Consider the following 57,216-nt stretch of genomic DNA (forward strand, 5'->3'; position numbering starts at 1 on the left):
CTGGTTGCGATGGAGACCTTGAACGATATCGGTGCCGTCGAATTCCTCGGCGTGCAGACGCTGACCTTCTCGATCTTCGATACCTGGCTGAACCGCGGCAGTCTTGCGGGCGCCGCGCAGATCGCCTGCATCATGCTGGTCTTCGTCATCGGCCTGATGATGATCGAACGGGCCGCACGCCGTCGCCAGCGTTTTTCCAGCCAGAAGACGACCTCAGCCGTCCACGACGCCGTCCGGCTGTCGCTGACCGGCTGGAAGAAATGGGCGGCAATGTTCGCCTGCCTGCTGCCCGTCCTCTCCGGTTTCGCCGTGCCGTTCTTCATCCTCGGCAATTTTGCCCTGAAGCGGATCGACCAGTTCGTGGAGCCTCGCCTTCTGAACGCGCTCTTCCACAGCATCCTGGTTTCGGGCGCGACGGCGATGGCCACGGTATTGCTCGGCTTCGTGCTGGCCTATGCGGCGCGCACCGGGCACTCCCGCGTCTCCGACACGGCCGGGCGGCTCGCCTCCTTCGGCTACGGTGTGCCCGGCACGGTGCTGGCGATCGGCGTGCTCTTTCCGCTCGCTGCTCTCGACAATGCGATCGACGCCGGCATGCGGGAAACCTTCGGCATCTCCACCGGCCTGATGATGACCGGCACCGGCTTTGCCATCATTTATGCCTGCAGCGTGCGCTTTCTGACAATGGCGGAAGGCACGCTCGAAGCCGGCTTCCAGAAGCTCTCTCCGCATCTCGACATGGCCGCGCGCGCGCTCGGGCGCACGGGCGGACAGACCCTGCGCACCGTGTTGCTGCCGATGATGCGCCCAGCCGTTCTGACTGCAGCCCTGCTCGTCTTCATCGAAACGATGAAAGAGCTTTCCGCCACGATCATGCTGAGACCCTTCAACTTCAACACGCTCGCGACCCTCGTCTACGAGGACGCATCGCGGGCGAAGGTGGAGGATGCTTCGGTCGCCGCCATGATCATCGTCATCGCCGGCATGATCCCGGTCATTGCCGTGTCGCGGTCTCTCGAAGGCCGATCCTGATAGGTATCGGGAAGCCCGCCTGCGCGTTTCTGACGGCAGCAACGGCATAAAAAAAAGGTGGCTGGGAGGCCACCTCGATAATCGAATGCTAAACCAACAAGTGCTCGAGAAGGGATGACATCATGTCTGCGGCGGCATCGCTGCCGAGCGCCGACTTACATCGACCGGCCTCAAGTTGACATGACCATGCGCCCCCAATTGTTAACAAGACCTTACCAGGCGGCTCCGTAATTTTAGTGATTTTTCAGCAAGTCTGAAGGCTTGGTTAATTCGGGGAGCGCCAACAAGTTAACGCGCCCTCAATTTTTAAGGGCCTCGAGCCCGGCAAAAAGGTCGAGCGCCTCGGGGTTAGCGAGCGCCTCCTTGTTCTTCACCGGACGGCCGTGCACGACGTCACGAACGGCAAGCTCGACGATCTTGCCCGACTTGGTGCGGGGGATGTCGGCGACCGCGATCACCTTCGCCGGCACGTGGCGCGGCGACGCGCCGATGCGGATGCGGTTCTTGATCGCCTTGGTCAGATCGTCGGTGAGCGCGATACCAGATGCGAGGCGAACGAAGAGAACGACGCGCACGTCGTCTTCCCAATCCTGCCCGATGCAGAGCGCCTCGACGACCTCCTCCATCTGCTCGACCTGATTGTAGATCTCCGCGGTGCCGATGCGCACGCCGCCGGGGTTCAACGTCGCGTCGGAGCGGCCGTGAATGATGATGCCGCCATGTTCGGTCCATTCGGCAAAGTCGCCATGGCACCAGATATTGTCGAAGCGCTCGAAATAGGCGGCGCGATACTTGGCACCCTCCGGGTCGTTCCAGAACATCACCGGCATCGACGGGAACGCCTTGGTGCAGACGAGTTCGCCCTTTTCACCGCGCACGGATTGCCCCTCGTCGTTCCAAACGTCGACGGCCAATCCGAGGCCCGGCCCCTGGATCTCGCCGCGCCAGACCGGCTTCAAGGGATTGCCGAGCACGAAGCAGGAGACGATATCGGTGCCGCCAGAGATCGAAGCGAGCTGGACGTCCGACTTGATGCCTTCGTAGACAAAGGAGAAGCCTTCCGGCGACAAGGGCGAACCGGTGGAGGTGAGCAGCCTCAAGGTGGAGAGATCATGGGTCTTGGCCGGCACGAAGCCGCCCTTGCGGACCGCATCGATGTACTTGGCCGAGGTGCCGAACACGGCGAACTTCTCGGCGGCGGCATAGTCGAAGAGCACGTTGCCGTCGGGATAGAAGGGCGAGCCGTCGAAGAGGCAAAGCGTGGCGCCGACCGCCAGGCCCGAGACCAGCCAGTTCCACATCATCCAGCCGCAGGTGGTGAAGTAGAAGAGGTTTTCGCCGCGGCGCAGGCCGCAATGGAATCGGTGCTCCTTCAGGTGCTGCAGCAAGGTGCCGCCGGCCGAATGAACGATGCACTTCGGAACACCCGTTGTGCCCGACGAAAACAGCACATAGAGCGGATGGCTGAACGGAAGCCGTTCGAACGTCAGCGTCTTCGCCTCGAACGGCGCGGTGAAATCTCCGAGAGTCTTGCCGCCCGCGATCGAGGCCGCAAGCGCTGCGCTGTCGCCGGCATAGGGTATGATCAGCGCCGGCACTGCAAGGCTCGCGGAGACCGCGCGCACCTTCGCGTCGACGTCCTGGCGCTTGCCGTTATACCAGTAGCCGTCGCAGGCGATGAACAGCTTCGGCGCGATCTGGCCGAACCGATCGAGAACGCCCTGCTCGCCGAAATCGGGAGAGCAGGACGACCAGATCGCCCCGATCGAGGCGGTCGCCAGCATCAGCGCGATGGTTTCCGGCATGTTCGGCATCATCGCCGCGACGCGATCGCCTGGGCCAATACCCTGCGCTTTCAGCGCCTGCTGCAGTCGCGACACCAAAGCACGCAGATCATTCCACGACAGGCGGTAGTCGACCTTGTCCTCACCGCGGAAGACAAGCGCATCGCCATCGCCGGTTTCGCGAAGCAGGTTCTCCGCGAAGTTCAGTTTCGCTTCGGGGAAGAAACGGGCATCGAGCATCCGGTCGCCATTGACGAGGGCAGTCGCGCCACGCTCCCCGACGACGTTGCAATGCTCCCAGACTGCGGTCCAGAAGTCACCACGCTCGGCCACCGACCATGCATGGAACGCGTCATAATCCGCAAAGGTTCTGCCGAAGCGTTCGCTGCACCAGGCGATGAATTCAGCCATTGGGCTATGCGCACGGATCTCTGGACTCGGAACCCACAACGGCTGCTCTGCTTGCATGCTTTCCTCCACTCCTACTCCATGCTCTCTATACCATGCTGCATCGCAAAATAAACAGTACCTGCAGTCGTCTCGGCATCGCGCCGGCGACATTTACCTGTCTGTTTCCTGTCCGTCGCATTTGATTTCTGAAGACCGAAGGCCTATCCAACATGCGAGATCCAAGCGATGGCGACCGGGCAGACATGACACGGAATTTCCTGCATAAGATGCGCGACGCACGCCTGCGGTCGCGGCTCAGCCGTCGCCACTTCCTGTGGGCCGCAGCGATCGGAGTGGGGCTTGCTGTCGCCTACAATGCCGCACTGCCTCTGCTGATTTCGACCGCCGACGTGCGCCCGACGGTGGAGCACATGCTCGACGCCTGGTCAGGTGGGAAAAGCCGGATAACAGGCAATCCCGAGATCCGCTTCTGGCCGGAACCGACCCTCACGCTGCGCTCCGCGACGATCGAGACGGCAGATGGCACATCGCGCAAGCTCGTGCATATCGGCAGCATAACCGCGTCCTTCAGCCTGCTTTCAGCCATCGATGGCGACCCGGACCTCGAGGACATCCGCTTGATCGAGCCGGTCGTCACGCTGGAAAGGCGGACGGATGGCACGCTCAACTGGCAACGTCCACACTGGTTGACTGTGCCGGAGCGATCGACCTCCGGCGACGATACGCCCTTCGGTGACGTCACGGTCGAAAACGGACGCCTGCAGGTCATCGATCTCATTACCAATCAGACCCGTGAATTTTCCGGCATCTCCGGAACGGTCAAGTGGCCGTCCTTCTCCGAGCCTCTGGGCGCCCAGTTCTCGGGCAGCATTGGTGGACAGCTGGTAACCTGGACGCTCGACTGCAACGAACCGCTGGCGCTTCTTGCCGGCCGCGATACGACGCTCAGGACATCGCTGACCTCAACGCCATTGAACCTCTCTTTCGAAGGCGTCGGCAGTCTCTCACAAACACCGATCAGTTCGGGCCGGCTCCAGCTTTCGACCGCATCCCTGCAAACGCTGGCGGCCTGGTTCGAGGGCAAAGCCGAGCGTGCCCTGCCCGACAGCAGTTTCAACCTCAGCGCCAATGTCACGACAGGTGATAGCTCCCTGAAGCTCGACGATCTGCAGCTTGCTCTGGGCGGCGCCAACGCGACCGGTGTTCTCGACGTCTCCACGCCAGCCAACGATACGCCCCGTATTGAGGGCACGCTCGCCTTCGACCGCATCGGCCTCAACGGTTTGCAACCCCTCATCGATCAATTGCCGGTGGAGCCTGACGACATCGCCAAGCAGCTCGGTGACGCTTTCGCGCGGACCTGGCGTGCCGATGTCCGCCTGTCGGCGCAGGAGGCATTGGTCGGCCCGCTGCGGCTCGTGGATGTGGCGGCCGGCATCATCATCGACCATGGGCGCGCTTCCATCGACATCGCCGACAGCACCTATGCCAATGGCCGGCTCAGTGGCCGGATCGCCGTCTCGGAAGCGGGGTTGGCAAAGGGCGGCAAACTCGAACTTGTCCTGAAAAATGCCGACCTCGCCGCAGCGCTCGCGGACTTCGGGTTTACCGGCCCGATCCCGTCCGGCCGCGGCAACGTCAACTTCGACCTGGTGACCGAGCATCCGTTCTGGACTGAGCAGGCGGCCGAGGCTTCGGGCCGCATCAGGCTCTCGCTCGCCAACGGCACCCTCTCCAGTTTCGACGCAAACGCCTTCGCGGACCTGGTCAGGGCGGGAGAGTTCTTCTCGCTGGCTCAGGCGAGCGATGGCAGCTTCGCTTTCCAGACGGCCGACATCGAAGCCAGTTTCGGCCAGGGGTCGGCGCGGCTGAACCAGGCGCTTTTCACCGGCAAAACCGGCAGCCTCTCGGTCAATGGCGTCATTCCCTATCGCACCGGCAGCCTGGCACTCGCCGGCACGTTCATCGACACACTCAATGCCGGACAAAGGCTGCGCTTCTTCGTCGGCGGGTCCTGGCCGAATGCGGTGATCTCGCCCCTGTCGGTCCTCGGCGAACCCAACTGAAAACGGCCGGCGTCGAGACGCCGGCCGCCGGTTGCCGTTCACAAAGGACAAAGCCGGTTCACGCCCAAGCGCGGAGCAGCTCCCGCTCAGGATTGCGCAAAGGCGGCCCGCTCGTCGCGCTCGCGCTGTGCCTCACGCTGCTTGGTGACGATGGAGGCAACGACGACCCCGATTGCGACAATGCCGATGAGAATGGTGCAGATCGCATTGATTTCCGGCGTCACCCCGAGCCGCACCTGGCTGTAGATCTTCATCGGCAGCGTCGTGGCGCCCGGTCCCGTCGTGAAGCTCGAAATCACCAGATCATCCAGCGACAGCGTGAAGGCCAGCACCCAGCCGGAAAACACTGCCGGCGCAATAACCGGCAGCGTGATCGCAAAGAAGGTGCGGACCGGCGTGGCGCCGAGATCGAGCGCTGCCTCTTCGATCGACTGGTCGAAGCTTAAGAGCCGCGACTGCACGACCACGGCGACGAAGCACATGGTGAAGGTGATATGCGCCAGCGTGATCGTCCAGAAGCCGCGGTCAAGGCCGATGGCGACGAAGAGCAGCAGGAGCGACAGACCGGTGATCACCTCGGGCATGACGAGCGGCGCATAGACCATGCCGGAAAACAGCATGCGGCCGCGAAAACGCGTGTAGCGAACGAGCGCCAGCGCCGCCAGCGTCCCGAGCACCGTTGCACAGGTCGCCGAGATCAGCGCGACGCGGATCGTCACCCAGGCGGCATCGAGCAGCGCCTGATTGTGCCAGAGCTGCGTGTACCATTTGGTCGAAAAGCCCGCCCAGACCGTGACGAGCTTCGACTCGTTGAACGAGAAGATCACCAGAAGCACGATCGGCAGGTAGAGGAAGCCGAAGCCGAGCACGATCGAGGCGATGTTGAAGCGAGACCAGGTGCCCATCTCCTACTTCCCCTCGCTGTCGGCTTTGGCCTGCGCGTTCTGGAAATAGACGATCGGCAGCACCAGGATCAGAAGCAGAATCGTCGCCACTGCCGAGGATACCGGCCAGTCGCGGTTGGCGTTGAACTCGTTCCAGAGGGTCTTGCCGATCATCAGCGTTTCCGAGCCGCCGAGCAGGTCGGGGATAACGAATTCGCCGACGGCCGGGATGAAGACGAGCAGGCAGCCGGCGACGACGCCCGCGAGCGAGAGCGGGAAGGTCACGCGCCAGAAGGCCGTAAACGGCGTGCAGCCGAGGTCGAGTGCCGCTTCGGTCAGCGTGTGGTCCATCTTCTCGAGCGACGAATAGATCGGCAGCACCATGAAGGGCAGATAGGAATAGACGATGCCGATATAGATCGCCCAGTTGGTGTTGAGGATGATCAACGGCTGGTCGATGACGTTGATGCTCATCAGGAACTGATTGAGGAGACCCTCGGGCTTCAGGATCGCGATCCAGGCGTAGACGCGGATCAGGAAGCTCGTCCAGAACGGCAGGATCACCAGCATCAAGAGCGTCGGCCGAATGGTCTTCGGTGCCTTCGCCATGCCGTAGGCGACCGGATAGGCGATTAGCAGCGTCAGGACAGTCGAAACCGCCGCGATGATGACGCTCGATACATAGGCGTTGAAGTAGAGGACGTCTTCCGTCAGCCAGACATAGTTGTCGAACGAGAACTCCCGCGCCTTTTCAAGGATTCCGGACAGGCCGCCAAAGAGATCGAAGACCGGCGTATAGGGCGGCATCGCCACTGCCGTCTGCGACAGCGAGATGCGGAAGACGATGAAGAAGGGGATGAGGAAGAAAAACAGCAGCCAGGCATAGGGGATGATGATGACGAGGCGGCTGAAGAGAGCGGATGCGACGCGTGTCATGGTCTCAATCCTTCAGAACGACGCCGGCGTCTTCGCCGAAGGAAATCCAGACCTCCTGGTCGTAGCCGAGCGGATCCTCAACCGCGCGCACCGCATTCAGCGACGACGCCTTGATCACGCGTCCGTCCTTCAGGCGCACGTGGAAGACGGTCATGTCGCCGAGATAACCGATATCCCAGATCTCCCCCTGGACGGCGTTGACGGGCGCGTGTGCCGGCGGCTGGCGGCTGACACGAATCTTTTCCGGGCGGACGGCGACGGCGGACTTGCCGCCTGTAGCCGGTCTTTCGGGCGACGCCATGCGGATCGGGAAGCCGTTGGTGCCTTCAAGGCGCACGTAGCCGCCGTCAGCCCCGCCGACCGCTCCTTCGAAAATGTTGACGTCGCCGATGAAGTCCGCGACGAAACGGGAATTCGGCGCCTCATAGATCTCGGCCGGGGTCGCGACCTGGATGACCTTGCCGTGGCTCATCACCGCAATGCGGTCGGCCATGGTCATCGCCTCCTCCTGGTCGTGCGTCACGACGACGAAGGTGAGGCCGAGTTCCTGCTGCAGGTCCATCAGTTCGAACTGGGTTTCCTCGCGCAGCTTCTTGTCGAGCGCGCCGAGCGGCTCGTCGAGGAGCAGCACCTTCGGCCGCTTGGCAAGCGAGCGGGCGAGCGCGACGCGCTGACGCTGGCCGCCGGAAAGCTGGTGCGGCTTGCGCTGGGAAAACTTTTCGAGCTTCACCAGCTTCAGCATCTGCGCGACGCGCGCAGCGATATCCGCTTTCGGCATGCCGTCCTGCTTGAGGCCGAAGGCGATGTTGTTCTCGACCGTCATGTGCGGAAAGAGCGCGTAGGACTGGAACATCATGTTGACCGGCCGCCGGTAGGGCGGGATGCCGGCGAGGCTCTGCCCGTCGAGAATGATCTCACCCGACGTCGGCTGCTCGAAGCCGGCAAGCATGCGCAGGAGCGTCGACTTCCCGCAGCCCGACGCGCCGAGGAGCGCAAAGAACTCGCGTGTGTAGATATCAAGCGAAAGGTCGTCGACGGCGGTGAAATCGCCGAACCGCTTTGTCACGTTCTTGACGGAAATGAATGGCTTGGAAGCGGGATCCGCCCAGGGGGCAAAGGACCGCCGAATACTGCCGAGAGACTTCATCATCTATCCCCGAATGATACAGCCGATTGGGCGCTCTTGTTTTCCCCGGCGCCCATTAAGAAAATTGCCCGGATTTTGAGGTCCGGGCAATTCGTTTTCCGCTCTTACTGGCCGGTTACGACCTTTGTCCAGAGTCGGGTCAATACCCTCTGTTCCTTCGCCTCGAAGGGCGTCACCGTGAACAGTTTCTGCATCACCTCTTCCGACGGATAGATGGCGGTATCTTCCAGAACGGCCTTGTCGAGGAACTGCTGCGAGGCCTTGTTGCCGTTGGCGTAGAAGACGTAGTTCGATGCCTTGGCGACGACTTCCGGCTTCATCATGTAGTTGAGGAAGGCATGGGCTTCCTCGACGTGCTGCGCATCGGCAGGGATCGCGAACATGTCGAACCACATCTGCGCACCCTGCGACGGGATCGCATAGTCGACGGTCACGCCGGCCTTCGCTTCGGCCGCGCGGTCACGGGCCTGGAAGACGTCGCCGGAGAAACCGACCGCAAGGCAGATGTCGCCGTTGGCGAGCGCGTTGATGTATTCCGAGGAATGGAACTTGCGCACGTTGGGACGGATGCTTGCCAGGAGTTCGGCCGCCTTTTCCAGATCGGCAGCATCGTGGCTATCCGGATTGAGGCCGAGATAGGCAAGCGCCGACGGCATGACGTCGGTCGGGGAATCGAGGATGTGGATGCCGCAATCCTTGAACTTCGCCGCCAGTTCCGGCTTGAAGATCACGTCCCAGTTGGGCTTCTCGTCCGTGCCCAGGATCGCCTTCATCTTGTCGACATTGTAGCCGATGCCGGTGGTGCCCCACATGTAGTCGACGGCGTATTCGTTGCCCGGATCGTACTTCGCCGTACGCTCCATGATCACGTCCCACATATTGGAAAGGTTCGGCAGCTTCGACTTGTCGAGCTTCTGGAACACGCCGGCGGCGATCTGCCGCTGCAGGAAGGTTGCCGTCGGCACGACCACGTCGTAACCCGAACCGCCCGCGAGCAGCTTCGTCTCCAGGATCTCGTTGGAATCGAAGACGTCATAGACGACCTTGATACCGGTCTCCTTGGTGAAGTCTTCCAGAATGCTGCTGTCGATGTAATCCGACCAGTTGTAGACGTTGACCACGCGCTCCTGCGCCGAGGCCAGCATGGTCGAACCGGCCAGTACGGCTGCCGCCAGGGTTGTGACGATGAGCTTGGACATACAACTCCCCTTTTGATTTTTCGTATCGGGCCCGGCATGCCGGGACACCGTCCAATCCGCTTCGCTCAGGCCGGAGGTTAGGCATGTTTCTCGATAACCTCAAGCGCTTTCGTGCCAACAAAAAGGCGCCGCCGTATCGGTCGGTGTTTTTCACAAGCCAAGGAAAAACGGGCACTTATGGCAAGCCGCCGGGCGGCTGCTTAAACCGGGCGTCACCGCTCGCCGCAGTTAACCATGTCGATGCTCGACATGTACGGACCGACGTTTACAATTGATTAACCATGATCACCGTGCGATTTTCTCGCCGGTTGTGTATCAAGGCTTGGGTATTGCGATGGGCGAGAAGATCGTTGGCGAGAAGGCCACAGGCGGGCGGAACCGCAGGATCGACCCCAAGGAATTGAAACGCCTTTCGGTGCTCGAGCCGCACAAGGCGCTGGGCGCAATCGCTTTCGATTGGGCGATGATCGCAGCGGCGATCGCCGTCAGCGAATATGCCGGCAGTCCGCTGGTCTATCTGCTCGCCGTTGTGCTGATCGCCGGACGCATGCATGCGCTCGGCTGCATGATCCACGAGGCGGCGCATTACCGCATCATCCGCAACAGAAAACTCAGCGACTGGATGAGCGATCTCGTGCTCGCCTGGCCGGTGCTTGCCACCGTCGACGGCTATCGCCAGAACCATCTCGCGCACCACCAGCATGCCAATACCGACGAGGATCCGGACTGGACGGCGAAGCTCGGCATGCCGCAATTCACCTTCCCGCAGAAGCTTGCTCGCGGCATAACACAGGTGCTTGGCTACCTCGTTGCGGTCAATTCGCTGCGCGACATGCTGCACATGGCCAAACGCATGGGAAACAACGACCGCTCGACGCTTCAATACAAGCTGCTGCGCATCGGCTTCTATGTGGCCGCCGCGGCGATCTTCACGCTGCTCGGCATCTGGCGGGAAGTGGCGCTCTACTGGGTGGTGCCGTTCCTCACTTTCTTCTGCCTGTTCCTTTATATACGCAGCGTCGCCGAGCACTTTGGCAGCATGGACTATAGCGACGAACTCACGAGTTCACGCACGGTCTATCCGCATGCCTGGGAGAAGCTGTTCTTCGCCCCCCACAACATCAACTATCACCTCGAGCACCACCTCTATCCGGGCGTGCCGTTCTACAACCTGCCGGAGTTGCACGCGATCCTGATGCGCAACAAGGCCTATGCGGACAAGGCGCATATCACCCGCGGCTATACGACGGGCCTTCCGGCGGAATGCTTCGCGCCGGATGCACCGCTGCTGCCGAACCAGCATCCCGTCAGCTATTGAAAATCGAAAACGCTGAGCCCGGTCGCCATCTCATCGAGCCCCAGCGGCCGCGTGACCGGCGGCTCGGCGCGTGCCAGACAGCCCTGCCGTTCACAGAGCCGGCAGGCGGCACCAATCGCGACCGCCGGCGGCATCCCCGCACCGTAGACCACCTCATCAGCGAAGGACGCTTCGCAACCGAGGAGTAAGGCCGTGCGCCGAACCCGCTCCTGAAACGCCGCCTGCGGGCCATCCAGCGTGCGCGCCACTGTCAGAAATGCAGCGCCATCGGGCATTTCGACACGATCGACCAGAACCTGGCCCGGCACCGAGAAGGCGGCGTGGATATTGAGCTTCGGACAGCCGCCGCCGAATTTCGCCTGCGGGAAGCCTGAAGCGCCGGCCCGCCGCAAGCGGTGGCCGGCATTGTCGATCTCCATCAGAAAGAAGGGCACGCCTTGTGCGCCCGGCCGCTGCAGCATGGTCAGCCGATTGGCGGCCTGCTCGAAGGAGACCTGAAAGCGCGCACGCAGAACGTCGACATCATACTTCGCGCGCTGCGCGGCGGCGAGGAAGGCGGCATAGGGCATCATCAGCGCATGCGCGCCATAGCGCGCAAGCTCGAAACGGGCGATGCGTCGCGCCTCCGCCGTCGAGAAACGCAAAGGCTCGAGTTCGGCGATGATCGCCTCATGGCAGGCGATCGATACGGCCTCCATGGCGATCTCGCGGAGCTGGTCATACGGCGATAGCCGCTCGGAGATGAAGAGGCGCATGGAATGCCGGTCGAAACGGCGGCGCAGATTGGGCATGGCATGCACCGGCAGGCTGCGCACCACCAGGCCGTGCTCCTTTTTCAGCCAATTCTTGAGTGCACCCACGAGATCATCGCCCGGCGACAGTGCCTCATGAAAGGCTTCCGCCGCTGCCTCGATTGCAGCAAAATGATTGGGCCGCGCCTCGAAGGTTTCGCGCACCTCGTCCATCGGCAGCCGCGTGCCCGAAAGCGCCTCCATATGCCCCTGCCCCGCCAGCAGGTCGGCGAGGTCCTTCAGGCGCGCCGCCTGCTCGCGATAGGCGCGATAGAGCTTGACGACACCGCCGGCGGCATTGGGGGCGGCTTCCGCCACCTCGATCAGCTCCTGCTCTCCGGGCAGTTCGGCTGACAACAGCGGATCGGCAAAAACCTCGCGCAATTGCGTGAGGCTGCCACCGGTTTCTCCCTGCAGCTCGTCGAGATCGACCTTGTAGACCGACGCGAGTTTCAAAAGCAGCTGAACCGTCAACGGCCGCTGATTGCGCTCGATCAGATTAAGGTAGGACGGCGAGATACCGAGGGCCTCGGCCATGGCCGTCTGCGTCAGCGAGAGACCGTTGCGAATACGCCTGACCCGCGGACCGGCGAAGATCTTGTTCTCGGCCATTTGTAACTACCTTTACAATCTGCAACGAGCGCGACACTTTACACTTTTTACAAATTTACTTCGCGCTTCTGTCAAAGGCAAGACAAGATAACCCTTTTGACCGCGCCATTTCATTGTTTCCAATGGCCGAATATCGCAGCGCAATGTAAAACCTGTCACATGAACTCGAAACACAAAGCGCCGTGCGACGAAAGTCGAATGGATGTCTGATTTTGACAGGAGGATGCAATGACTGATTTTTACAAGCTTGTTCCGAGCGCACCGCAAGGCCGCTTCGATGGCGTCGAACGCCCCTATACCGCCGAGACCGTGAAACGGCTGCGCGGGTCGGTCGAAATCCGCTATTCGCTGGCCGAAATGGGCGCGAACCGCTTGTGGAAACTCATTCACGAGGATGACTTCGTCAACGCGCTCGGCGCTCTCTCCGGCAACCAGGCCATGCAGATGGTCCGCGCCGGCCTGAAGGCGATCTATCTCTCCGGCTGGCAGGTTGCTGCCGACGCCAACACCGCTTCGGCAATGTATCCGGACCAGTCGCTCTATCCGGCCAATGCGGCGCCCGAGCTCGCAAAGCGCATCAACCGCACGCTGCAGCGTGCGGACCAGATCGAGACCTCGGAAGGCAAGGGCCTTTCGGTCGACACCTGGTTCGCGCCGATCGTTGCCGATGCCGAAGCCGGCTTCGGCGGCCCGCTCAATGCCTTCGAGATCATGAAGGCGTTCATCGAAGCCGGGGCTGCCGGCGTTCACTACGAGGACCAGCTCGCGTCTGAAAAGAAGTGCGGCCACCTCGGCGGCAAGGTTCTAATCCCGACGGCCGCCCATATCCGCAACCTGAACGCGGCACGCCTTGCCGCCGACGTCATGGGCACGCCGACGCTGGTCATCGCCCGCACGGATGCGGAAGCAGCAAAGCTGCTGACCTCCGACATCGACGAGCGCGACCGCCCCTTCGTCGACTATGACGCCGGACGCACGGTCGAAGGCTTCTACCAGGTGAGGAACGGGCTGGAGCCCTGCATCGCCCGAGCCATCGCCTATGCACCGCATTGCGACCTCATCTGGTGCGAGACCTCGAAGCCAGATCTGGAGCAGGCCCGCAAGTTCGCCGAAGGCGTGCACAAGGCGCATCCGGGCAAGCTGCTCGCCTACAACTGCTCGCCGTCGTTCAACTGGAAAAAGAACCTCGACGACGCGACGATCGCCAAGTTCCAGCGCGAGCTGGGCGCGATGGGCTACAAGTTCCAGTTCATCACGCTCGCTGGCTTCCATCAGCTGAACTTCGGCATGTTCGAACTGGCACGCGGCTACAAGGCGAGACAGATGGCCGCCTATTCGGAACTGCAGGAAGCGGAATTCGCAGCCGAGGTCAACGGCTACACCGCGACCAAGCACCAGCGTGAAGTGGGCACAGGCTATTTCGACGCCGTTTCGATGGCGATTACCGGTGGCCAGTCCTCAACGACCGCGATGAAGGAATCGACCGAGCACGACCAGTTCCGCCCGGCCGCAGAGTGAAAGCCCGGCGGGAGCGCGGCAATCCCTGCCCGCTGCGCTCCTGCCGATCCTCATAAATCAGAGCGGGACACGGACGGAAACCGCAGACACGCCTCCGCATCCCACTCTAGCCTCGAACCTCAAGGAGAAGTCCAATGACAGTCCAGACACGCGTCAAGGAACGGGCCGAGGAACAGTCTTCGGCGATGACCCCGGACCAGCAGGCAGCGATCCGCATGGTCGCCAACGACCTGCACCGCCTCAACCAGTCCGTTATGAAGGCCGTGGATGCCGGCGTTTCGGTCGAGCTCGTTCGCTCGGCCCGCCACCACGGCGGTGAAGGCAACTGGGGCGACCTCCTGATCCCGGTCATCGTGACCCAGGGCAGGCCATGACACTCGCGGCGATGACGCTTGCGATGGCTTTGCTTTCATCCGTCTCGCTTCGTCCGCTCGCCGCATCTTTCGTCCGAAGCGCAATTTATCGTTGAACAACATTGAAACTGTAGCGCGAGATCTCGGCGCACAAGATCAGAAAGGCCGGCAGCGATGCCGGCCTTTCCGTGCTCGCGGTGATCGTTCACGACGCAACGATCACCGGCAACCCACTATTTCAGGTTGATCGAACCTCCCGCTCCTGCCTATATTAGCCAAACCTACCTTAGGCAGAGGTGCGCATGCATCGATCGACGAGAGCTGCCGATACGGCCGAACTGACGGAGTTGATCTACGGCGCCGCATTTGGTGACTGCAGCTGGCAGGACTTTCTTGATCGACTGACCACGACGATGCCCGGCGGGCGCTCGGCGCTCCATTACCACGATCTCACATCGCCGGCGTCATGCGTGCCCTATGTCTCCGGCTTTACGCCGGAAGCCATCGACCAGTTCAACAGCCACTTCGCGGCGATCAATCCCTGGATACCGAAGTCGGTCCTCGTGCCCGTCGGCCGCGGTCTCGCCGGCGAGCATATCGTCTCGCGCGCGGATTTGCTGAAATCGGAATTCTACAACGACTGGCTGAAGGGCCAGACCGGCTGCGAGACCACGGTGGGCGTCACCATCGTGCGCAGCGCGACGCGCACATTGCTCGTATCGACCTGTACATCGTCCACGGACGAGGAACTCAACCGGCAGGCGGCCGATCAATATACCCTTCTTGCCCCTCATCTGAAACGCGCCTTCGATTTCCTGCGCCGACGGGACCTGATGATGGCCGAGCAGCATGAGGGCCAGACGCTTCTCGATACGATCGGCGTCGGCGTCATTTATGTCGGCGACAATCTTCGCATCCGCTCGATGAACGTCAACGCCGAACGCATGGCGGCGAAGGGTTCTCCGTTTCGCGTCACGATCGGCGGACGCTTGTTCATGGACGAACCGGAAGCCAACGCGGCACTGGAGCTTCTGGCCTCACCGGTCGGCACTCCCGCACAGCCGCAGGTTCGCATCGTCAGGACCGCGGAGAATGGCGCCTTTCGGATCACGCTCGTCCGGCGAAGCGCCAGTATCTTCACCGAACTCCTCGATGGCCCCACCGTCGCGGTGCTGGTCGAGCCGGCGTCCTCGCTGGTTTTTGACCAACGCCTCACCCACCTGAAAGACAGCTACGGCCTCACGCCGGCCGAAATCCGCATCGCGTCAGGCGTCGTTGCCGGCCTGACGCTGAAGGAAATGTCGCATGCCAACGGCGTCAGCTACGAGACGACCCGTACGCAGCTTAAAAGCATCTATTCCAAGACCCGGGTCAATTCTCAGGCCGCCCTGGTCAAGCTCCTGATGCGCTGACCGAAGGCGCCAGAACCCACGACCCGTCGTTCTGGATGCGGGCCGGTCGCGCGCATGCTCAGCCGCGACGCGGCCGTTTTCCGGCAAAGACGTCAGCATGGCTACGCAACAGCTTCGTCATGCGATCGACCACCGTGCGGATTTCCTTTCGGTGCCGATCCTCGTTGTTCATCACGATCCATTGCCGATGCCTGAGCGCCGGGATTTCGTCACCCGCCCGCTCCAGCATCGGATCGAGATCGCCGACGAAACAGGGAAGCACGGCGCACCCGGCGCCGGCACGGGCGAGATCCAGGAGCGAACGCGGCCGTGTGATCGTCGCGACGATCCTGCCCTCTGCCTGCTGGTGAGGCCAGCGAAGATAGGCCGAGATCGCCTCCTCTTCGCCCACGGCCACCCACCGACTGTTGGCAGCTGACGCTGCGTTCTTCTGGCGATAGGCGGCGTAGGCGACGTCACCGATCAGGCTCGCCGCCAGATAGCTTTCCTCGGGCTCGAAAGCACGGATGCCGATATCGGTCTCACGATAGGCGAGGCTTGCGCGTGTCTCGCCAACCGTTATCGCCAGGCTGAAACCATCCCTCTCGCTGCAAAGTGCCGGGAAATTCTCGGCAAGAAGCCAGGCATTCCAGGTGCCGACGGTGATGCGGACTGTCGCGCCTTCACCCTCGCGCCGCCAGCTTTCGACCAGGCGCGCCGCCGTCTCCATCTCCTGAAGCTGCTCGAAAAGAAGCTCACCGTCGCCAGTGAGCTGATAGCCGGTCTGGCTGCGCAGGAATAGGGCGCGGCCCGTCCGCTCCTCGAGCTCCAGCATCCGCCGCCCGACCGTGGCCGGGCTCGAACCGAGCGCCTGTGCCGCGCCGGTCAGGCCCCCGGTGCGCGCCACGCTCATGAAACAGCGGTAGATATCCCAATCCAGGTTTTTCATTACTGAAAAATATAGCGCGATATCCGGTGTATGTAAAACTGCTTTGGATGCATAAAAGACGTGATGCCCACCAAGTGAGGAGCATCACCATGGAAATGATGGCAATGGTCTATATCGCCGACATGGCCTTGAAGAACCGGCGTTGGGACGAAGACTTCGATCCGAAGCCGCCGGGATATCTTCGGCGCCTCTTTAACGCCCTGTCCGTCAGGATTGCCCAGCGGCGCATGAGGCGCCTTGACGCTGAAGAAAAGAGCACCGCGGAGCCCTGCGGCCACGCGGTGCAATGTTAGCCCCTGCCCTTGTTATGTCGCACGGCGATACCGGTTTGCCGTGCCTTCGCCTGAAGGCGGAACGTCCGCCGTCAGCGAATTCGATTGCCGGCCGCCTCAGGCGGCCCGGTAATTGTAGTCGTCTGCCTGCGGCTCCAGCCGGAACTGCTCGACAAGCATCATCAACGTGTCGGCCTGGTGCGCGAGCGACCGGCTCGTCGCCGTGGCTTCCTCGACCATGGAAGCGTTCTGCTGTGTCATCTGGTCCATCTGGTTGACCGAGCCGTTGACCTCGTTGAGCGCAACGGCCTGATCGCGGCTAGCGGTCGCGATCATCTCCACATGCTGGCTGACGGTGACGATCTGCGCGCTGATCGATGCCAGCACTTCGCCCGTTTCCTTGACCAGGTGCGAACCGGCATTGACCTCGTTCGTCGACTTGTTGATGAGCCCCTTGATCTCGCGCGCGGCCTCTGCCGAACGCTGCGCCAGTTCACGCACTTCCTGGGCGACAACGGCAAAGCCCTTGCCTGCTTCACCCGCACGCGCCGCCTCGATGCCGGCGTTCAGCGCCAACAGGTTCGTCTGGAAGGCGATGTCGTCGATCACCTCGATGATCTGCTCGATCTGGCGCGAGGCCTCCTCGATGCGTCCCATGGCGGCGATCGCGTTGGTGACGACGGTCGCTGAGCTGTCGGCGCTGCGCTTCGTCTGGATCACGGCATGGTTGGCTTCGCCGGCACGCTCGGCCGAAGAGCGAACGGTCACGGTGATCTGGTCGACCGCAGCGGCGGTTTCTTCAAGCGATGCCGCCTGGGCTTCCGTTCGCTTCGACAGCGAGTCGGCGGCATGATGCATGCTTGAACCGCTTTCCTGGATCGCCTGCGCATTGGCACGGATCTGGGAGAGCGTGTCCTGCAGCCGGATCAGCGAGCCGTTGAAGTCCTCGCGCAACTGTTCGAGACGACCGTGGAACGGAACCTCGATCTGGCGCGAGAGGTCGCCCTGCGCGAGACGGCCGAGACCGGCTGCAAGCTCGCTGACGGCCAGATCGATCTGACGATCGAGCTCCCGCTTTTCCCGATCGTTGCGGCTGCGCTCCATCTCGGCGCGAGTACGCTGCTCTTCGCTCTCGGCCTCGATGCGCACCTTGGAAAGCGCGTTCTCCTTGAAGACGCCGAGCGCGCGCGCCATGTCGCCGATTTCGTCACGACGGGCGTCGCCGTCGATCGCCGTGTCGAGGCGGCCATCGGCGAGGCGCCGCATGGCAGCGGTGATCTGACCGATCGGCTTCTTCAGCGTCAGCGTCAACGCAATGCCGGCAAGCAGCGCGATGACGACGCCGCCGACGGTTGCGGCCACCGAGATCTGGTTTGCTTCCTGGCGTTCTGTTCCGGCGGCCACCTTCTGCTGCTCGGCAAAGCCGGTGAGATCGCCCCAGATCTGGTCGATCGATTGGCCGGCAGCGTCGAAGTCGGCGGTCCGCTTGACGGTGATTTCGACGAGCGCTGCGGCATCCTTCTTCATCGCCGTCAGGATCGGCATCAGCGTATCGGCGATCTTGTCGAAGGAAGCGCCGTCACTGGCAACACCACGCAGCGTCGCCATGTTCTGTTGAACGGCAAGCGACTTGTCGAGCAGCTTCTGGCGGTTCTCTTCGTTCGTCTGCCCCATGAAAGTCGCAGCGGAAATCTGAATGTCCGTGATCGACGCGGCGAGCCGGCGGGTTGCGGTCAGTACCGATTCCGTCGTGACGATCTGCTCGTCGAGTTCGGCGAAGATCCGCGTCGCGTCACGCATCTTGCCGACCGATGCCGCCTCCAGGCGGAAGCTCGCAGTGCGGAAACGGTCGACATATTTGGAGATGCCGGCAAGCGTCTCCGGGCCGGCCGGCGCCTTCAGCAGCGAACCGATCTCGCTCGAAGCCGACGTGATCGTTTCGGCAAGCGATTTCTCGTCCTTCGGCAGCAGACGGAAGATGTCGCGCTCGGTGCGGCCGATCATCGGGAAGCGTTCCTTGACGGCCTTGAGCTTGTCGTCGACGGTGATCGCCTTGCTGACCTCGGTGCCGAATTCGTTGAAGAAGCGGCTGGCGCGCATCAGCTTTTCGGCTTCGCGCAACATGGTCTTGGCAGCGTTTTCGTTCTTCCGCACGGCGTATTGCAGCCGGTTCGATTCCTCGTTGATCTTGGAGCGCTCGATCAGCAGCGCGTCGAGGTTTGCCGCCATCGCTGCGCGCAGCTCCTGCTCGCCGACATGCAGCTTCCAGAGGCCATCAATGCGTGCCTCGATGTCGTTTGTCGCGGCGATTGCGGCCGTCAACTCGTCCTGACCGCTCTGGCCGGCGACCTGCGCGGCCGTCGCCGCAAGCACGTCCTTCTGAGCCGAAATCTTCGACTGGACGGCTTGCCTGGTTTCCTCGGTCGTCGAATGCAGGAAGGCGTTCATGCCCGCATAGACATCCTTGAAGCCGCTCAATGTCTGCAGCACGCTGTTGGAAATCTCCATGCGGCCCTGAAGCAGGCCGGATGCATAGAGACCGGTGATACCGACGGCACAGATGCTGACGACGAAGGGCAGGATGAAAAAGAGCACCTTCGTCTGGATCTTGAAACGGGCAAGAATTCTATCAATGAACATTGAAAACACCTTGGCTCGCAGCTCGCATTCGCCTCCCCCGGCAGCTCGAGACGTCTCCGCCTTCAACGACAGGGCGTGAAGGTGCGAGCGATCGAGAGCCACCCGATGCGCAAACAGGCTGATGTTTTTCGGAAAATCATACGGCGCACGCCGCAAGTCCGTCGGCAATCATTGCGGATCCGCGTCACCACTCCTAGGCAACGTGGACCTGACGAACTCACATCGTCGCACTATCCAATTTGAACGATTAAAATTTATATAAGCGCGTTTCACCTGCGGCAGAAAATCCGAAGGTGCGCGGGGCGCTTCAACGGCGCCCGAGGAACCGGCCGTCTAGGGCCGGTTGCCTGAGATCAGAACCAAAGGGCCGGAAGGGCTGCAAGCGCGGCTACGGCGAAGAAAGCGATGAGGGCGAGGCGCGTGATCGCGGCCTTCTGCTGACGGCTTTCATCGGTGCGGGCGACCGCGATGGCGCGGGGACGGCGGCGTGGTTGGTTCATGGCATCCTGTCCTTGTCACATTCACCGGCAACCATCGGCCCGGATGAACCGGCTTGCCAGTCACACATATATTGCAGCCATGCCGTGGCGGAGGAAAGTCAAAAAATAGGAAACAGTGTTATTTCCGTTTACGCGACAATCCGATCACACCAACCGCCGGCTGTGCCGACGAGAATAAAGGTTCGATCAGAGCCGTTAACAATCGCTGAAGCACGACCCACCAAAAGCGGGGAGATCAGGCGTCCTGCCCGGCAGCAAAGCCCGATGCCCAGGCCCATTGGAAATTGTAGCCGCCGAGCCAGCCGGTCACATCGACGCATTCGCCGATGAAGTAGAGCCCCGGTACCGCCTTCGCCTGCATCGTCTTGGAATCGAGCCCTTTGGTATCGACGCCGCCGAGCGTGACCTCGGCCGTGCGATAGCCTTCCGATCCGGCGGGCTTGATCGTCCAGGCCTGGATCGAAGACGAAAGCTGGTTGATCGTCTTGTCCGAGAGGTCGGCAAGCTGACGGCCGGTCAGCTTCGCGCCGTCGGCGAAAAACTGTGCGAGCCGGCGCGGCAGGATATCGCCAAGCGCCGTCTGCACCGCCTGCTTACCGTGGGTACGGCGGATCTCCTTGAGGATCGCGGAGATGTCGATATCGGGCATCAGCCGCAACTCGATCTCCTGTCCCTCGCGCCAATAGGAAGAGATCTGCAGGATCGCCGGGCCGCTCAGGCCACGATGGGTGATCAGCACCGCCTCGCGAAAAGCCGTCTTGCCGAACCGGGCTTCGGCGTCGGCTGCGACGCCCGCCAGTTCGCCGATCGTTTCGAGTTGCGCCGGATCGAGGGTCAGCGGCACGAGGCCCGGCCGCGTTTCGACGATGCCAAGGCCGAACTGCTCGGCGATCCGGTAGGCGAGCCCGGTCGCACCCATCTTCGGAATCGACTTGCCGCCGCTGGCTATGACGAGCGATTGGGCATCGATAGGCCCCTCATCCGTCATGACGCGGAAGCCCGCCCCGTGGCGTTCGACGCTTTCGATCGTTGTCTCCAGCCGCAACTCGGCGTGCACATCACGCATTTCCGCGAGCAGCATCCTGATGATGTCCTTGGCCGAGTGGTTGCAGAAGAGCTGGCCGAGGGTCTTTTCGTGCCAGGCGATGCCGTGCTTTTCGACCAAGGCCAGGAAATCGCGCGGCGTATAACGCGCCAGTGCCGACTTGCAGAAATGCGGGTTGGCCGAAAGGAAATTCTTCGGCCCCGCATGGATATTGGTGAAGTTGCAGCGACCACCGCCGGAGATGCGGATCTTCTCGCCGGGTGCCTTGGCATGGTCGAGCACAGCCGCGCGGCGGCCGCGCTTGCCCGCTTCGATGGCGCACATCATGCCCGCAGCACCGGCGCCGATGATGACCACATCCTTCTTCTCAGCCACGAAACACCCCAGCTCTTTTGTCTTTCCTTCCCGGTGGCAAAGAAGAAAGTCAATGACCAAGCCCATCTAGCCAATTGCCAATCTGTGGTTATGATGCGTCATCCGAAGCCAAAACCGGTGATTTATGCCCTCCAAGAGAAGTGCTGCCCAACAAACAACGAAAATCAGCAAAACTTCGAAAATACCCCCCGCCTTGCACTCCCTCCGCGGTGTGAAGACCTGGAAGGAAGCCACGGACTGGCTCAAGATCCGCGGTATCGAAGACGTCGAATGCATCACGCCCGACCTTGCCGGCGTGCCTCGCGGCAAGATGATGCCGACCTCGAAATTCACGTCCAACACCTCGCTGGCGCTCCCCTCGGCCGTCTACCGGCACACGATCTCGGGCGAATATCCTGACGAAACCGGGCAGTTCCGCTACGATTCGCGCGACAGCGATATCAAGCTCGTGCCTGATCTCTCCACCCTTTCGGTCGTGCCCTGGGAGACCGACCCGACGGCGCAGGTGATCTGCGACATCGTCGGTTCGCAGGGTGAGCAGATCAGCTACACGCCGCGCAACGTCCTGAAGCGCGTGGTCGACCTTTACAAGAAGAAGGGCTGGAAACCGGTCGTCGCACCGGAAATCGAATTCTACCTCGTCGCCACCAATGACGACCCTGACTATCCCCTGCATCCACCGAAAGGTCGCTCCGGTCGCTCGATCCTTGGCGGTCAGGGCTATTCGATTGCCGGCATCAACGAGTTCGACGAGCTGATCGACGACATCTACCACTTCTCCGAGAAGCAGGGTCTCGAGATCGACACGCTGATCCATGAAGAGGGACCGGCGCAGCTCGAGATCAACCTTCGCCACGGCGACCCGATCGAGCTGGCCGACCAGGTCTTCCTGTTCAAGCGCACGATCCGCGAGGCGGCGCTGAAACACGGCATCTATGCCACCTTTATGGCCAAGCCGATGCAGGGCCAGCCGGGTTCGGCGATGCACATCCACCAGTCGGTGGTCGAAATCAACACCGGCCGGAACCTGTTTTCGAACCCGGATGGATCGGCATCGAAGGAATTCTTCCACTTCATCGGCGGCATGCAGCACTACGTGCCGCGCACGCTGGTCATGATGGCGCCCTATGTGAACTCCTTCCGCCGGCTGACGCCCGACATGTCGGCGCCGGTTAATACCGCCTGGGGCTACGACAACCGCACGACCGCCTTCCGCATCCCGGTGTCGGAACCGGTCGCCCGGCGCATCGAGAACCGGCTGCCGAGCTCGGATGCCAACCCCTACCTGGCGCTCGCGGCCTCGCTTGCCTGCGGCTATCTCGGCATCGTCGAACAGCGGGAGCCGACGGCACCGACCGAGGACACGGCCAACGAGGGCGAGATCGACCTGCCGCGCGGCCTGCTCGAAGCTGTCGCTCTGCTCGAATCGGCACCATCGCTTGCGGAGGTGCTGAGCCCTGAGTTCATCGCCATCTATGCCGGCGTCAAACGTGGCGAGTTCGAAACCTTCATGCAGGTCATCAGTCCCTGGGAACGCGAATTCCTGCTTCTCAACGTCTGACCTCAGAGGTTCTCCATGCCCTGGCAAAGCCCGATCTCGCCCGGTTACTCCTGGTATGAGGCGACCGTTCCGGATCGACCGGAGTATCCCGCCATGCCCGGATCGCGGAAAGCCAACGTCGCGATCGTCGGCGGTGGCTATACCGGGCTGCAGGCCGCCTGGAACCTGGCGCGGCAGGGCGTCGACGTCACCGTGATCGACGCCTGCCGCTTCGGCGACGGTGCCTCTGGCCGCAATGGCGGCCAGTTCGGCACCGGGCAGCGCGCCTGGGCGGACGAGACCGAGACAAGCCTTGGTCATGAGCGGGCACAGGCGCTCTTCGACATGGCGGAGAATGCCAAGCGCTATGTGCTCGACTTCGCAAGCGCCCACGAAATCGACATCGAGTTCGTGCCCGGCCAGCTCTCGGTCGGCCACAAGAAGAGCTTCGAAAAAGACTATCGCGACCATGCGGAAGCGATGGCAACACGCTTCGGCTATCCGCATCTCTCCTTCATGGATCGGGAGGAAACCGCAAGCCGGCTCGGATCGAGCCACTACCACTTCGGCATCCGCGATGCCGGCACCGGCCATATCCACCCGATGAAGCTGCTGGTCGGCCTTGCGAAACAGGCCGCCCTTGCCGGTGCCAATCTCTTCGAGCAGACGAAGGCAACCAAGATCGAGCGCCAAAGCGGCACGATCGTCATCACCACCGACCGCGGCACGATCACCGCCGACCGCGCGCTCGTCGCCTGCAACGCCTATATCGGCAATCTCGAGCCGGTGAGCGCCAGCCACGTCATGCCGATCCGCTCCTTCATCGGCGCAACGACGGTGCTTTCCGACCACCCAAAGGTCATTCCCGGCGGCGAATCGGTCGATGATTCGCGCTTCGTCGTGCGCTATTTCCGCAAGTCGCGGGACGGGCGGCTGCTCTTCGGCGGCCGCGAGGCCTATACCGCTGACAATCCGCTCGATATCTCGACCCACATCCGCCGGCAGATCAGCGAGATCTATCCGGAACTTGCCAATATCGAGATCACCCATGCCTGGGGCGGCTCGGTCGGCATCACCATGCCGCGCACGCCCTTCTGTCGCGAAGTGATGCCCGGCGTCACCTCGATCGGCGGCTATTCCGGCCACGGCGTGATGCTCTCCAACTATTGCGGCAAGCTCTATGCCGACCTGGCGCTCGGAAAGGATACCGAGCTCGATCTGCTGAAAGCCCTGAAAATCCCGGCTTTTCCCGGTGGTACGCGGTTCCGCTCCGCCCTTCTCTTCCTCGCGTTAAGCTGGTACGCATTACGTGACAGGTTCTGAGAAGCCCTCGCGGCGGCATTTTATTGCGCCGCACCCTAGCGCATTTAAATCGATTAGATTATATGTGTCCGTGACCTGAACAGATCGAGATATCCCATGAGCAGCCAGATCATTCCCGTCGAACCATTTGACTATGTGGTGTTCGGGGGCACCGGCGATCTTGCGGAGCGCAAGCTGTTGCCGGCGCTCTATCACCGGCAACTGGAAGGCCAGATCACCGAGCCGACCCGCATCATCGGGGCGTCGCGCGCAGCACTGAGCCATGAGGACTATCGCAAATTCGCCGTCGATGCGCTGAAGGAACATCTGAAGGCGGACGAGTACAAGGAAGAGGAAGTCGCCAAGTTCGCCGCGCGCCTGTTCTATGTTTCCGTCGACGCCAAGTCGGACCAGGGCTGGGACGCACTGAAGAAGATCCTCGAAGAGGGCAAGGAGCGTATCCGCGCCTTCTATCTCGCTGTCGGCCCGGCGATCTTCGGCGACATTTCCGAACGCATCCGCGATCACAAGCTGATCACCAAGAATACCCGCATCGTCGTCGAAAAGCCGATCGGCCGCGACCTCGCATCGGCGACCGAGCTCAACGACACGATCGGCAAGGTCTTCCGCGAAGAGCAGATCTTCCGTATCGACCACTATCTCGGCAAGGAGACGGTGCAGAACCTGATGGCGCTGCGCTTCGCCAATGCGCTCTACGAGCCGCTGTGGAACTCCGCCCATATCGACCACGTGCAGATCACCGTGGCGGAAGCCGTCGGCCTCGAAAACCGCGCCGGCTATTACGACAAGGCCGGTGCACTTCGCGACATGGTGCAGAACCACATCCTCCAGCTCGTCTGCTTCGTCGCCATGGAAGCGCCGACCTCGATGGACGCGGAAGCGGTCCGCGACGAAAAGCTCAAGGTTCTGCGCGCGCTGAAGCCGATCACCTCGTCCAACGTCGAACAGGTGACGGTGCGCGGCCAGTACCGCGCCGGCGCCTCTGCCGGCGGTCCGGTCAAGGGCTATCTCGAAGAGCTCGAAGGCGGCGTTTCGAACACCGAGACCTTCGTGGCGATCAAGGCCGAGGTCAGCAACTGGCGCTGGGCCGGCGTGCCCTTCTACATCCGTACAGGCAAGCGCCTTGCCGGCCGCATGTCGGAAATCGTCATCACCTTCAAGCAGATTCCGCACTCGATCTTCGACAACAACGCCGGCCGTATCTCCGCCAACCAGCTGGTCATTCGCCTGCAGCCGAACGAAGGCGTGAAGCAGTCGCTGATGATCAAGGATCCTGGCCCGGGCGGCATGCGCCTGCGTAACGTTTCGCTCGATATGAGCTTTGCCGAGGCATTTGCCGTGCGCAATGCCGACGCCTATGAGCGGCTGCTCTTCGACGTCGTCCGCAACAACCAGACGCTGTTCGTACGCCGCGACGAGGTCGAGGCCGCATGGAAGTGGGTCGACCCGATCCTGAAGGCCTGGGAGGAAACCGGGCAGCAGGTTCAGGGCTATACCGCCGGCACCTGGGGTCCGAGCCAGTCGATCGCGCTGATCGAGCGCGACGGCCGCACTTGGAACGATGCGATATAGGTGCGACCATGACGACAGAGCTTCATACATTTGAAAACGGTGCGGCACTCGCAGAGGGCTTGGCTGACGCCGTAAGCAGCGCACTTTCTGCCGGCATTGCAGCACGCGGTTCGGCGAGCATCGCAGTCTCCGGCGGCTCGACCCCCAAGGCTTTCTTCAAGGCGCTGTCCAAAAAGGACATCGCCTGGGACAAGGTAACCGTGACGCTCGTTGACGAACGTTTCGTGCCGCCGGAAAGTGATCGCTCCAACCATGGCCTGGTTGCCAGCAACCTGCTTCAGGACAAGGCGGCCGCGGCCAAGTTCCTGCCGCTCTACCATGCGGCCCCGACCGCCGAGGCGGCCGCTGAAATCGCAAGCCGGGAAACGGCAGCAATCGGCGCGCCGTTCGACGTCGCCATTCTCGGCATGGGAACGGACGGGCACACCGCGTCGTTCTTCCCGGGCGGATCGCAACTCGCGCGTGCCATCGATCCGGCGACGCCGCGCGGCGTGATCACCATGGAGGCGGAAGGTGCCGGCGAAACCCGCCTGACGCTGACCTTCGCCAGCCTTCAGGATGCGCGGCTTCTGGTGCTGCACATCGAAGGCGAAGGCAAGAAGACCGTTCTCGCCAAGGCTGAAGAGGCCGGCGACGAGAAGGACATGCCGATCCGCGCGATGCTGCGCCGTGCCGCATCGCCGGTGCAGATTTATTGGGCGCCGTAGATCGACTGCTGTTGGGTTGAATTGGCCCAATATCAAAGTGGAGACACGTTCAGCCGGTGGCGCGCTCCCGCCTGAACGGGAAAGTGTTTCTGAGAACATGCCGGGACGCGACGTGCGCTCTCCCAAGCTCGCCGCGCTCCGGACCGATGACTGGATGAAGATGAGGAGCTTCAAGGCTCCGGAACAGGATTTGCCATGTCCGCCGATTCCCGCATTGCCGCGATCACCGCTCGCATCGTCGAGCGCTCGAAACCGCACCGCGAACCCTATCTCGACCGCGTCCGCCGGGCGGCGTCGAGCGGCCCGCACCGCAGCGTGCTCGGCTGCGGCAACCTAGCGCACGGGTTTGCCGTCTGTTCCCCCCCCGAGAAGGTGGCGCTTGCGGGCGACCGCGTGGCCAATCTCGGCATCATCACCTCCTATAATGACATGCTCTCGGCGCACCAGCCGTTCGAGACCTATCCGGCGCTCATCCGCGATGCGGCGCGCGAAGCGGGCGGCGTCGCACAGGTTGCCGGCGGTGTGCCGGCCATGTGCGATGGCGTCACCCAGGGGCAGCCGGGCATGGAGCTCTCGCTCTTCTCGCGCGACCTGATCGCCATGGCTGCCGGCGTCGGCCTGTCGCACAACATGTTCGATTCCACCGTCTATCTCGGCGTCTGCGACAAGATCGTACCGGGTCTCGTCATTGCGGCGCTGACCTTCGGCCATCTGCCCGCCATCTTCGTGCCCGCGGGTCCGATGACCTCGGGCCTCCCGAACGACGAGAAGGCGCGGGTGCGCCAGCTCTTCGCCGAAGGCAAGGTCGGCCGCGACGAGCTTCTCGAAGCAGAGTCCAAGTCCTACCACGGGCCGGGCACCTGCACCTTCTATGGCACGGCCAACTCCAACCAGATGCTGATGGAGATCATGGGCTTCCACCTGCCCGGCGCCTCCTTCATCAATCCCGGCACGCCGCTGCGCGACGCGCTGACGAAGGAGGCCGCCAAGCGGGCGCTGGCGATCACCGCCATGGGCAACGAGTTCACGCCCGCCGGCGAGATGATCGACGAGCGCTCGATCGTCAACGGCGTCGTCGGCCTGCATGCGACCGGCGGCTCGACCAACCACACGATGCACCTGGTTGCCATGGCGCGCGCCGCCGGCATCGTCTTGACCTGGCAGGACATTTCCGAGCTTTCGGATATCGTGCCGCTCTTGGCCCGCGTCTATCCGAACGGCCTTGCCGATGTGAACCACTTCCATGCCGCCGGCGGCATGGGCTTCCTGATCAGCCAGTTGCTGCGGGGCGGGCTGCTGCACGATGACGTCCGCACCGTCGTCGGCCAGGGTCTCGACGCCTACAAGATCGACGTTCGGCTTGGAGCCGACGGCGGCGTCGAGCGCGTGCCGACACCGAAGGAAAGTGCTGACCCGAAGGTGCTTGCGACCATCGACCAACCGTTCCAGCATACCGGCGGCCTGAAGATGCTGACCGGCAATCTCGGCAAGGCGGTCATCAAGATTTCCGCCGTGAAACCGGATCGCCACGTCATCGAGGCCCCGGCGAAGATCTTCCACGACCAGGCCGAGCTCAATGCCGCCTTCAAGGCCGGCAAGCTCGAGGGCGATTTCGTCGCCGTCGTGCGCTTCCAGGGCCCGAAGGCGAACGGCATGCCGGAGTTGCACAAGCTGACGACCGTGCTCGGCATCCTGCAGGATCGCGGCCAGCGCGTCGCCATCCTTACCGACGGGCGCATGTCCGGCGCCTCCGGCAAGGTACCGGCGGCGATCCACGTGACACCGGAAGCCAAGGACGGCGGCCCGATCGCCCGGATCCAGGAAGGCGATATCGTGCGTATCGACGCGGTCGCCGGGACGATCGAAGTGCTGGTCGAGGACATCGCGCTGAAGACGCGGGTACCTGCGCATGCCGACCTCTCGGACAACGATTTCGGCATGGGCCGTGAGCTTTTCGCGCCGTTCCGGGCGATTGCAGGCGCTGCCGACCATGGAGCGAGCGTTCTCTTCCACTAGGACGCAAATAGCGCCGCCTCCTGAGCCAGGGCGGCGCTCTTTTCTAGCGAACTTTTCTTCGAGGCAGCGGCGAGCTGGGCGCCCACACCATCCGCTTACGGCAGCGGGCCGGGAAACATGTCATTGCGCCCATCGTAGCGCTCGATCTCCAGCGTAAATACATCGACGCCTTCGATGCAGCGGGCATTGATGGAGATCTTGTTGTCCGGATAGCCGCTGCGCATGATCGGCGTCGAGCAGGTCGGGCAGAAGTGATGGCCCTCATTGAGGCCGCGCCAGATATAGCTCGACAGGCGGCGTTTCTCAGTGAGCAGCTTCACCTTGGCCGCGTCCACTTTCCAATGCAGGAAGCCGGAGCGCCGGCAGGTCGAACAGTTGCATTCGACGAGGCCGGTAAGCTCCTCGTTAACCTCGACTGCGATGTCGCCGCAATGGCAGGAAAGCCGATAGGGTCGCTGCATGGTTCCGGTCCCACCTGTTGAAGAAGACCGCAACCATTCATTGCGCCGACAGGACGGTCAAGCCCCACACCTCAAGCCGCGTTCGGCCTCAGCGATAGATATCGAGCGTTCGGTTGCGATGGTTCGGATGGGTGCTGTAAACGAAGATGCGATTGAGATCGCGGTCGGTCAGCAGGCGGAGGAATCGCGCTTCGATGACGTTGTTGGCATGCACGCGCTTCAGCAGGCAGCCGACCATCTGGATGCGGGCACTCGGGATATCGAGATAGAAGTTCTGCGGAAGCTGATACTGCGTCAGGATACTGATGACGGCGCCGCTTTTGGAGAGCTTGATGATCTCGCAGCGGCGGGAACTCAGCTGCGTCATGCCCTTCTCGGTATATTCGATGCGCGCCTCGTTCCGTGTGTCCTCCATCGGAAAGTTCGCTTCCCGATCGTACATGAAGGACTCTTCCTTGTTCAGGAAGTGCTGCTGCATTGCGGGCGCCGCGCCTCTCATCGATATGCCTTTCCTATCCCCTTTTGAAACAGATTAGCGGCAGAGATTTAACAGAGGGTTTGATCCGTAGGTTGCATTGAAAAAACCCGCCCGATTTTACGGGCGGGTCGAGATGACCATCTGTTCGTTAGACAAATCCGGACGGAGGGCCGCTACGCACCTCTCCTGGAACTGATCTTCCAAGCCGCAAGTCCGGACGGAAAACCGCTACGCACTTTTCCTGGAATTGCTTAGGCGCGATAGCTGCGACCGTCAGCATCGAACAGGTGCAGCTTGGCCTTGTCGGCGGTGAAGCGCACCTTGTCGCCGCGATGAACCGGCAGGATGCCGGGGATCTTGGCGATGATCGGCTCCTTGTCGACCAGACCTTCGATATAGAGCAGCGTCACTTCGCCGAGTGCCTCGACGATGGCGACCGTGCCCTCGAACAGGAAGTCCTCGCCAGCGGAGACCTGCAGGTCTTCCGGCCGCACGCCGAAGCTCGCCGTCTTGCCGTTCTGCGATGCGTCCGTGGCTATATCGAGCGTGACGCTCTTGCCGCCGGTCAGCTTCACCGTGGTCTGCGCGCCGGTGGCCGTAATCGCCGAGGGGATGATGTTCATCGCCGGCGAGCCGATGAAGCGCGCGACGAAGAGATTGGCCGGCCGCTCGTAAAGTTCCAGCGGCGCACCCACCTGCTCGATATGGCCTTGCGACAGCACGACGATACGATCGGCAAGCGTCATTGCCTCCACCTGGTCGTGGGTGACATAGATCATCGTGGTATCAGCCATCTGCTCGTTGAGCTTGGCGATCTCGATGCGGGTCGCAACGCGCAAGGCCGCGTCGAGGTTCGACAGCGGCTCGTCGAACAGGAAGACCTTGGGGTCGCGGCAGATCGCCCGGCCGATCGCAACGCGCTGGCGTTGACCGCCCGAAAGCGCTTTCGGCAGACGATCGAGATACTTGGTGAGCTGCAGGATATCGGCGGCCGCGCGCACGCGGCGATCGATCTCCTCCTTCGACTCCTTGGCGATCCGCATGCCGAAGGCCATGTTGTCGTACACGGTCATATGCGGATAGAGCGCGTAGGACTGGAATACCATGGCGATGCCGCGCTTCGACGGCGGCACGGTGTTGACGCGCTCGCCGTCGATGAACATGTCGCCGCCGGTGATCTCCTCGAGACCGGCGATCATGCGCAGCAGCGTCGACTTTCCGCAGCCGGACGGGCCGACGAAGACGATGAACTCGCCCTGCTTGATGTCGAGATTGATGCCATGAATGACATCGACCGCGCCGTAGGACTTGCGGATATCTTTAAGCAGCAGACCCGTCATGGCACCCTCCCCTTCGGTTCTTCCCGTCTTTCCTTGCTCTCATCATTGTTGGCCAGCCGTCACACCAACCGAGCGAAGTACGCGCCCCAGGCCGGCAGGTTGACCATTCTATCTTTCACTTCGGCTGCAAAGCCGTGCCCTTCAAGAGCGGCGACCGGTTCGTTCGGCAGCGTGGCCGCAGCCGGCGTACCGCTCATGTTGAACAGGCAGAAAAGCTTCTCGTTGCCATAGCTGCGCACGAAGGCGAGCACCTGTCCATCCGTGTTCAGGAACTCGATCTCGCCCTTGGCGAAAGCCGGATGCGCCTTGCGGAAATGCAGGAAGCGGCGGTAGTGCTCGAGGACGGATGCGTCATCACCCTGCTGCGCCGATACGGCACGCTCCAGGTGCTCTGCCGGCACGGGAAGCCAGGGCTTCGCGCTGCCGAAGCCGCCATTGACCGCGGCACCATCCCAGACCATCGGCGTGCGGCAACCGTCACGGCCCTTGAAGTCGGGCCAGAACTGGATGCCGTAGGGATCCTTCAGGTCCTCATAGGCGAGTTCGGCTTCGCTCAGCGCCAGCTCCTCGCCCTGATAGATGCAGACCGAGCCGCGCAGCGACATCAAGAGGCTCGCAAGCAGCTTCGCATGCGCGTCGCGATCGGCAACGCCAGCGCCCCAACGGCTGACATGGCGCACGACGTCGTGGTTGGAAAAGGCCCAGCAGGCCCAGCCCTCGGGCGCTGCCTTCTGGAAATTGCGGAGAACCTCGGCGACGGTCGCCGATGTCAGCGGATCGGGCGCCAGGAACTCGAAGGCATAGCACATCTGCATCTTGTCGCCGCCGGAGGTGTATTCGCCGGCGATCTCCAGGCCGCGCTGGCTGTCGCCGACCTCGCCGACGGCGGCGATCGCCGGAAACTCGTCCATGACCGCGCGGAACCGCTTCAGGAATGCCAGGTTCTCCGGCTGGTTCTTGTCGTAGAGATGTTCCTGATAGTTGTAGGGGTTCACCGCCGGCGCAGTCTGCGCGTTGCGGCGTTCCGGCGCCAGCGCCGGATTGTCGCGCAGCTGCTTGTCGTGGAAGTAGAAGTTGATGGTATCGAGGCGGAAGCCGTCGACGCCGCGCTCCAGCCAGAAGCGCTCGACACCGAGCAACGCATCCTGCACTTCCGGATTGTGCAGGTTGAGATCCGGCTGCGAGGTCAGGAAGTTGTGCAGGTAATATTGCAGGCGCGTCGGATCCCAGGCCCAGGCCGAGCCGCCGAAGATCGACAGCCAGTTGTTGGGCGGGGTGCCATCCGGCTTGGAGTCGGCCCAGACGTACCAGTCGGCCTTGGCGTTGGTCCGGCTTGCGCGGCTTTCGACGAACCAGGGATGCTGATCCGAGGTATGCGAGAGAACGAGGTCGATCATCACCCGGATGCCGAGGCGGTGCGCTTCCGCGATCACGGCGTCGAAATCGGCAAGGCTGCCGAAGATCTGGTCGACATCGGTGTAGTTGGAGACGTCGTAACCGAAATCCTTCATCGGCGAGGTGAAGAACGGCGAAATCCAGATCGCATCGGCACCGAGGGCGGCGATATGCGGCAGCCGGGCGACGATGCCCTTGAGGTCGCCGATGCCGTCGCCGTTGGAGTCCTGGTAGGAGCGCGGGTAGATCTGGTAGATCACCGCGCCGCGCCACCAGTCCCTATCCGGTTGCAAAGTGGAAGTGCTCATTTCGGTCATGCTCATTTTCTCTGGAGGTCCTTGATAGTCAGCCGCCCTTGACCGAGCCCGCCAGCAGACCGCGCACGAGATAGCGCTGCAAGCTGAAGAAGACGATCAGCGGAACGATGATGGTAATGAAGGCGGAAGCCGTCAGGATTTCCCAGTTGCCGCCGCGCGAGCCCAGCAGGTTGACGAGCCGGCCGGTCAGAACCAGTTCATCGGGGCCTGCGCCCAGGAACACGATCGCCACCAGCAGGTCGTTCCAGGTCCACAGGAACTGGAAGATCGCGAAGGAGGCGAGCGCCGGGAAGGACAGCGGCAGGATGATCTTGACGAAGATATCGAAATCGCTGGCACCGTCGACGCGGGCGGATTCCATGATTTCGCGCGGCAGGCCGGCCATGTAGTTGCGAAGCAGATAGATCGCCAGCGGCAGGCCGAACCCGGTATGGGCCAGCCAGATGCCGACATAGGTCTTGGCCGGCACGCCCAGGATCGTGCCAACGCCGTTGTAGAGCTTCAGCAGCGGGATCAGCGACATCTGCAGCGGCACGACGAGAAGACCGACGACCACGGCGATCAGGATCGCCCGGCCGGGGAACGGCATCCAGGCAAGCGCATAGGCGGCGAAGGCCGCGATCATGATCGGGATGATCGTCGCGGGTACGGCAACCGTCAGCGAATTGATGAAGGAGCGGCCGATGTTTTCGGCACCCAGCACCTCGGCATAATTGTCGAAGGTGAAACGCGGCGGCGACGACGCCGTCACGAAGACGCGCTGGCCGCGGCTTCCTTCCATCTTCTTGTCGGAAACGATCTCGAAGTTGCCGTCGGCCTGAACGGTCAGCTTTTCGCCGTCGTTGAGTTCGGCGGTTTCGCCGGCCTTGAACGCAGTCGGCTCGCGGCTGTTAAAGCCGAAGGCGGAGATTTGGCCCGGCTGACCTTCGAGCAGGTTGCCGGAGATCACGAACTTGCCTTCGCGCTCGACCTGGCTTTCTGGGCCTGGCGCCCGGACGACGGTGTTTTGCGACGAGGTCGAAAGTGCGGTCCACCAGCCGGAAACGGCGAGCTGATCCTTGTCGCGCAGAGACGAGATCAACAGGCCGGCGGTCGGCAACGTCCAGAGCGCGACGATCAAAAGGACCGAGAGGTGGACGACCCACATGAGGGGTGAGCGTGTCGCTGGATTCATCTCAGTGCCCCTTCATTTCCTTGGCCGCATTGCGGATGTTCCAGACCATGATCGGAATGACGAGGATCATGATGACGACGGCGATCGCCGCACCGCGGCCAAAGTCGCCGCCCCCGCGGAACATCCAGTCGAACATCAGGTTGGCGAGCACCTGGCTCTGCCATTGGCCGTTGGTCATCGCCAGCACGATGTCGAAGACCTTCAGCACGAGAATGGTGATGGTCGTCCAGACGACGGCGATCGTGCCCCAGATCTGCGGCACCATGATCTTGAAGAAGATCTGCCAGCCATTGGCGCCGTCGATGACAGCGGCTTCGATCGTTTCCTCAGGGATGCCGCGAAGGGCAGCGGACAGGATGACCATCGCAAAGCCCGTCTGGATCCAGACGAGGATCGCCATCAGGAAGAAATTGTTCCAGAACGGCAGCGTGATCCAGGCCTGCGGCGCGCCGCCGAAGGCGACGACGATGGCGTTCAGGAGGCCGATCTGCTCTGCGCCTTCGGGACGGAAATCGTAGATGAACTTCCAGATGACCGCGGCACCGACGAACGAGATCGCCATCGGCATGAAGATCAGCGTCTTGGCGATGTTGCCCCACCAGATGCGGTCGGTGAGTGCTGCGATGACCAGGCCGAAGAAGGTCGCGAGCGCCGGAACGACCAGCAGCCAGAGGAAATTATTGTAGATCGACTGGCGGAACTCACCGTCGTTGACCATCCAGGCATAGTTGCTGACGCCGACGAAGTTCTGTCCGGCGCGATCATGGACGCTGTACCAGAGCGACATGAAGACGGGATAGATAAGATACACTGTCAGCGCAAGGAGCGCCGGTCCCAGAAACAACCACGGACGGATGGCGTTGGTGATGCGCAGGTTTCTTGAGGCGACGGCACCGGATTTTCCCTTCGACGGGAACATCAGGTCGAGAATGAAACTGGTTCCCCAGAAATAGGCGGCGCAGCCGATGACCCCGCCCAACATGAACCCTGCAGCCTTCACAAGCTGAAACAACATGACATGTCCCTCCCCCTCGGTGCACGGTCGCGTGCAGGGCTGGCGATTGTCGCCGTTCTCATTGGGGTGCGCTGCTTCTCATAGACGAAGGCGGGAAGCGAACGGAAAACCGCATACACTTTTCCTCTGCCCGCCTCTGCAGCGAACCCGGATCGGCAACGGGCGGCATCGCCGCCGCCCGTCATCCGGTTCTTACTTGATGGCGTCCCACGCCTTTTGCACGCCATCGGCGACATCTGCCGACGACTTGCCGCCGACGAAATCGACCATGCCGGTCCAGAACGCGCCCGCGCCGATCTTGCCGGGCATCAGGTCGGAACCGTCGAAGCGGAAGGTGGTGGCGTTGAGCAGGATCTCGCCCTGCTTCTTCAGCGGCGGATTGCCGTAGGTATCGACGTTGACGCTCTTGTACGGCGTGAGGAAGCTCGTCTGCGCCATCCAGACTTCATGGGCGATCGGCGTCTTCAGGAATTCGATGAAGGCGCGCGCGGCCGGCGTGTCCTTGGTGATCATCGCCAGCGTACCGGCGCCGAGCACCGGATTGCCGAGCTCCTTCTTGCTCTCGTAGGGCGGCATGTAGAAGAAGTCGGCGTCCTCGCCGATCTTGGTGCCCTCAGGGAAGAAGGACGGAATGAACGACGCCTGGTGGTGCAGGTAGCACTTCGGCGGCGAGGCAAAGAGGCCCTTCGGGCTGTCACGGAAGTCGGTGGAGGCAACGGCTGCAGCGCCGCCATCGACGAACTTGTCGTTCTTGGCAAACCAGCCGAACTCATCGATCGCACCGACGACAGCCGGATCGGTGAAGGGAATCTCGTTCTTGACCCACTTGTCGTAGACATCGGCCGGCTGGGTGCGCAGCATCATGTCTTCCACCCAGTCGGTCGCCGGCCAACCGGTCGCGCCGCCCGAGCCGAGGCCGATGCACCATGGCTTGCCGCCGTCAGCGGCGATCTTCTCGGTCAGCGCCTTCAGCTCTTCCATGGTCTTCGGCACTTCGTAGCCGGCATCCTCGAAGTTTTCGGGCGAGTACCAGACGAGCGACTTCACGTCGATCTTGTAGGGAAATGCATAGAGCGCGGCATTGCCGTCCTTGCCCTTGTAGGTCGAAAGATCGACCCAGGACTGGCCGGCGGCGTAGTTGTCGAGCAGCCACTTCTGGGTGTCGTCGCCGAGCGGCGTCAGGTAACCCTTGGAGGCGAGATCGCCGATCAGACCCGGCTGCGGGAGGACCGAGATTTCGGCCGGGCTGCCGGCCTGGGTGTCGATGACGATCTGCTGCTCATAGTTTTCCGAGGACGAATATTTGATCTCGGCGCCCGTCGCTTCGGTGAAGTAGGCATAGACGCTCTTGAACAGCGCCTCGTCCTCACCGCGCCAGGGGCCGAAGATCGTCAGCGTCTGGCCCTTGAGGTCATGACCCTTCTTGAACTCCTCGAAGCTCGCCCAGTTGAACTTCGAATCCTCGCCCGGCTTGAACTTGAGGTCAGCGGCGCCGGCAGCACCTGCCAACAGGGCAAACGCCGCCACGCCCAACAGCAATGATCTCTTCACGTTCTTCTCCTCCCAAAGATGAACCCGGATCCCACCGGGCAGACGATGATGCGCGAAAATTCAAAGCGCTTTGAGTTCGCTAACAAACCATTGCGACACGCGAGGAGTCAAGAGATTTCCCATCCCTGTCCTCAATGCGACGAATTTGTGCTTTGCGGTAACGTTTTGCACCGCGCAATGGTTGAATTCCGCTTTGTTGCTCGAAAAACGGATGCTACACCAACCCGAGGCGCTGGGACCAAACACCAAAAATCATACGGATATCCAAAGCGCTTTGGGAGGAATCCTGACCATGGCGGTCAATCTCAAGCAACTTGCGGAACTGCTCGGCCTGTCCCAGACGACGGTCAGCCGCGCATTGAACGGCTATCCGGAAGTGAATGCCGAGACCCGTCAGCGCGTGCTGCAGGCCGTGCGCGAGACCGGCTACAGGCCGAACCGCGCCGCCCAGCGACTGGCCACCGGCAGAGCCTTCTCCATCGGCATGGTCATGCCGATCGCGCCCGGTATCGATTCCGACGTGCACTTCGGCGAGTTCCTGGCGGGGCTTGCGGAAGAAGCGGTCAAGCACGACTTCCATTTCGTGCTCAATCCGAGTGCGCCGGAGGACGAGGAAGTGACGTTCCGGCGGCTGGCAGCCAGCGGCAATGTCGATGCGCTGTTCCTTGCCTATATGCGCGCCAACGACCCGCGCATCGCCATGCTGAAGTCGCTGTCGATCCCGTTTCTCGTCCACGGGCGCTCGATCGGCGAAAGCCGCGACTACCCCTTCCTCGACATCGACAACACCAGTGCCTTCTACGATGCGGCGCGACTTCTCATTCAACTCGGGCATCAACGGATCGCGCTGATCAATGGCCCGGAGTATCTGACTTTTTCCATCCGCCGCCAGAAGGGAATGCTCAGGGCGCTTACCGAACACGGCCTCACGCTCGACGAGGCGCTGGTCGAACATTCGCTGATGACCGACGAGCACGGCTACCGCAGCATGCAGCGCTTCCTACAGCATGCGCAGCCGCCGACCGCGGTGCTCTGCTCCAGTACGGTGCTGGCGCTCGGCGCGGTCCGGGCGATCAATCAGGCGGGCTTGAAAATCGGCGAGGACATCTCGCTGATCGCCCATGACGACGTGCTGCCGATGCTGAAGCCCGAGAATTTCAGCGTTCCGCTGACGACGACGCGCTCGTCGCTCAGGGCGGCCGGAGCCCGGATTGCCACACGGCTGATCGGCGGCATCCTGAAACGGGGCGACTATCCGGAACAGGAACTCTGGCGCGCGGAACTGATCGTGCGCGCCTCGACCGGGCCCGCTCCGCAAAAATGAAAACGCGCCGCAATCGCGACGCGTCTCGTCATTCGATGTGAGCAGGAATTAGAAGCGCGGCGGCCTGCGGCCCGCTTTGCGGTGAGCGGCAATCACGGTGTTGGCCATCAACATGGCGATGGTCATCGGGCCGACGCCGCCCGGCACTGGGGTAATCACGCTTGCGACCTCGGCGGCCTCGGCAAAGGCGACGTCGCCAACCAGCTTGGATTTCCCCTCGCCCTTTTCCGGCGCCGGCACGCGGTTGATGCCAACGTCGATCACCGTCGCGCCGGGCTTGACCCAGTCAGCCTTCACCATCTCTGGGCGGCCAACGGCGGCAACGAGGATATCCGCATTGCGGCAGACGGCGGCCAGGTCCTTGGTGCGCGAATGCGCCGTCGTCACGGTCGCATTGGCGGCGAGCAACAGCGCCGACATCGGCTTGCCGAAGAGGTTCGAACGGCCGATGACGACAGCGTTCAGCCCCGAGAGGTCATCGCCGTGTGTCTGGCGCACGAACACCATGGCGCCGGCCGGCGTGCAGGAGACGAGACCGCCTTCGAGATCGCCCGTCGCGAGCTTGCCGGCATTGACGATATGCAGGCCGTCGACGTCCTTTTCCGGAAGGATCGACTGGATGATCGGCTCGGAGTTCAGGTGCTTCGGCAACGGCAGCTGCACGAGGATGCCGTGAATGGAGGGATCCGCATTGAGCTCCGCAACCAGCGCGGCGAGTTCTTCCTGCGTGGTTGCCTCCGACAGGGTGTGCTGGATCGACAGGAAGCCGCACTCCTTGGCCATCTTGCTCTTCGAGGAAACATAGGCGTGGCTTGCCGGATCGTCGCCGACGATCACGACGGCAAGGCCTGCGCGAACACCGGCATCCGTCTCGAGCGCCTTGGTCGCGGCCTTCACAGTCTCGATGACCGAAGCGGCGACTTTCTTGCCATCAATCACAGTCGTCACGGCATGTTCCTCCTGGCTTCCTGTTCACGCGGCACACTCTAGTTCGCCCGGGAAAAGGCGATGGCCTCAAAGCGCCCTATGCTGTTCCAAACGCATAAATGCAAGAGGCGGCGGCGAGGTTGGCGGATGTTTCGTTCCACCGCGCGGCATTTCCTTTCACGGGTGAGAGGAGAGACGGCTTCGCTCAAAATCATGAGAGAGCGATCGCAACGTCGCACAGTCGGGGAATAGAGCCCACCCGTCGGCGATGGCTTAACCGCGTGCCAGCTTTTGAAGGGAGTAGTGTTCGACGCGGGTTCTCAGCGCTCGAAGATCTTCCTGGACCTTGGCGATTTCGGTATCGTTCTCCGCTTCCGCGTATGGTGGCGTGCGCCGGACCATAGCCCCTTCAGCTTCGCCACGACGCGCAGCGGCGTAGGCGGCTGTCAGCGATTGAGCATGATGCGCCGCTGGGCTGAACGGCGGCGGTAGATCGGACTTGGCAGGAGTGGGATCGGCCTGCGGCTGCTTGCGCGGCGAAGGTTCGGGATCGCCCTCCGGCTCTGGCGGCTCCGGATCCTGATCGCGCCGCGGCTCTGCACCAGGGCCGGCAAACAAACCGCGCATGCTGCGGTAGATGCCGAGCAAAACGCCGAGGCCGAAGCCGGCGAAGAAGCCGGCCATGGTGGCGGCAATCACGATGATCTTGCGCGAAGGACCCTTCGCCTGCAGCGCAGGCTCGGCCTTCGAGATCACCCGGATGTTCTTCGCCGTCAGCTTTTCCTCTTCGCGCGTTTCGCCGGCGCGCTTCAGGAAGGATTCGTAAATTGCGCGGGTGGCCGCGGCTTTCCGCTGCAGCTCACGCAGTTCGACGAATTCGGCGGAAGAATCGATCTGCCGCGCCTTCTGCACCGCAAGCTGCTGCAGCAGGTCCTGCTCGGTGCGCTGGGCGCGATCAAGCTCGGTTCCGGCCGCGGCGGCAATGCGGCGCAGTTCGTTGCCGATTTCGGAGCGCGAGGCCTCCAGCGCCTGCTGGGTGGCGATCCGTTGCGGGTGGCGTGGTCCGAGGCTCGCGTCAAGCGCACTCAATTGCGCCCTGGTCGCGGCAAATTGCTTGCGCAGTTCGGACAGCGCCAGCGAGCTGATTTCCTCCGGATAGGCCCCGGTCAAAACGTCGTTCAGCTGCACCTTGCCGGAGGCTTCCGCTTTCGCTTTTGCTTCGGCGATGCGGTTGCGGGCGGCGGCCACCTGGTCGCTGAGGCTCAGGAGCTGCTTGTCAGCGATCAGCTCGCCGCCGGCGCCGACGATGTCGTAGCTCGCCTTATAGTCCTCGACCGCCTTCTCGGCCGCATCGAGCTCGGCCTTCAATTCCTTGATGCGGACGTCGAGCGCCACCGTTGTTTTCTGGAAGAAGCCGGATTGCGCTGCGGTTTCTTCACCGAGAAAAGTTTCGACCAGCCGGTTGGTGATGAGCGCCGATTTCTCCGGGTTGCGCGTCTGCGCCTCGACCGTGACGATGAAGGTCTTCGGGTCGCGCCAAACCTGGATGGCCTCGCTCAGCTTCTTCAGCATACGGGCGGACGCGTCGCCGCCGGCCTTTCCTGCGAATTCCGGATCCTTCTCGAGGTCGAGGCCGGTTGCAACCTTCTCCATGACGGTGCGCGAGCGCAGCACTTCAAGCTGGCTGTCGACGAGCGCGAGAATGCCTTCGGTCGCCAGCGATTGTTTTGACAGATCGGAATCCGTCAGCCGCACCTCGCGCGGATCGATGTAGAGCTTGCTTTCGGAGACGTAGACGCTGGGTGTGGAAAGTGCGAGCAGTATGCCGCCCACAGCACCGAGCGCAGTCGTCGCAATAATGATCTTGCGCAGTTGCCAGACGGAGCGCAGGACGGTCTTGATGTCGACGAGAGGACGGTCACCGGGTGCGTCAGTGGCGGGCGCGGCTGTCGCCTGGGCATCGTCCCGGCTATCGGTCAACCATTGTACCAGCCTGTCGCCCATGCCGCTCAGGGCGCGACGATGCTTGGCCGTTCCACTCGTTCCCTTCGAGGCATTCTTGCCTATTGTCGGTTGCGCCGCCGAACGGGTCGCCTCGCGAGCGCCGGACTGGCCCGTCGGGCCTTCGGCTGCGGACAGGCGATTGAGCAGAGGAGAATTGGCCGCGGAAGCGCCGGCCACACGGGGCTTTTGCGCGCGCGCGGAACCGCGCGTGTCCTCGGCTACGAAATCGAGCAACGATGCACGCGGAACCGGGCGTTTCTCGTCGTCGATGTTGAACATGACTGATCCCGCGGCTGCCGAGACGGCGAATTCCGAATAGTGAAGCCAACCTAAGGAAACATGGAAAACAAATGGTTAATTTCTGTGGATCGACGCACGCAAACGGGTCAATCTCACGCCTTATTAAGCTTTCCCGCCTATGACGGAAGGCAGCAAAGCAGTTCCAGCAAATGCGACACGCGCCTTGCGCTCGGAACTCAGCATAAACAAAGAGATAGAGCGCTTCCAACGGCCGTGCCGGGAGACGCGCTGTTGGAACGTCGGCCGTGCCTCATCGCGTCAAAGCGCTTTATCTCCGCCACCAGGCGCTGATCCACGCCTATCTCTCCATGACCGGAGGCTCGGCCGGGCGGCTCGTGCTGTCGCTCGTCTACTTCATCGCCGTCGCGAACACGCTTGTCATCGCCGATTTTGGTCTCTTTGCCACAGCGTCAGCAGCCGGCATCATGATCTCGCGCGTGCTTGCCTTCGGCTTCATGTCGCCGCTCTATCGGGTCGCCACCGTAAAGCCCCTGCTGGTCGGGACCTACAGCGCCGGCTTCCTGGTGGGTGCGGTGCTCTCGCTGCCGCTGATCGCGATCATCTGCGCCATCATCTTCCTCGCCCTTTTTTCCCGGGACATGACGGCGAGCGCCTTTTCTGCGTTCATGCTGGCGGAAATCATCTGCTGGCGCGGACTGGAAACCGCGGTCATCGTGCTGAATGGCCTTGGCCGTTTCGGACGCGGGGCGCTGCTCGTGGTGATCGGTACGGCGATCCGCACCGGCGCTGCCTTGCTCTTTACTCTCCTATCCTGGAAGACGCTTGAGGCCTGGTCCTATTTCTACCTGGCTGCGAATGCGCTTGGCCTCGTCGTGGCGCTTTTGTGGTTCTACCCTCGCGTCCGGCTGCGCTGGAAGCCCAGGCTCTATTTCCGGCGCTGGTCCGATTCCGTCTCCGTCGCCGGTGCCGAGGTGCTGTTCTACATTCAGTCGGAATTCGACAAGATCGCCGTGCTTGCCATCGGCGGTCCGGCGGTTTCCGGCCTTTATGCCATCCTGATGCGGCTTGCGGACCTGACGGCGCTTCCGGTGCGGTCGTTCAACACCCTGCTCGTCCAGCGCATCATGCGTACGCCCGAGGCGATCGCGCGCTGGCGGATCAGGTTGTCGATCGAACTCCTGGTGGCGCTGGCTTCGCTTGCAGCCATGGCGGCCATGGCTCTCTATCTCTGGATCTTCCCGAACGGCCTCGGCCGCAACGTATCGGCCGCTGCTCCGATCATCGCGATGATCCTTCTCGTTCCCTCGTTCCGCAACCTGATCGAGTATCACTCCGAACTGCTCTATGCGACGGGCCGGACGGTGCGGCGCATGCTCAACCTGCTGATCGCCGGCGTGGTCAAGGTGGCTCTGCTGGTGCTGTTGCTGCGGACAACGACAGATGTTACCGCCTGGGCGCCGTCGCTCAACGCGATCTTCTTCGCGCTCTACGCCCTCTCCTTCGTCCTGACTTACACGGCGCTCCGGAAGCCGGCTGAACGCGTCATCTGACGCCGGTCGAACCCTCAGGCGGCGAGTTCGACCACCGCCCTGCGGATGTCATCGAGGTCGTGCCCGACGAAGGATTGAACGCCGATGCCGATCTGGTGCGGCTCCATATCCTTCAGGAAGTCCCTGAGGCCGGAGAGGTCCTGCCGGTAGCTGTCCTCGAACCAGAGCACGTGACAGAGCGCGGCATCGGAGGGCACATGCCCCTCCCCGCCGAGTACCTCGTCGACGAAGCGGCCATAGATCGTGCATTCGGAGAAGGCGCGGGTCCGCGTGATCGCCCGAACCCAATTGCGGCCGTGCTGCGCCTCGATGTGGTCGAGCAGCTTCCGGCACGTGTCCGTGCGCCAGGCGATCAGCGTGTTGATGTAGTCATTGGCCGGCAGGTTACAGGGGCCGATGCCGAGAAGGCGATCGGAATGGGCGAGCCATTCGAGATGGTTGGAGCGCATATGCGCGTCGATCGCGCCATCCTTGCGGTAGAGCGTCAGCCGGTCCGCCTGCCAGAGGCTGGCGGGATCGAAGGCACGCAGGAACACGACGTCGGAGTCGACCGCAAACATCGCCGCCTCGTCGATATGCCGCGCGAGCGCCAGGCGACGAAGCTGCTGCGCATGCCAGCCACGCAACGGCAAACCGAAGGGACTGAGCCATACCTTCCTGCGACCGGCGGATAGTGGATCCGTAACCGGATGCAGCCACCAGGGCAAAAGATCGCCCTCGCTGACGACCACCCGCCGCGCGCCTTCGAGTTGCCGAAAGAGCGTCACGTCAAAATCGGCGACCAGCAGATAGTGCTTCCAATCGCCCTGAAGCTTGCGGTCCATGCTTTCGCACATGAGCCGGCAACGCTCGAAATCGTTCGCATAGGACGCTGTGACAACCGCAGTGCGCATGGTCGGACCGTTCACGATGTCCCCGTTCGAAGGTTGGTGTCGGCGATCGTTTCGCGCGAGCGTCCAGACAGTTTGTGCCAGAGGACATGGCACAGGAAAAGCGGGTTTCCGAGAACGTAGCGGCGCCACATGCGCCGCGGTTCCATCGCCAGACGGAAGAACCACTCCAGCCGCAGCCGGCGCAGGAATTTTGGCGCCCGCGGAAACTCCTCCGCGACGAAGTCGAAGAGCGCGCCGACGGAAATGACCAGCCGGGCGTCCTGGGGGCCGACATGGGCATCGACCCATTTCTCCTGGCCCGGACTGCCCATCGCGACCAAAAGGATATCGGCCTTCAACGCACGGACTTCAGCGAGAATCTCCCGGGACCGTTCCCGGTCGAAGAAACCATCGGAAACCGGCAGAAACTCGTGCCACGGTGCGTGCGCCTGGAAATTCTCGGCGGCGCGCGCGAGCACCTTCGGCCTGGCGCCGATCATGGCGATGCGCAGCGGTCTTTCGATATAGGTCAGCAGCGACGGCACGAAGTCCGTGCCATTCAGATTGGCAGGAAACATGCGGCCGTAAAAAAGATAGGAAGCGATATCGACGCCGTGCCCATCCGGAAAGACAACCTGGCGCGCCAGCGCCGCACGGTATTCTCCGTCGCGCATCATCAGGTTGGCATTGTTGGCATTGAGGAAGGCAAGGACCGTTTGTCCGCCTGGCCGCGAAAGCGCTTCTGCAGCAAAGGCGAAAGCCTTCGTCCAGCCGAGATCGACGACCGGCATTCCGAGGATCAGACGCCGCGATAGAGAAACGTTCTTTGTGGCAACGATTTTCGTCACGATCGTCCCCCTTCATGAATCGTCAAGTCCGGCGGCAGCGACGGCCCGTCCGCAGCGCTCGCAGGCGCAAGGCCCGCCAGCACATTGCGCATCACCCGCATCAGCCGCACTTTCTGGGCACGGTGGAAGACCGAGCCGTCAAGACGCTGACGATCGCCGGCCCGCACCTTGGCAACCTTGTTGACCAAGAGGCGCGCGAATTCCGCGGGATCATCGGCCGCGGAGCAATTGTCGGGGATAGCCTCGATGCCACGCAACGACGCCTGCGTCGCGACGCAGGGCATGCCGAGTTCGAAGGTCTCGAGGCTCTTCAGCTGCACGCCGGTGCCGCCACGGCTGATGAGCGGGACGACCGCGCTTTCGGTGACGAAGGCGCGCGCGTCCGGCACCCTGCCTACGAAGCGGACACCGGGATGGGAGACCGTCGGCACGCCATCCATCTGACCGGCGATCGCGATCGTCATATCCTCTGGCAGATGCGGAACGACCTCGGCGAGGAACCAGTCGAGGCCCAGCCTGTTCGGTCGCCAGCTCCATGTGCCGATCAGCCCGAGATCGTGCTGGAGGTCTTGATCAGGTTCGCCGGTCCGAGCCGCCGGCGCGTCCCAACCCGTTACCAGCGGCAGAACGAAGGCACGCTCACTGACAGCGCGGCCGAAACCGAAACGATCTGCCTCGGCAAAAGTCCAGACAGCAACCGCATTGTGCGCCAGGTGCTGCTCGTAGTGTTCGAGATATTGCGCTTCGCGCCGGAAAAGAGAGCGCTCGATGGTGCCCTTTGCCCGCTCGGCACTCTCGAAGGCGGAATCCGCCTCGACATTGTGGGCGACATAGACCGACGGATAGGGTCGGAAGACCTGCGCGAAGGCGGCCGGCAATTGCACCGAATTGAGCACCAACCCATCGAATGGGGCGAGGCTGTCGAGGATCGACTGGATCCGGTTTGCCGATATCGTAAGCATCTTGCCGGATGAAACCGATGTGCGGTTGAGGAAGGCGGTCGCGAGCCAGCGCAGCTTCTGAAGCGTGCCGACCTTGGCATTGGTTACCTCGAGTTCGCCGAGGAGATTCATCTCGCAATCGAGCGCGGGTGTTTGTCCGGGCTGGAGAAAACCGATGACGCTGACCCGGTGACCGAGCGCACGAAGGCCGTCGAGCACGGCCCGGTTGGCGATGTCGAAGCCGGACGCCGGATTGGCGACGGGAACGAGCGAGGAAACCAGGACAAGATGCATTTTGCCACACGTCATGAATGGAGCTGGGCACTTCTTTAACAGCATGGGGTGAAAGAGCGCTTAAAGCCCCCTTTCAAAATCTGCCGTCCGGGTTCAGCATCTGTTTAGGAAGATTTGTTGTATTGCACATCAATTTTGCTTGCACAGGTTTCGCCATGACGTCGACCGGCCAGGACATTTCCGTCTACTTCCGGACAGAGCTGGAGGACGCCGGCGACATCGAACTCGTCGTCGTGCTGCCGACGTTTCGCCGGCCCGAACACGTCGTCAAGTCGCTGAAAACCATTGTTTCCCAGAGGCCTGATGTCTCCTTCGCCACGGTCGTCGTGGAGAACGACGATGAAGGATTGGCCGGCGCTCAGGCCGCCAAGGACTTTTTCCTGGGCCATCCCTCCGAATCGATCGTCATCGTCGCGCATCAGCGTGGCAACTGCCATGCGTACAATGCCGGCTGGTCGATGGCGCTCGAAACCTATCCGAACCTCAAGGCGATCGCGATCATCGATGACGACGAGGTCGCGGCACCCGAGTGGCTCGATTGCCTCATCACGGTACAGGAAACGACGGGCGCCGACATGGTCGGCGGGCCGCAGCTCCCGGTCTTCGAGGGCGACGGCGGGCAGAAGTGGAAGCGCCACCCGGTTTTCACGCCCCACTATGACACGACCGGACCGGTGCCGATCCTCTATTCCTCCGGCAACGTTCTCGTTACCCGGCCGGTGCTCGACAGGATGCCGCGGCCGTTCCTGGACCCGGCATTCAACTTTATCGGCGGCGGCGATGCGGATTTCTACAGCCGCAGCAAAGAACAGGGCTTCTGCTTCGCCTGGGCGGCGGATGCCTGGGTCGCCGAAACCGTGCCGGCGCGCCGCACGAGCGCATCCTGGATCCGGGCGCGTAGCCTGCGCAATGGCGCGATCTCGACGATGCTCGAACATCGACGCGACCCAAGTTTCGGTGGGCGGATGCGAACCTTCGGCAAATCGCTGGCGCTGCTCGGCGCTTCGATCCCACGCGGCATCGAGCTCTGGAGCAAGAGCGGGCTGGCAAGCGCCGGGCTCTACCATTTCTATGTGGCGATCGGCCGGTTGATGGCCGAGTTTGGCCTCGTCAACGAACAGTACCGCACGCCCGAAAAGAACTGACGGCAATAATGTTCGCAGGCGCGTTTCCAGCAAATGCCTGGAACGGCCTTAGTCTGGAATCTCACAGCGTCAAATTGAGATGGTCGAGGTCGGAAAGCGAATGCAGGCGCTCGCGTTTCTCAGATCAATGCGAGCTGCTTGCGTTGATCGCGCCTTCCGGCAGCTTATCGCCGGCAACATTGCCGTTCTTGTCGACGATCGGAACCGGCTTCTGCCGCGGCACGTTCTGGCTGTTGGCAACGCGCTTGACGTCGTCCTTGGTGAGGTATTCGAGCTGTTCGACGAGTACCTCGGTGATCACCTCTTCGCCGAGCTTCTTGTTCAGGCCATCCTTCACCGTGGTCTTGAAGGTTGGCAGATCGAAGGTGCCGGTATCGGCAACATCGATGAATTTCGAGCCGACGAGCAGATCGTAAAGCACGTCGGTGACCATCTGCCGGAGCGGAGCACGGAGATTGTTGATCCCCTCCTTGGTCGCAGAGAAGGAAAGCTTCGTGAGGAAATAGCCCTGGACCGAGCCTTCCTTGATCACCGGAATGGTGATCATCTCACCGGGAACATATTGCTCCGACGCGCGACGAGCGGCCTCGCCGTCCGTGACGACGGGCGCCGAAGCGCTTTGCATCGAAAAATAGACTGATCCGAGCGTGACCGCGCAGACCCAGACCCCGGTGAGAATGAGCTTGAGCATCAGAAATCGCTATAGCGGAACTGCGCTTCGGAATAGATGCCGTCCGCATCGGCATCCTGTGCAGCCGTCTTCAGGAGATCGACGACGGAGCGAACCGCTTCGAGATGCGCTTCCACCTTCTGCGAGTTGATCGCCAGCTTGTCGCGCAGATGACGAGCATGCGACGAGAAGGTCGACGACGTCTCCCCCGGCTGCATGTCGCGATGCAACATCGTCAGTTCGTAGAGGCAACGACTCTTATGTGCGTTCGACGTCTTGATGTCGAATTCCGGGTCGAGACCGATGCGGCTGTTCTCGTTGTCGAGGATCATTTCCAGTCGCCCGAGCACGTTCTGGATCCGGACGTCATTGGATGCCACAGCTTCCATGAATCAACTCCCAATTAAGCTTGCTTGTTCTTGTCGTCTTCAGGCGTAAAGCCGGTCAGCGTCTTGCGCTCATATTCCTGCACGAGGCTTGCGGCGAGGTTTCGGCTGTTGCCATCGAGCGAGGCCTGGACCCGATCGGTCGCGCTGCCGCTCGCCAGCTGATCGGCGATGCCGATGCCGCCGCTCTTCGAGATGACGTCGCCGATCTGCTCGGCCATCATGCTCTTCCAGATATCGCCTGCGTTCCCTTTACCGAACACGTTCTCGCTGTCGGTCGGCAACATCGACTTCACGAAGTTCTGCAGCACCATGGCCTCGAACTTTCGATAGGTTTCAGGGATCTTCTTCTGCTCGACGCGGTTGTTGATGTCGCCGAGCCCGGTCGAGCCGTCGGAAGAATTGAGGATGTTGACGGCGGCGGTGAAACCGTTGCCGTTTTCCGCGAGGCTCGTCGCCTTGAAAGCCGCACGATTGGCCTTCAGCCGCGCCTGCGCTTCCTGCACCTCGGTCGGGTCGGCGGCGCGCACGACATCCATCACCAGATCGCTGGGCGGAGAGATGGCCATGACGAATCCTCTCAAAATCGAGCCTGCATCGACCAAGGGCGACGCACAAAGGCAATAGTCGGACCGGCATCGCTCCACCGTCGGAGCATCCCCGGATGGCGTACTATCGCCCGTCAACCTTACCGGAAGCTGGCGCCTGCCCGGTAACGTGTTGATCGATCAGGTCATAGATGGAGTTGTCGGCTTCCTCGCGCTCCTCGGACTGGCGCGCTTCCTTCATGTTTTCCTCGAGCCGGTCGGCCTTTGCCCGCTCCCTCAGCATCCGCACTTCATGCGTCTGCTGGATGCCGAGCAACATCTGGTCCTTCTGCACCAGGCGCCCTACCTGCGAGGAATAGTGGCCGGAGAACATGCGATGCATCGGATGGGCCGAACCCATGGCATCGACGACCACGTCGATCGTCTCTGCCAAGGCCTCGCGTTGGCGCACCATCTCGACATAGTCGGCCTCGGCCATCTGCTCGAGATGGCGCTGGACGGCAACCAGGCGCTTGAGCTTCTGCGAACGGGTCTTCATCTGGCTATCCTCCCTGCATGACCGGCGCGAAACCGTCGCCGAACAGGCGCAGCATTGCGGCGATGCCGAGAGAGAGCAGGAACATGCCGCCCATGATCAGATAGGGCTGCGAAATGAAGTAGATCGGGATCTGCGGGGCGAGCTTGTTGACCATGCCGATCGCTACGTTGAAAAGCAGGCCGTAGATGACGAAGGGGCTCGCGAGCCTCAGCATGATCATGAAGGTCTGCGCCAGCGAGTCCGTGAGCGTGATCAGCACGCCCTGCGGATCGAAGGCGGTACCGATCGGCATGGCGCGATAGGATTGCACGATCGCCTCGATCATCACGTGATGGAAATCGAGCATGAAGAGCACCATCAACCCGGCGAAGCTGATGAGGCTGGTCAATTGGTTTTCCGGCGTGTCTTCAATCACATCCGACGAGGGCGGGGAGCTGAAGCCCATCAACATGGTGATCGCCGCGCCGGCGAACTGCAGCCCGAGCACATAGTAGCGGGCGACGAGCCCCATGACCACGCCGACGGCCGTCTCGGCGGCGATCAGGTAGATGTAGGTATGCCCCTTGCCGGTCACCTCAGGATAGATGTCCGTCCACATGACCGGCAGGATCGCCATGGACACCGCGACCGCGATGAACAGCCGGACCTGCATTGGAACGCGGGCAGAAGAAAACCCGGGCATGATCATGATGCAACCACCGATCCGGCAAAAGGCCGCGAACAGCGCAAGCACCGAGCCCTCCGGGTCGGTGATCATGAAACTGAGCCGATGATCTTGATCTCGAGGCCCTTGGCAAGCTCGACATGCGAGAGCACGGGCAAAGTGGCAAAGAGACGCTCGATGATCATGCGAACATAAGAGCGGGATTCGGGCGAACTTACCAGTACGAAGGGCATGCCGCGATCGAGATGTTCACGGATAACTTTGGTCGCCTGTTCGCTGAATTCTTCCAGATGGCGCGGGTCGATGTCGAACTCGACGACTTCGCCCTTGGCGTCGCGCTTCAGTGCCTGGTGGAAGACCATGTCCCACTTGTTGCCGAGCCGCAGCACGCGCAGGACGCCATTGTCGGCGAGGTCGCCGCAAAGCTGCTGCGACATGCGCACGCGCACGTGCTCGACGATCTGTTCGGTCTTGCGCACATGCGGCGCAAGTTCGGCAACCGCTTCGAGGATCAGGTGCAGGTTGCGGATCGAGACGCGCTCAGCAAGCAGCAGCTTCAACACGGCCTGCAGGCCGGAATAGGACATGTGCGAGGTGCAAATTTCGTCGGCAAGCTTGCGGTATTCCGGATCGAGCCGTTCGATCAGCAGCTTCACGTCCTTGTAGGAAAGCAGGTGCGGCAGGTTGTTGCGAATGACCTCGCTCAAATGCGTCAGCACTACCGAGACGTTATCGATCGGGTGGAAGCCTTCACGCTTCAGGTCTTCGGTGAAGGTTTCGAGGATAGAAACCGCCGGCATGCCGAAGGCGGGTTCGCGGATCTCGTCGCCCGGCACGCTCGGCCGGCGGCCGCCGCCTGTCACCACCAGCACTTCGCCGACACGCACAGTGTTCGAGGCGATCGTCGTACCGTGGATACGGATATGATAGGCCTTGTCCGGAATGCTGATGTCGTCGGACACCTTGATTTCGGGAATGACGAGGCCGTATTGCCCGGCGAATTTGCGGCGCATCTTACCGACGCGGAAGGCCAGTTCCTGGTGGGCGCCGAGCAGGCGCGTCGAGACCTGTTTGCCGAGGAGAAGCTCGATCTCGGCGGTCTTCAGCACCGATTTGACGGAATCCGCCTCGCCTTCCTTGGTCTGCTGGACCTTGGCGGCCTCCTCGGCGCGGCGGGCCGCATTGGCCGCTTCGATCTGGCGCGGCACGAGCCAGCTCAGAAACGCCATGCCGCCGCCGAGAACGGCGAAGGGTAGGAACGGCAGGCCGGGGACGACCGCCAGGAGAATGATCAGACCGGAGGCGACCATCAGCGCCTTCGGATAGCCACCGAGCTGGCCGACGACGGCCTGATCGGTCGAACCCGAAGTACCACCGCGCGACACGAGCAGGCCGGCGGCGAGCGAGACGATCAGCGCCGGGATCTGCGAGACGAGACCGTCGCCGACCGAGAGCTTGACGAAGACGTCGGCCGCTTCTCCGATCGGCATGCCGTGGCGGAGATAGCCGATAATGATGCCGCCGAAGATGTTGATCGCGGTGATGATGAGGCCGGCGATCGCATCGCCGCGCACGAATTTCGAGGCACCGTCCATCGAGCCGTAGAAGGAGCTTTCCTCTTCGAGTTCGCGGCGGCGGCGCTGGGCCTCCTTTTCGTCGATCAGGCCGGCCGAGAGGTCGGCGTCGATCGACATCTGCTTGCCTGGGATCGCATCGAGGGTGAAGCGCGCGCCAACTTCGGCGATACGCGTCGCACCCTTGGTGATGACGATGAAGTTCACGGTGATCAGGATCAGGAAGACGATCAGACCGATGACGAAATCGCCGGACATGACGAGGCTGGCAAAGCCCGAAATGACGCCACCGGCAGCACCATGACCTTCATGGCCATGCGAAAGGATGACGCGGGTCGTGGCGATGTTCAGCGCCAGACGCACCATGGTCGAGATCAGCAGAATCGTCGGGAATGAGGAGAACTCGAGCGGGCGCTGGATCCACAGCGAGACCATCAGGATCAGAACCGAAAAGGCGATCGAGAAGGCCAGTCCCATGTCGATCAGGAACGGTGGAATGGGCAGGAAGAGGATCGACAGAATCATCACGATCCCGAGCGCAAAGCCGACGTCCCGGCCCTTCGGTGCCACTTTCGGGATGATCAGCGCTGCTTGTTGTGCCATGTCTCTTCCGTCTCATCATGAGAACAAGGCAGCATTCACACGCGCTGCCCCACTATAGAGACGGAGATACCGGTCCAAGCTTGTGCGAGGGTTTCACGGCCGCACGTGCAGATCGCCCCGCACTGCGAGCGGATCAGAAACCGGATTGGATGCGCGAGAAGATGATGTCGGTGAAGATCGAGATCTGGGCGCCGATGAAGGGCGCGGACACCGCAACGGTGATCATGACCGCAAGGATCTTCGGGACGAACGTGAGGGTCATTTCCTGGACCTGGGTCAGCGCCTGAATGAAGGCGATGACAACGCCGACGATCATGGCGGCGAGAACGGCGGGGCCCGAGGCCACGATCACGGTCCAGATCGCAGCCTGTACAATATCGAGGGCATCCGCCTCATTCATGGATGGTTCACTTCACCTTGACGCCCGGGCCGATAACAAGCTCCTTGCCGCTATCCAGCACCGCAATGATTCCGTCAGAGTATAGTTTCACTTCCTTAACCACGCCAGTGGTCTTGCCGTCCTCGCTGGTGACGGTGCGTCCGATCACGGCATCGGCTTCGCTCAGCGACGTGCGCTGGAGGAGGCTCTCGAGGTTCTTGTTGGTCTTGATCGTCTGTTCCACCTGCGAAAAGGTCGCGAGCTGGGCGATCTGCTGGGTCGCATCCATAGGTTGCGTCGGATCCTGGTTTTTCATCTGGGCGACCAGCAGCTTCAGGAAGCTCTCGTAGTTGAGCGATGCCTTGGCCGCGTCGCCGCCCGAATCCTGGCCGGAAACGATCGGGGTGTAGCTGTTGTTGTTGACGCCGCTTACCGCCACGGTGCGATCTCCTTGCGAATCTGCTCGACCGTCGCCGGCGTGATTTCCTGCGTGTTGAGAATGCGGTCTTCGATCGCGTAGAGGCCACGGATCGCTTTCAGCGCCTCGAATGCGCGGCCGTTGGTGACGAGACCGTCGACGCGCTTCAGTTCGGCAAGAATCTCTTCGTTCTTGAAGCAATTGAGCAGCATGACGACCGACTTGCGGAACATGGCGGTCGACTGTTCCGCACCTTCCGGATTGATGAGGATCATCTGCGCGATGAAGTAGAGCTGCTTCAGCGGCGTCGTCGCGTCTTCCGGCTGCAGCACGTGGTTTTCGAGCAGGAAGGTCACGTCGTTCAGAAATTCGACTGCGACCTTGCGGTCAACGCGAAGCACCGCACCGTTAACAAAAATCCGTTCGCCCGACTTCAGCGAAATACGCAGTGTGCTCTTCATTTCAGTCCATCCCTGATGATGGTGGTAATGTCAATTATGCCCTGGAAGTTGGAGGATTCGCGTTTGCGGATCTTCTCTGTCTCGTTGAGTATCCAGATGGCGATCGAAATCAGATTGGCGCGCAGCTCTTCGTTGAGCTGGTTTTCCGGAGCGCGCAGATCCTCGATGAAGCGGATCCACAGGCGCCGGGTGAAGTAGATGGCCTCGATGGCCTCTCTCGAATACCCTTTCTGCTGTTTCGCTGCTTCCATGAGCGCGATCGAGCGATCGAGTACCTGCCGTTCTCGATTTTTGGAGTCGGCGACGCCGTCCTCCATGATCTCGGCATAGGAAAACTGATACATTCAGACATCCTTCATGTTTGTCCGGTGCCCCATACTAGAGGAAATTGAGCAAGCTCATCTGCTGTAGTCGTGACGTTAGTGTATAGGACGTTTCCAACTGCACCTTTAGCGTGTTGATCCGGGTCGATGTCTCGATCGGATCGACGCCCTCGATGTCGGCGACATGCGTGTTGACGAGCTTGAGCTGCGCTTCGATGGAGGTATTCGCCTTCTTGACGCGCGCTTCAGAGATACCGAGCGAGCTGCGCTCCGCGTTGAGGCCGGCAATCCCCTGTTCCGCGTAGTCGAGGGCTGCGACGCCAATGGCCGAGCGCACCTCAGGCGTTACGTTCTTGTCCATCAGTTCAGCGGCGATCACGCTTGCCACCGCGAACATCCGGAAACCCTTGGTATTGGCGTTGGTCGAGCTCTCGATGACTTCGCTGGTGCTGATCCGGCTCGTCATGTTCTGGTTCGAAGCGTCGGACCAGTTGGCATCCCAGCCAGGTCCGGTGAACATCGGTTCGACGGTGTTCTTGATGAAGTCCTGCATTTGCGTGACGGAGAACTGGTTCATGCCGGTCAGCGGCGGAACCTGCGCAGCCATGAAGGTCGAGAGTGCATTGTCGAAAGCAGTCTTGGCGGCCGACGGCGGTGTCGTGTCGTAGTCGGCAACCGGCTTGGCATCCGTGTTGATGCCCGAAAACAGGAACTCGCCATTGAAAGAAGTGTTGGCCGCAGCAGTAAAGGTCTGCAGCGCGCCCATGATCTCGGTCTTCTGGATCTTCAACTGGCTGGCAGCATCGTTGCCCTTGTAGGTGACGAGCGTGTCGCGCACCTTTTCCGCCGCCTTCGCCATGGTCTCGAGAGCGCCCTGCGAACCGGAGAGACGCTGGGTCACGACCGAGTTAGTGCTCTTCATCGAGTTCAGCCGGTCCAGCTCGCGCTGAAGGTTGAGTGAACGTGACGCCGTCGCACCAAGCGCCAGGCCAACGTCATAGTGGCGGCCGGTGGTCTGCTCCTGGGTGAGTTTGAGCAGCTCCGACTGATTCTGCTGGATCGTCAGGCGCATTGCGCTCTGGATCGCCAGATTAGAAACGTAGGACGTCTTCATGATTACCTCACGGCTTCCATAAGGGCTGCCATCATGGCATCCACGGTACTGACCAGCTTGGCCGATGCTTTGTAGGATTGTTCGAGATCGAGCAGCAGCGACAGTTCTTCGTCGATGCTGACGCCCGTCTGCTTGCTGAGTGCTTCCTGGGTGCGCGCAAGCATTGCCTGCTTGTTGTCGTCCGCGGTCGAGGCCGTCTTGCGTGTCTGCTCGAGCCAGCCAACCGAACCGGTCGCAAAGTTCAAAAGGCTGCTATTACTATCGAGGCCAGTGGACGGGGCGAACGACATGTTCTCGCCCATCTTGTTGATGAAGCCGTCGAGCAGCGCGGTATAACCGGGGCTCGGATTGGCCGCACCGCCCGGGTTCGACACCACGCCATTGAAGCCGCCGTCTCGCAGCAGCAACGGGTTCGCTTTGGCCAAGGCGTTGACGGTGATCTTGGACGCCATGCCGGGGACGATGGTGCCCGTTGGCGGAACGCCAGCACTTCCCCAGGTGAACAAGCCGGGCTGATACGCGATTGCCGGCGGGCTGCCTTCCTTGAAAAGCTCGACCAGACCGCGCGCGATCTCGTCCAGCTGCGACTGGAACTTCGGCGCGATATCGTCGCGCAGCTGCACCAGGCTCGCGAGCTTGCCCTTGGCTGTCGTGTCCGCGCCGGTTCCGGCTGCGATCGGCACGCCATCGACGAAAATCTTGTTTCCTGTGACGGTGGCGTCGAATGTGGTGGTAGGAGCGAAAGTGACCTGACGCGGAATGTTCTCGAAGAGCACCGTGCCGTCGGTGGTGAAGATCACCGTATCGCTGTTGCCGCGCGTGACGGTGGAGATGCCGATGATCTCCGAGACCTGCTTCAGGATCTTGTCGCGCTGGTCGAGCGCGTCGCTGGCGTCACTGCCTAGAGCCGTCGCCGACTTGACGGCGTTGTTGGCCTTCTCGAAATCCGCCAGCAAGCCGTTCAGCTTGTCGACCTCAAGGGCGATTTCCTTGTCGGCATCCTTGCGCAGGTCCTGCACCGTGGTGGAGGTTTTGTTGAGCGAGTCGGCGAGATCCTGCGCATCGGAGACGGCCGTCGCCGCGATCGTCTTGTTCCCCGGCGTCGCAGCCAAGGTCTGTAGGCTGTTGCGGAAGTCCGAGAGCAGCTTCGACGGCGCCGTTTCATAGTTGTTGCCGCCGAGCGCCGACTTCAGCAGTTCCAGCCCGTCGCGAAGTCGGGCCTGGCCCGAGGCTTCGCCGATGCTGGCGATGCTCTGCTTGAGCAGCGCCTCGTTCTGGGCCCGGTAAATGGATACGACCTGCGCCCCGTTCGGCGTGCTGCCCAAGAGAGCGAGACGACGCGAATAATCCGCATTGCCCGCATTCGCGATGTTCTTCGACACGGTCGCGGTCTGCTGCGCCGTATTGCTGAATGCCTGCTGTGCGATGGATATTGCGGAGGACAGCGACATGACGCGGACCGTATCTCTTTCAATTACCGTTTCAGGTTGACCAGCACGTCAAGCAGGTCCGAGGCGGTCTGGAACACCTTGGAGTTTGCCGTGTAGTTGCGCTGCGCCTCGATCATCGAGGTCAGTTCGTTGGCGATGTCGACGTTGGAGTTTTCAAGCGCCTTGGACTGGATGTTGCCGAATGCCCCGGAGCCGGCAAAACCGGTGACGATGACGCCGGAATCGGTGCCCTGCGAATAGACGTTGCCCGATTCCGGCTGCAGCTTGTCCGGGCTCTGCACGGTCGCCAGCGCGATGCGATACTTCGGGACGAGGTTGCCGTCGCCGTACTTGACGTAGACGATGCCTTCCTTGTCGATCTCGAAGCCCGACATCTTGCTCGGCTTGCTGCCGTCGATGCCGCCGCCGGTGCTGGTGAAGTCACCGCCGAGCTGCGTGGTCTTAGTGGTGTCGATCGTCAGAGCGCCGAGATTGGCGCCGGTGCCCGGCAGGTTGTTGATAGCCGTCGTCGTCAGTGTGGCAGGGACCGCGCCGGTGCGCTTGCCGGCCGCGTCGAAAGTCATGACCTGAGAGCCAATCACACCGGTGATCGGCGGGCCGGCCGAGTAAGTCGCCCGGTCGCGGATCTCCAGCGACCACTCATTGACGTTGGTTTTCTTGTAGACGAAATCGAGGATACGGGTGTTGCCCTGGCTGTCATAGACGACGAGCGAGGTCGGCTTTTCGTCGCCGATCGCTGCACCCGACGGCAGGTTGGCTTCCATCGCGCCCTTGGTCGAACCGGAGGCCACCAGGCCTTCGTCCTTGAGCTTGACCTGCGTCAAGCCGTCAAAGCCGTTGACAACGACTGTCGGATCAGCGCCGGCCTTGTATTCGTAACCCATCAGCGTGAAGCCGGCGGTGTTGACGAGGTTGCCGTCCTTGTCGGGGACGAAGGAGCCGGCACGCGTCAGGAAGTTCTGGCCGCCATTGCCCTGGACGATGAAGAAGCCGCCACCGTTGATGGCCAAGTCACTCGCCGACGTCGTGTAGCTCGTGCCGCCCTGCTGCGAGATGCTGTAGCGCACCTGGGTCTCGACGCCGCCGGAACTGTAGTTGCCGCCGCCTGAAGGCAGGATCATCGACGAGAACTCGGTTGAGGCGCGCTTGTAGCCCGTCGTGTTCGCGTTCGCGATGTTTTCGGCGACCGTGCCGAGACGGTTGGACTGGGCGTTCATACCGGACACGCCCGTTCTCATGCTGCCATAGAGACTCATATCGGATCCTCATTTCCTTGTTACGGCGACACTAGGAAGCGGGCCTTGCGTGAACCTGTCTTGGTTCGGCGCCCGCTCAACCGCGTGGCGTTCAGTTCCAGTCGATGCAGTAGCCAAGGAAGCGCTTGGAATCGATCGGATCGAAGCCGAGCTTCTTGCGCAGTTTCTTGCGCAACTTGCTGATGTGGCTCTCGACGACGTTTTCTTCGACATCCTCGTCGAAGATCCCGTAGATCGCGTTGAAGATCTGCGACTTGGATACGCGGCGGCCGCGGTTTGCGACCAAATACTCGAGAATCCGCCGTTCGCGGCGCGGCAGTGCGAAGACGTCGCCGTTGATCTCGGGATCACGACCGTCGGCAAAGACGCGGATCGGACCAATGTCGGTGAAGTTGGTAATCGCCTTCAGGCGGCGGCGGATTGCGGCGACGCGGGCGAGGATTTCGCGGGGGTGAACCGGCTTGCGCACGACGTCGTCGACGCCACAATCAAAGAGCGCAAGCGTGTTTTCGAGAGAGGGGGTGTCGCTGACGGCGATGACGGGCGCCATCGA

Annotated in this window: 52 protein-coding genes (2 of these 52 only partly in view); 16 read left to right on the forward strand and 36 right to left on the reverse strand. The window is 62.0% G+C overall.

What is annotated here, in order from left to right; genetic code table 11:
• Positions 1–1,032, forward strand: the 3' portion of a protein-coding gene (locus ASE60_RS13365; RefSeq protein ID WP_244495604.1) for an iron ABC transporter permease. 543 nt of this gene lie to the left of the window's left edge; 1,032 of the gene's 1,575 nt are visible here — the last part of the coding sequence; its start codon lies beyond the left edge, outside the window; it ends in the stop codon at positions 1,030–1,032.
• A gap of 299 nt (positions 1,033–1,331) precedes the next feature.
• Here ASE60_RS13365 and ASE60_RS13370 read toward each other — a convergent pair whose 3' ends face one another.
• Positions 1,332–3,284: an acetoacetate--CoA ligase gene (locus tag ASE60_RS13370; RefSeq protein WP_057250989.1), complete on the reverse strand. Its 1,953-nt coding sequence runs from the start codon at positions 3,282–3,284 to the stop codon at positions 1,332–1,334.
• 209 nt (positions 3,285–3,493) lie between these two features.
• Between ASE60_RS13370 and ASE60_RS13375 the strand changes: the two genes are divergently transcribed.
• Positions 3,494–5,293, forward strand: a complete 1,800-nt coding sequence (locus ASE60_RS13375) for an AsmA-like C-terminal region-containing protein (protein ID WP_244495601.1) — start codon at positions 3,494–3,496, stop codon at positions 5,291–5,293.
• Positions 5,294–5,379: 86 nt separating this feature from the next.
• Here the strand turns inward: ASE60_RS13375 and ASE60_RS13380 are convergent, their stop codons facing one another.
• The 4 genes from ASE60_RS13380 to ASE60_RS13395 all read right to left on the reverse strand — a co-directional run bounded on the left by ASE60_RS13380 (position 5,380) and on the right by ASE60_RS13395 (position 9,459).
• Complete coding sequence (locus ASE60_RS13380; protein ID WP_057250991.1) at positions 5,380–6,198, reverse strand: ABC transporter permease subunit; 819 nt, start codon at positions 6,196–6,198, stop codon at positions 5,380–5,382.
• A gap of 3 nt (positions 6,199–6,201) precedes the next feature.
• On the reverse strand, positions 6,202–7,113 hold the full coding sequence (locus ASE60_RS13385; RefSeq protein WP_057250993.1) for an ABC transporter permease subunit: 912 nt from the start codon (positions 7,111–7,113) through the stop codon (positions 6,202–6,204).
• A 4-nt stretch (positions 7,114–7,117) separates the two neighbouring features.
• The gene (locus ASE60_RS13390; protein WP_057250995.1) at positions 7,118–8,260 is read right to left on the reverse strand and encodes an ABC transporter ATP-binding protein; all 1,143 of its coding nucleotides are present in this window, start codon (positions 8,258–8,260) and stop codon (positions 7,118–7,120) included.
• 104 nt (positions 8,261–8,364) lie between these two features.
• Entirely contained in the window at positions 8,365–9,459 is a 1,095-nt protein-coding gene (locus ASE60_RS13395; protein ID WP_057250997.1) for a polyamine ABC transporter substrate-binding protein, read from the reverse strand.
• A gap of 83 nt (positions 9,460–9,542) precedes the next feature.
• Here ASE60_RS13395 and ASE60_RS34570 point away from each other — a divergent pair, with 83 nt between their 5' ends.
• Together ASE60_RS34570 and ASE60_RS13400 are read left to right on the forward strand one after the other, a co-directional pair.
• A complete protein-coding gene (locus ASE60_RS34570) occupies positions 9,543–9,734 on the forward strand; it encodes a hypothetical protein (RefSeq protein ID WP_146237024.1) in 192 nt (63 codons plus the stop codon).
• A 59-nt stretch (positions 9,735–9,793) separates the two neighbouring features.
• Positions 9,794–10,777, forward strand: coding sequence for a fatty acid desaturase family protein (locus tag ASE60_RS13400; RefSeq protein ID WP_057250998.1), 984 nt, complete (start codon positions 9,794–9,796; stop codon positions 10,775–10,777).
• On the opposite strand, the gene ASE60_RS13405 is transcribed toward ASE60_RS13400, so the two are convergent.
• Positions 10,771–12,180 (reverse strand): XRE family transcriptional regulator, encoded by a 1,410-nt coding sequence (locus tag ASE60_RS13405; protein WP_057251000.1) that lies wholly within the window; start codon positions 12,178–12,180, stop codon positions 10,771–10,773. The two genes, ASE60_RS13400 and ASE60_RS13405, sit on opposite strands and share 7 nt — an antisense overlap.
• A gap of 228 nt (positions 12,181–12,408) precedes the next feature.
• Here ASE60_RS13405 and aceA point away from each other — a divergent pair, with 228 nt between their 5' ends.
• From aceA to ASE60_RS13420, 3 genes are all read left to right on the forward strand, one after another.
• Positions 12,409–13,698 carry an isocitrate lyase gene (gene aceA, locus ASE60_RS13410; protein WP_057251002.1) on the forward strand — a complete coding sequence of 430 codons (1,290 nt, stop codon included), beginning with the start codon at positions 12,409–12,411 and terminating at the stop codon, positions 13,696–13,698.
• 134 nt (positions 13,699–13,832) lie between these two features.
• Positions 13,833–14,072: a hypothetical protein gene (locus ASE60_RS13415; RefSeq protein WP_034800815.1), complete on the forward strand. Its 240-nt coding sequence runs from the start codon at positions 13,833–13,835 to the stop codon at positions 14,070–14,072.
• Between the two features lie 281 nt (positions 14,073–14,353).
• Positions 14,354–15,463 carry a LuxR C-terminal-related transcriptional regulator gene (locus ASE60_RS13420; protein WP_057251004.1) on the forward strand — a complete coding sequence of 370 codons (1,110 nt, stop codon included), beginning with the start codon at positions 14,354–14,356 and terminating at the stop codon, positions 15,461–15,463.
• A gap of 58 nt (positions 15,464–15,521) precedes the next feature.
• Here ASE60_RS13420 and ASE60_RS13425 read toward each other — a convergent pair whose 3' ends face one another.
• Positions 15,522–16,391, reverse strand: coding sequence for a LysR family transcriptional regulator (locus ASE60_RS13425; RefSeq protein ID WP_057251006.1), 870 nt, complete (start codon positions 16,389–16,391; stop codon positions 15,522–15,524).
• Between the two features lie 89 nt (positions 16,392–16,480).
• Between ASE60_RS13425 and ASE60_RS13430 the strand changes: the two genes are divergently transcribed.
• A complete protein-coding gene (locus ASE60_RS13430) occupies positions 16,481–16,684 on the forward strand; it encodes a hypothetical protein (protein WP_057251007.1) in 204 nt (67 codons plus the stop codon).
• 96 nt (positions 16,685–16,780) lie between these two features.
• Here ASE60_RS13430 and ASE60_RS13435 read toward each other — a convergent pair whose 3' ends face one another.
• The 3 genes from ASE60_RS13435 to ASE60_RS13440 all read right to left on the reverse strand — a co-directional run bounded on the left by ASE60_RS13435 (position 16,781) and on the right by ASE60_RS13440 (position 21,223).
• The gene (locus ASE60_RS13435) at positions 16,781–19,303 is read right to left on the reverse strand and encodes a HAMP domain-containing methyl-accepting chemotaxis protein (RefSeq protein WP_057251009.1); all 2,523 of its coding nucleotides are present in this window, start codon (positions 19,301–19,303) and stop codon (positions 16,781–16,783) included.
• A 353-nt stretch (positions 19,304–19,656) separates the two neighbouring features.
• The gene (locus ASE60_RS35180) at positions 19,657–19,803 is read right to left on the reverse strand and encodes a hypothetical protein (RefSeq protein ID WP_176907103.1); all 147 of its coding nucleotides are present in this window, start codon (positions 19,801–19,803) and stop codon (positions 19,657–19,659) included.
• A gap of 235 nt (positions 19,804–20,038) precedes the next feature.
• Entirely contained in the window at positions 20,039–21,223 is a 1,185-nt protein-coding gene (locus ASE60_RS13440) for an NAD(P)/FAD-dependent oxidoreductase (RefSeq protein ID WP_057251011.1), read from the reverse strand.
• Positions 21,224–21,347: 124 nt separating this feature from the next.
• Between ASE60_RS13440 and ASE60_RS13445 the strand changes: the two genes are divergently transcribed.
• The 5 genes from ASE60_RS13445 to edd all read left to right on the forward strand — a co-directional run bounded on the left by ASE60_RS13445 (position 21,348) and on the right by edd (position 28,381).
• Complete coding sequence (locus ASE60_RS13445) at positions 21,348–22,784, forward strand: glutamine synthetase family protein (RefSeq protein ID WP_057251012.1); 1,437 nt, start codon at positions 21,348–21,350, stop codon at positions 22,782–22,784.
• Between the two features lie 15 nt (positions 22,785–22,799).
• Complete coding sequence (locus ASE60_RS13450) at positions 22,800–24,086, forward strand: FAD-binding oxidoreductase (RefSeq protein ID WP_057251014.1); 1,287 nt, start codon at positions 22,800–22,802, stop codon at positions 24,084–24,086.
• A gap of 96 nt (positions 24,087–24,182) precedes the next feature.
• On the forward strand, positions 24,183–25,658 hold the full coding sequence (zwf, locus tag ASE60_RS13455; RefSeq protein WP_057251016.1) for a glucose-6-phosphate dehydrogenase: 1,476 nt from the start codon (positions 24,183–24,185) through the stop codon (positions 25,656–25,658).
• Between the two features lie 8 nt (positions 25,659–25,666).
• Entirely contained in the window at positions 25,667–26,365 is a 699-nt protein-coding gene (gene pgl, locus ASE60_RS13460) for a 6-phosphogluconolactonase (protein WP_057251018.1), read from the forward strand.
• Between the two features lie 195 nt (positions 26,366–26,560).
• The gene (edd, locus tag ASE60_RS13465; RefSeq protein ID WP_057251020.1) at positions 26,561–28,381 is read left to right on the forward strand and encodes a phosphogluconate dehydratase; all 1,821 of its coding nucleotides are present in this window, start codon (positions 26,561–26,563) and stop codon (positions 28,379–28,381) included.
• Positions 28,382–28,476: 95 nt separating this feature from the next.
• On the opposite strand, the gene ASE60_RS13470 is transcribed toward edd, so the two are convergent.
• The 7 genes from ASE60_RS13470 to ASE60_RS13500 form a co-directional block, all read right to left on the reverse strand.
• Complete coding sequence (locus ASE60_RS13470; protein ID WP_057251022.1) at positions 28,477–28,842, reverse strand: GFA family protein; 366 nt, start codon at positions 28,840–28,842, stop codon at positions 28,477–28,479.
• A gap of 88 nt (positions 28,843–28,930) precedes the next feature.
• On the reverse strand, positions 28,931–29,341 hold the full coding sequence (locus tag ASE60_RS13475) for a hypothetical protein (protein ID WP_057251024.1): 411 nt from the start codon (positions 29,339–29,341) through the stop codon (positions 28,931–28,933).
• 230 nt (positions 29,342–29,571) lie between these two features.
• Positions 29,572–30,660 (reverse strand): sn-glycerol-3-phosphate ABC transporter ATP-binding protein UgpC, encoded by a 1,089-nt coding sequence (gene ugpC / locus ASE60_RS13480; protein ID WP_057251026.1) that lies wholly within the window; start codon positions 30,658–30,660, stop codon positions 29,572–29,574.
• Positions 30,661–30,719: 59 nt separating this feature from the next.
• The gene (locus tag ASE60_RS13485; protein ID WP_057251028.1) at positions 30,720–32,378 is read right to left on the reverse strand and encodes an alpha-glucosidase family protein; all 1,659 of its coding nucleotides are present in this window, start codon (positions 32,376–32,378) and stop codon (positions 30,720–30,722) included.
• Positions 32,379–32,400: 22 nt separating this feature from the next.
• Positions 32,401–33,546, reverse strand: a complete 1,146-nt coding sequence (locus ASE60_RS13490; protein ID WP_057251030.1) for a carbohydrate ABC transporter permease — start codon at positions 33,544–33,546, stop codon at positions 32,401–32,403.
• 1 nt (position 33,547) lies between these two features.
• Positions 33,548–34,558 carry a sugar ABC transporter permease gene (locus ASE60_RS13495; protein ID WP_057251111.1) on the reverse strand — a complete coding sequence of 337 codons (1,011 nt, stop codon included), beginning with the start codon at positions 34,556–34,558 and terminating at the stop codon, positions 33,548–33,550.
• Between the two features lie 195 nt (positions 34,559–34,753).
• Positions 34,754–36,112: an ABC transporter substrate-binding protein gene (locus ASE60_RS13500; RefSeq protein ID WP_057251032.1), complete on the reverse strand. Its 1,359-nt coding sequence runs from the start codon at positions 36,110–36,112 to the stop codon at positions 34,754–34,756.
• A gap of 292 nt (positions 36,113–36,404) precedes the next feature.
• Between ASE60_RS13500 and ASE60_RS13505 the strand changes: the two genes are divergently transcribed.
• A complete protein-coding gene (locus tag ASE60_RS13505; protein WP_057251034.1) occupies positions 36,405–37,436 on the forward strand; it encodes a substrate-binding domain-containing protein in 1,032 nt (343 codons plus the stop codon).
• 48 nt (positions 37,437–37,484) lie between these two features.
• Here ASE60_RS13505 and folD read toward each other — a convergent pair whose 3' ends face one another.
• Together folD and ASE60_RS13515 are read right to left on the reverse strand one after the other, a co-directional pair.
• Positions 37,485–38,384 (reverse strand): bifunctional methylenetetrahydrofolate dehydrogenase/methenyltetrahydrofolate cyclohydrolase FolD, encoded by a 900-nt coding sequence (gene folD / locus ASE60_RS13510; protein WP_057251036.1) that lies wholly within the window; start codon positions 38,382–38,384, stop codon positions 37,485–37,487.
• A gap of 252 nt (positions 38,385–38,636) precedes the next feature.
• On the reverse strand, positions 38,637–40,646 hold the full coding sequence (locus ASE60_RS13515) for a GumC family protein (RefSeq protein ID WP_057251038.1): 2,010 nt from the start codon (positions 40,644–40,646) through the stop codon (positions 38,637–38,639).
• A 266-nt stretch (positions 40,647–40,912) separates the two neighbouring features.
• Between ASE60_RS13515 and ASE60_RS13520 the strand changes: the two genes are divergently transcribed.
• Positions 40,913–42,178, forward strand: a complete 1,266-nt coding sequence (locus tag ASE60_RS13520; RefSeq protein WP_057251040.1) for a transporter — start codon at positions 40,913–40,915, stop codon at positions 42,176–42,178.
• Positions 42,179–42,192: 14 nt separating this feature from the next.
• Here the strand turns inward: ASE60_RS13520 and ASE60_RS13525 are convergent, their stop codons facing one another.
• The 3 genes from ASE60_RS13525 to ASE60_RS13535 are packed head-to-tail and all read right to left on the reverse strand — an operon-like array spanning position 42,193 to position 45,133.
• Positions 42,193–43,086 carry a DUF6492 family protein gene (locus ASE60_RS13525; protein ID WP_306341281.1) on the reverse strand — a complete coding sequence of 298 codons (894 nt, stop codon included), beginning with the start codon at positions 43,084–43,086 and terminating at the stop codon, positions 42,193–42,195.
• On the reverse strand, positions 43,083–43,898 hold the full coding sequence (locus ASE60_RS13530; protein ID WP_244495602.1) for a WecB/TagA/CpsF family glycosyltransferase: 816 nt from the start codon (positions 43,896–43,898) through the stop codon (positions 43,083–43,085). Before ASE60_RS13530 ends, ASE60_RS13525 begins: the two co-directional genes overlap by 4 nt.
• Positions 43,895–45,133, reverse strand: coding sequence for a glycosyltransferase family 4 protein (locus ASE60_RS13535; protein WP_057251042.1), 1,239 nt, complete (start codon positions 45,131–45,133; stop codon positions 43,895–43,897). Before ASE60_RS13535 ends, ASE60_RS13530 begins: the two co-directional genes overlap by 4 nt.
• A gap of 155 nt (positions 45,134–45,288) precedes the next feature.
• On the opposite strand from ASE60_RS13535, the gene ASE60_RS13540 reads away from it, so the two are divergent.
• Positions 45,289–46,278, forward strand: a complete 990-nt coding sequence (locus tag ASE60_RS13540) for a glycosyltransferase (RefSeq protein WP_057251114.1) — start codon at positions 45,289–45,291, stop codon at positions 46,276–46,278.
• A gap of 124 nt (positions 46,279–46,402) precedes the next feature.
• Here the strand turns inward: ASE60_RS13540 and ASE60_RS13545 are convergent, their stop codons facing one another.
• From ASE60_RS13545 to ASE60_RS13610, 14 genes are all read right to left on the reverse strand, one after another.
• On the reverse strand, positions 46,403–46,969 hold the full coding sequence (locus tag ASE60_RS13545) for a hypothetical protein (protein WP_057251044.1): 567 nt from the start codon (positions 46,967–46,969) through the stop codon (positions 46,403–46,405).
• Entirely contained in the window at positions 46,969–47,337 is a 369-nt protein-coding gene (locus tag ASE60_RS13550; RefSeq protein WP_057251045.1) for a hypothetical protein, read from the reverse strand. The genes ASE60_RS13545 and ASE60_RS13550 overlap by 1 nt, the downstream gene beginning before the upstream one ends.
• 14 nt (positions 47,338–47,351) lie before the next feature.
• On the reverse strand, positions 47,352–47,903 hold the full coding sequence (locus ASE60_RS13555) for a rod-binding protein (protein ID WP_057251047.1): 552 nt from the start codon (positions 47,901–47,903) through the stop codon (positions 47,352–47,354).
• 103 nt (positions 47,904–48,006) lie between these two features.
• The gene (locus ASE60_RS13560) at positions 48,007–48,420 is read right to left on the reverse strand and encodes a hypothetical protein (RefSeq protein ID WP_057251049.1); all 414 of its coding nucleotides are present in this window, start codon (positions 48,418–48,420) and stop codon (positions 48,007–48,009) included.
• A gap of 4 nt (positions 48,421–48,424) precedes the next feature.
• Complete coding sequence (fliR, locus tag ASE60_RS13565; RefSeq protein ID WP_057251051.1) at positions 48,425–49,177, reverse strand: flagellar biosynthetic protein FliR; 753 nt, start codon at positions 49,175–49,177, stop codon at positions 48,425–48,427.
• On the reverse strand, positions 49,174–51,261 hold the full coding sequence (gene flhA / locus ASE60_RS13570; protein WP_057251053.1) for a flagellar biosynthesis protein FlhA: 2,088 nt from the start codon (positions 51,259–51,261) through the stop codon (positions 49,174–49,176). Before flhA ends, fliR begins: the two co-directional genes overlap by 4 nt.
• A gap of 133 nt (positions 51,262–51,394) precedes the next feature.
• A complete protein-coding gene (fliQ, locus tag ASE60_RS13575; protein WP_043624946.1) occupies positions 51,395–51,661 on the reverse strand; it encodes a flagellar biosynthesis protein FliQ in 267 nt (88 codons plus the stop codon).
• A 7-nt stretch (positions 51,662–51,668) separates the two neighbouring features.
• On the reverse strand, positions 51,669–52,079 hold the full coding sequence (gene flgD, locus ASE60_RS13580; protein ID WP_057251055.1) for a flagellar hook assembly protein FlgD: 411 nt from the start codon (positions 52,077–52,079) through the stop codon (positions 51,669–51,671).
• Positions 52,070–52,519, reverse strand: a complete 450-nt coding sequence (gene flbT, locus ASE60_RS13585) for a flagellar biosynthesis repressor FlbT (protein ID WP_025425943.1) — start codon at positions 52,517–52,519, stop codon at positions 52,070–52,072. The genes flgD and flbT overlap by 10 nt, the downstream gene beginning before the upstream one ends.
• Positions 52,516–52,863: a flagellar biosynthesis regulator FlaF gene (gene flaF, locus ASE60_RS13590; RefSeq protein ID WP_034800744.1), complete on the reverse strand. Its 348-nt coding sequence runs from the start codon at positions 52,861–52,863 to the stop codon at positions 52,516–52,518. Before flaF ends, flbT begins: the two co-directional genes overlap by 4 nt.
• Positions 52,864–52,897: 34 nt before the next feature.
• The gene (locus ASE60_RS13595) at positions 52,898–53,956 is read right to left on the reverse strand and encodes a flagellar hook-associated family protein (protein WP_057251057.1); all 1,059 of its coding nucleotides are present in this window, start codon (positions 53,954–53,956) and stop codon (positions 52,898–52,900) included.
• Positions 53,957–53,958: 2 nt separating this feature from the next.
• Positions 53,959–55,407, reverse strand: a complete 1,449-nt coding sequence (gene flgK, locus ASE60_RS13600) for a flagellar hook-associated protein FlgK (RefSeq protein WP_057251059.1) — start codon at positions 55,405–55,407, stop codon at positions 53,959–53,961.
• 23 nt (positions 55,408–55,430) lie between these two features.
• Positions 55,431–56,663, reverse strand: coding sequence for a flagellar hook protein FlgE (locus ASE60_RS13605; RefSeq protein ID WP_057251060.1), 1,233 nt, complete (start codon positions 56,661–56,663; stop codon positions 55,431–55,433).
• 91 nt (positions 56,664–56,754) lie between these two features.
• A protein-coding gene (locus tag ASE60_RS13610; protein WP_057251062.1) for a response regulator transcription factor crosses the window boundary here: on the reverse strand, positions 56,755–57,216 show its 3' portion. 210 nt of this gene lie beyond the right edge of the window; only the last 462 of its 672 coding nucleotides appear in the window; its start codon lies beyond the right edge, outside the window; it ends in the stop codon at positions 56,755–56,757.

Source organism: Ensifer sp. Root278, assembly GCF_001429285.1.
Classification (GTDB): Bacteria; Pseudomonadota; Alphaproteobacteria; order Rhizobiales; family Rhizobiaceae; genus Ensifer.

Bases quoted from the DNA above. Each gene is read 5' to 3' on its own strand.
- ASE60_RS13370 (WP_057250989.1), bottom strand. From the start codon at position 3,284: ATGCAAGCAGAGCAGCCGTTGTGGGTTCCGAGTCCAGAGATCCGTGCG.
- ASE60_RS13375 (WP_244495601.1), top strand. From the start codon at position 3,494: ATGCGCGACGCACGCCTGCGGTCGCGGCTCAGCCGTCGCCACTTCCTG.
- ASE60_RS13380 (WP_057250991.1), bottom strand. From the start codon at position 6,198: ATGGGCACCTGGTCTCGCTTCAACATCGCCTCGATCGTGCTCGGCTTC.
- ASE60_RS13385 (WP_057250993.1), bottom strand. From the start codon at position 7,113: ATGACACGCGTCGCATCCGCTCTCTTCAGCCGCCTCGTCATCATCATC.
- ASE60_RS13390 (WP_057250995.1), bottom strand. From the start codon at position 8,260: ATGAAGTCTCTCGGCAGTATTCGGCGGTCCTTTGCCCCCTGGGCGGAT.
- ASE60_RS13395 (WP_057250997.1), bottom strand. From the start codon at position 9,459: ATGTCCAAGCTCATCGTCACAACCCTGGCGGCAGCCGTACTGGCCGGT.
- ASE60_RS34570 (WP_146237024.1), top strand. From the start codon at position 9,543: ATGTTTCTCGATAACCTCAAGCGCTTTCGTGCCAACAAAAAGGCGCCG.
- ASE60_RS13400 (WP_057250998.1), top strand. From the start codon at position 9,794: ATGGGCGAGAAGATCGTTGGCGAGAAGGCCACAGGCGGGCGGAACCGC.
- ASE60_RS13405 (WP_057251000.1), bottom strand. From the start codon at position 12,180: ATGGCCGAGAACAAGATCTTCGCCGGTCCGCGGGTCAGGCGTATTCGC.
- aceA (WP_057251002.1), top strand. From the start codon at position 12,409: ATGACTGATTTTTACAAGCTTGTTCCGAGCGCACCGCAAGGCCGCTTC.
- ASE60_RS13415 (WP_034800815.1), top strand. From the start codon at position 13,833: ATGACAGTCCAGACACGCGTCAAGGAACGGGCCGAGGAACAGTCTTCG.
- ASE60_RS13420 (WP_057251004.1), top strand. From the start codon at position 14,354: ATGCATCGATCGACGAGAGCTGCCGATACGGCCGAACTGACGGAGTTG.
- ASE60_RS13425 (WP_057251006.1), bottom strand. From the start codon at position 16,391: ATGAAAAACCTGGATTGGGATATCTACCGCTGTTTCATGAGCGTGGCG.
- ASE60_RS13430 (WP_057251007.1), top strand. From the start codon at position 16,481: ATGGAAATGATGGCAATGGTCTATATCGCCGACATGGCCTTGAAGAAC.
- ASE60_RS13435 (WP_057251009.1), bottom strand. From the start codon at position 19,303: ATGTTCATTGATAGAATTCTTGCCCGTTTCAAGATCCAGACGAAGGTG.
- ASE60_RS35180 (WP_176907103.1), bottom strand. From the start codon at position 19,803: ATGAACCAACCACGCCGCCGTCCCCGCGCCATCGCGGTCGCCCGCACC.
- ASE60_RS13445 (WP_057251012.1), top strand. From the start codon at position 21,348: ATGCCCTCCAAGAGAAGTGCTGCCCAACAAACAACGAAAATCAGCAAA.
- ASE60_RS13450 (WP_057251014.1), top strand. From the start codon at position 22,800: ATGCCCTGGCAAAGCCCGATCTCGCCCGGTTACTCCTGGTATGAGGCG.
- zwf (WP_057251016.1), top strand. From the start codon at position 24,183: ATGAGCAGCCAGATCATTCCCGTCGAACCATTTGACTATGTGGTGTTC.
- pgl (WP_057251018.1), top strand. From the start codon at position 25,667: ATGACGACAGAGCTTCATACATTTGAAAACGGTGCGGCACTCGCAGAG.
- edd (WP_057251020.1), top strand. From the start codon at position 26,561: ATGTCCGCCGATTCCCGCATTGCCGCGATCACCGCTCGCATCGTCGAG.
- ASE60_RS13470 (WP_057251022.1), bottom strand. From the start codon at position 28,842: ATGCAGCGACCCTATCGGCTTTCCTGCCATTGCGGCGACATCGCAGTC.
- ASE60_RS13475 (WP_057251024.1), bottom strand. From the start codon at position 29,341: ATGAGAGGCGCGGCGCCCGCAATGCAGCAGCACTTCCTGAACAAGGAA.
- ugpC (WP_057251026.1), bottom strand. From the start codon at position 30,660: ATGACGGGTCTGCTGCTTAAAGATATCCGCAAGTCCTACGGCGCGGTC.
- ASE60_RS13485 (WP_057251028.1), bottom strand. From the start codon at position 32,378: ATGAGCATGACCGAAATGAGCACTTCCACTTTGCAACCGGATAGGGAC.
- ASE60_RS13490 (WP_057251030.1), bottom strand. From the start codon at position 33,546: ATGAATCCAGCGACACGCTCACCCCTCATGTGGGTCGTCCACCTCTCG.
- ASE60_RS13505 (WP_057251034.1), top strand. From the start codon at position 36,405: ATGGCGGTCAATCTCAAGCAACTTGCGGAACTGCTCGGCCTGTCCCAG.
- ASE60_RS13515 (WP_057251038.1), bottom strand. From the start codon at position 40,646: ATGTTCAACATCGACGACGAGAAACGCCCGGTTCCGCGTGCATCGTTG.
- ASE60_RS13535 (WP_057251042.1), bottom strand. From the start codon at position 45,133: ATGCATCTTGTCCTGGTTTCCTCGCTCGTTCCCGTCGCCAATCCGGCG.
- ASE60_RS13540 (WP_057251114.1), top strand. From the start codon at position 45,289: ATGACGTCGACCGGCCAGGACATTTCCGTCTACTTCCGGACAGAGCTG.
- ASE60_RS13545 (WP_057251044.1), bottom strand. From the start codon at position 46,969: ATGCTCAAGCTCATTCTCACCGGGGTCTGGGTCTGCGCGGTCACGCTC.
- ASE60_RS13550 (WP_057251045.1), bottom strand. From the start codon at position 47,337: ATGGAAGCTGTGGCATCCAATGACGTCCGGATCCAGAACGTGCTCGGG.
- ASE60_RS13555 (WP_057251047.1), bottom strand. From the start codon at position 47,903: ATGGCCATCTCTCCGCCCAGCGATCTGGTGATGGATGTCGTGCGCGCC.
- ASE60_RS13560 (WP_057251049.1), bottom strand. From the start codon at position 48,420: ATGAAGACCCGTTCGCAGAAGCTCAAGCGCCTGGTTGCCGTCCAGCGC.
- fliR (WP_057251051.1), bottom strand. From the start codon at position 49,177: ATGATCACCGACCCGGAGGGCTCGGTGCTTGCGCTGTTCGCGGCCTTT.
- flhA (WP_057251053.1), bottom strand. From the start codon at position 51,261: ATGGCACAACAAGCAGCGCTGATCATCCCGAAAGTGGCACCGAAGGGC.
- fliQ (WP_043624946.1), bottom strand. From the start codon at position 51,661: ATGAATGAGGCGGATGCCCTCGATATTGTACAGGCTGCGATCTGGACC.
- flbT (WP_025425943.1), bottom strand. From the start codon at position 52,519: ATGAAGAGCACACTGCGTATTTCGCTGAAGTCGGGCGAACGGATTTTT.
- flaF (WP_034800744.1), bottom strand. From the start codon at position 52,863: ATGTATCAGTTTTCCTATGCCGAGATCATGGAGGACGGCGTCGCCGAC.
- ASE60_RS13595 (WP_057251057.1), bottom strand. From the start codon at position 53,956: ATGAAGACGTCCTACGTTTCTAATCTGGCGATCCAGAGCGCAATGCGC.
- flgK (WP_057251059.1), bottom strand. From the start codon at position 55,407: ATGTCGCTGTCCTCCGCAATATCCATCGCACAGCAGGCATTCAGCAAT.
- ASE60_RS13605 (WP_057251060.1), bottom strand. From the start codon at position 56,663: ATGAGTCTCTATGGCAGCATGAGAACGGGCGTGTCCGGTATGAACGCC.